Source organism: Corynebacterium urinipleomorphum (assembly GCF_900155535.1).
GTDB classification, from domain to species: domain Bacteria; phylum Actinomycetota; class Actinomycetes; order Mycobacteriales; family Mycobacteriaceae; genus Corynebacterium; species Corynebacterium urinipleomorphum.
The window spans coordinates 288,051-344,396 of record NZ_LT706963.1; the positions used below are offsets into that span (position 1 = coordinate 288,051).

At 64.3% G+C, this 56,346-nt stretch carries 57 protein-coding genes (2 of these 57 running past the window's edge); 40 read left to right on the top strand and 17 right to left on the bottom strand.

The genetic code is table 11. The features are described from left to right. The 6 genes from CZ338_RS04230 to CZ338_RS04255 form a co-directional block, all read left to right on the top strand. On the top strand, positions 1-353 hold the 3' portion of the coding sequence (locus tag CZ338_RS04230; protein WP_087117045.1) for a succinate dehydrogenase/fumarate reductase iron-sulfur subunit. The gene continues 397 nt to the left of window position 1, outside the view; 353 of the gene's 750 nt are visible here — the last part of the coding sequence; the start codon falls outside the window, past its left edge; the stop codon is at positions 351-353. Between the two features lie 158 nt (positions 354-511). Further along, the gene (locus tag CZ338_RS04235; protein ID WP_087117046.1) at positions 512-889 is read left to right on the top strand and encodes a hypothetical protein; all 378 of its coding nucleotides are present in this window, start codon (positions 512-514) and stop codon (positions 887-889) included. Positions 890-974: 85 nt separating this feature from the next. Further along, a complete protein-coding gene (locus CZ338_RS04240) occupies positions 975-2,300 on the top strand; it encodes a DUF445 domain-containing protein (RefSeq protein ID WP_087117047.1) in 1,326 nt (441 codons plus the stop codon). A 40-nt stretch (positions 2,301-2,340) separates the two neighbouring features. Then, a complete protein-coding gene (locus tag CZ338_RS04245; RefSeq protein WP_087117048.1) occupies positions 2,341-3,084 on the top strand; it encodes a CGLAU_01105 family protein in 744 nt (247 codons plus the stop codon). Between the two features lie 98 nt (positions 3,085-3,182). Continuing rightward, positions 3,183-3,446 carry a DUF2516 family protein gene (locus tag CZ338_RS04250; protein WP_235839461.1) on the top strand — a complete coding sequence of 88 codons (264 nt, stop codon included), beginning with the start codon at positions 3,183-3,185 and terminating at the stop codon, positions 3,444-3,446. 10 nt (positions 3,447-3,456) lie between these two features. Further along, a complete protein-coding gene (locus CZ338_RS04255) occupies positions 3,457-4,077 on the top strand; it encodes a hypothetical protein (protein ID WP_087117050.1) in 621 nt (206 codons plus the stop codon). Here the strand turns inward: CZ338_RS04255 and CZ338_RS04260 are convergent. From CZ338_RS04260 to CZ338_RS04270, 3 genes are all read right to left on the bottom strand, one after another. Continuing rightward, entirely contained in the window at positions 4,074-4,850 is a 777-nt protein-coding gene (locus CZ338_RS04260) for an LmeA family phospholipid-binding protein (protein ID WP_087117051.1), read from the bottom strand. The two genes, CZ338_RS04255 and CZ338_RS04260, sit on opposite strands and share 4 nt — an antisense overlap. A 66-nt stretch (positions 4,851-4,916) precedes the next feature. Further along, complete coding sequence (locus CZ338_RS04265) at positions 4,917-5,732, bottom strand: SAM-dependent methyltransferase (protein ID WP_087117052.1); 816 nt, start codon at positions 5,730-5,732, stop codon at positions 4,917-4,919. A gap of 18 nt (positions 5,733-5,750) precedes the next feature. Further along, positions 5,751-6,242 carry a DUF2505 domain-containing protein gene (locus CZ338_RS04270; RefSeq protein WP_087117053.1) on the bottom strand — a complete coding sequence of 164 codons (492 nt, stop codon included), beginning with the start codon at positions 6,240-6,242 and terminating at the stop codon, positions 5,751-5,753. Here CZ338_RS04270 and CZ338_RS04275 point away from each other — a divergent pair. After that, positions 6,231-7,334 (top strand): UDP-N-acetylmuramate dehydrogenase, encoded by a 1,104-nt coding sequence (locus tag CZ338_RS04275; protein WP_087117054.1) that lies wholly within the window; start codon positions 6,231-6,233, stop codon positions 7,332-7,334. The two genes, CZ338_RS04270 and CZ338_RS04275, sit on opposite strands and share 12 nt — an antisense overlap. A gap of 2 nt (positions 7,335-7,336) precedes the next feature. On the opposite strand, the gene CZ338_RS04280 is transcribed toward CZ338_RS04275, so the two are convergent. Further along, positions 7,337-9,223, bottom strand: coding sequence for a long-chain-fatty-acid--CoA ligase (locus tag CZ338_RS04280; protein WP_087117055.1), 1,887 nt, complete (start codon positions 9,221-9,223; stop codon positions 7,337-7,339). Between the two features lie 282 nt (positions 9,224-9,505). Between CZ338_RS04280 and CZ338_RS04285 the strand changes: the two genes are divergently transcribed. Continuing rightward, a complete protein-coding gene (locus CZ338_RS04285) occupies positions 9,506-10,648 on the top strand; it encodes a MinD/ParA family ATP-binding protein (protein ID WP_407919361.1) in 1,143 nt (380 codons plus the stop codon). Positions 10,649-10,709: 61 nt separating this feature from the next. Then, positions 10,710-11,981, top strand: a complete 1,272-nt coding sequence (mshA, locus tag CZ338_RS04290; protein WP_087117056.1) for a D-inositol-3-phosphate glycosyltransferase — start codon at positions 10,710-10,712, stop codon at positions 11,979-11,981. 24 nt (positions 11,982-12,005) lie between these two features. Here mshA and CZ338_RS04295 read toward each other — a convergent pair whose 3' ends face one another. Then, complete coding sequence (locus CZ338_RS04295) at positions 12,006-13,277, bottom strand: chymotrypsin family serine protease (RefSeq protein ID WP_143341252.1); 1,272 nt, start codon at positions 13,275-13,277, stop codon at positions 12,006-12,008. 129 nt (positions 13,278-13,406) lie between these two features. Between CZ338_RS04295 and CZ338_RS04300 the strand changes: the two genes are divergently transcribed. The 3 genes from CZ338_RS04300 to CZ338_RS04310 are packed head-to-tail and all read left to right on the top strand — an operon-like array spanning position 13,407 to position 16,158. Continuing rightward, on the top strand, positions 13,407-14,153 hold the full coding sequence (locus CZ338_RS04300) for a phosphoglyceromutase (RefSeq protein WP_087117289.1): 747 nt from the start codon (positions 13,407-13,409) through the stop codon (positions 14,151-14,153). Between the two features lie 8 nt (positions 14,154-14,161). Beyond that, positions 14,162-15,439 (top strand): sensor histidine kinase, encoded by a 1,278-nt coding sequence (locus CZ338_RS04305; RefSeq protein ID WP_087117058.1) that lies wholly within the window; start codon positions 14,162-14,164, stop codon positions 15,437-15,439. Positions 15,440-15,459: 20 nt separating this feature from the next. After that, positions 15,460-16,158, top strand: a complete 699-nt coding sequence (locus CZ338_RS04310) for a response regulator (RefSeq protein ID WP_087117059.1) — start codon at positions 15,460-15,462, stop codon at positions 16,156-16,158. Between the two features lie 16 nt (positions 16,159-16,174). Here the strand turns inward: CZ338_RS04310 and CZ338_RS04315 are convergent, their stop codons facing one another. Beyond that, positions 16,175-17,041 carry a hypothetical protein gene (locus tag CZ338_RS04315; RefSeq protein ID WP_087117060.1) on the bottom strand — a complete coding sequence of 289 codons (867 nt, stop codon included), beginning with the start codon at positions 17,039-17,041 and terminating at the stop codon, positions 16,175-16,177. A gap of 34 nt (positions 17,042-17,075) precedes the next feature. Between CZ338_RS04315 and CZ338_RS04320 the strand changes: the two genes are divergently transcribed. The 6 genes from CZ338_RS04320 to CZ338_RS04345 all read left to right on the top strand — a co-directional run bounded on the left by CZ338_RS04320 (position 17,076) and on the right by CZ338_RS04345 (position 22,439). Continuing rightward, positions 17,076-18,005 carry a Ppx/GppA phosphatase family protein gene (locus CZ338_RS04320; protein WP_087117061.1) on the top strand — a complete coding sequence of 310 codons (930 nt, stop codon included), beginning with the start codon at positions 17,076-17,078 and terminating at the stop codon, positions 18,003-18,005. A 12-nt stretch (positions 18,006-18,017) separates the two neighbouring features. Further along, complete coding sequence (locus CZ338_RS04325) at positions 18,018-19,109, top strand: hypothetical protein (protein WP_087117062.1); 1,092 nt, start codon at positions 18,018-18,020, stop codon at positions 19,107-19,109. A 51-nt stretch (positions 19,110-19,160) separates the two neighbouring features. Next, a complete protein-coding gene (gene proC, locus CZ338_RS04330) occupies positions 19,161-19,976 on the top strand; it encodes a pyrroline-5-carboxylate reductase (RefSeq protein WP_087117063.1) in 816 nt (271 codons plus the stop codon). Between the two features lie 233 nt (positions 19,977-20,209). Continuing rightward, positions 20,210-20,401: a helix-turn-helix domain-containing protein gene (locus CZ338_RS04335; protein WP_087117064.1), complete on the top strand. Its 192-nt coding sequence runs from the start codon at positions 20,210-20,212 to the stop codon at positions 20,399-20,401. Positions 20,402-20,786: 385 nt separating this feature from the next. After that, the gene (locus CZ338_RS04340) at positions 20,787-20,888 is read left to right on the top strand and encodes a 30S ribosomal protein bS22 (protein WP_003855542.1); all 102 of its coding nucleotides are present in this window, start codon (positions 20,787-20,789) and stop codon (positions 20,886-20,888) included. A gap of 291 nt (positions 20,889-21,179) precedes the next feature. Next, the gene (locus CZ338_RS04345) at positions 21,180-22,439 is read left to right on the top strand and encodes an NADH:flavin oxidoreductase (protein ID WP_235839436.1); all 1,260 of its coding nucleotides are present in this window, start codon (positions 21,180-21,182) and stop codon (positions 22,437-22,439) included. 5 nt (positions 22,440-22,444) lie between these two features. Here the strand turns inward: CZ338_RS04345 and CZ338_RS04350 are convergent, their stop codons facing one another. Next, positions 22,445-23,485 (bottom strand): HAD family hydrolase, encoded by a 1,041-nt coding sequence (locus tag CZ338_RS04350; RefSeq protein WP_087117066.1) that lies wholly within the window; start codon positions 23,483-23,485, stop codon positions 22,445-22,447. 109 nt (positions 23,486-23,594) lie between these two features. Here CZ338_RS04350 and CZ338_RS04355 point away from each other — a divergent pair, with 109 nt between their 5' ends. The 11 genes from CZ338_RS04355 to CZ338_RS04405 all read left to right on the top strand — a co-directional run bounded on the left by CZ338_RS04355 (position 23,595) and on the right by CZ338_RS04405 (position 36,706). Next, positions 23,595-23,843 carry a glutaredoxin family protein gene (locus CZ338_RS04355; protein ID WP_087117067.1) on the top strand — a complete coding sequence of 83 codons (249 nt, stop codon included), beginning with the start codon at positions 23,595-23,597 and terminating at the stop codon, positions 23,841-23,843. Positions 23,844-23,957: 114 nt separating this feature from the next. After that, complete coding sequence (locus CZ338_RS04360; protein WP_087117068.1) at positions 23,958-25,352, top strand: glutamyl-tRNA reductase; 1,395 nt, start codon at positions 23,958-23,960, stop codon at positions 25,350-25,352. Positions 25,353-25,396: 44 nt separating this feature from the next. Then, complete coding sequence (hemC, locus tag CZ338_RS04365; protein WP_087117290.1) at positions 25,397-26,281, top strand: hydroxymethylbilane synthase; 885 nt, start codon at positions 25,397-25,399, stop codon at positions 26,279-26,281. A 196-nt stretch (positions 26,282-26,477) separates the two neighbouring features. Further along, positions 26,478-28,193, top strand: a complete 1,716-nt coding sequence (locus CZ338_RS04370; protein ID WP_087117069.1) for a bifunctional uroporphyrinogen-III C-methyltransferase/uroporphyrinogen-III synthase — start codon at positions 26,478-26,480, stop codon at positions 28,191-28,193. Positions 28,194-28,313: 120 nt separating this feature from the next. Next, positions 28,314-29,378: a porphobilinogen synthase gene (hemB, locus tag CZ338_RS04375; protein ID WP_087117070.1), complete on the top strand. Its 1,065-nt coding sequence runs from the start codon at positions 28,314-28,316 to the stop codon at positions 29,376-29,378. Continuing rightward, positions 29,375-30,019 carry a hypothetical protein gene (locus tag CZ338_RS04380; protein ID WP_087117071.1) on the top strand — a complete coding sequence of 215 codons (645 nt, stop codon included), beginning with the start codon at positions 29,375-29,377 and terminating at the stop codon, positions 30,017-30,019. Before hemB ends, CZ338_RS04380 begins: the two co-directional genes overlap by 4 nt. Before the next feature lie 65 nt (positions 30,020-30,084). Next, a complete protein-coding gene (locus tag CZ338_RS04385) occupies positions 30,085-30,567 on the top strand; it encodes a hypothetical protein (protein ID WP_087117072.1) in 483 nt (160 codons plus the stop codon). 49 nt (positions 30,568-30,616) lie between these two features. Beyond that, a complete protein-coding gene (locus CZ338_RS04390; protein ID WP_235839438.1) occupies positions 30,617-33,391 on the top strand; it encodes a heavy metal translocating P-type ATPase in 2,775 nt (924 codons plus the stop codon). Positions 33,392-33,424: 33 nt separating this feature from the next. Further along, complete coding sequence (hemE, locus tag CZ338_RS04395) at positions 33,425-34,471, top strand: uroporphyrinogen decarboxylase (protein WP_087117073.1); 1,047 nt, start codon at positions 33,425-33,427, stop codon at positions 34,469-34,471. 22 nt (positions 34,472-34,493) lie between these two features. Then, the gene (locus CZ338_RS04400; RefSeq protein WP_087117074.1) at positions 34,494-35,927 is read left to right on the top strand and encodes a protoporphyrinogen oxidase; all 1,434 of its coding nucleotides are present in this window, start codon (positions 34,494-34,496) and stop codon (positions 35,925-35,927) included. Between the two features lie 35 nt (positions 35,928-35,962). After that, positions 35,963-36,706: a DedA family protein gene (locus CZ338_RS04405; RefSeq protein ID WP_087117075.1), complete on the top strand. Its 744-nt coding sequence runs from the start codon at positions 35,963-35,965 to the stop codon at positions 36,704-36,706. Here the strand turns inward: CZ338_RS04405 and CZ338_RS04410 are convergent. From CZ338_RS04410 to CZ338_RS04435, 6 genes are read right to left on the bottom strand one after another with little or no spacing between them, the layout of a single operon-like run. After that, complete coding sequence (locus CZ338_RS04410) at positions 36,703-37,509, bottom strand: trimeric intracellular cation channel family protein (RefSeq protein WP_087117076.1); 807 nt, start codon at positions 37,507-37,509, stop codon at positions 36,703-36,705. The two genes, CZ338_RS04405 and CZ338_RS04410, sit on opposite strands and share 4 nt — an antisense overlap. Before the next feature lie 45 nt (positions 37,510-37,554). Further along, positions 37,555-38,781 carry a galactokinase gene (galK, locus tag CZ338_RS04415; protein WP_087117077.1) on the bottom strand — a complete coding sequence of 409 codons (1,227 nt, stop codon included), beginning with the start codon at positions 38,779-38,781 and terminating at the stop codon, positions 37,555-37,557. Beyond that, complete coding sequence (galT, locus tag CZ338_RS04420; RefSeq protein WP_087117078.1) at positions 38,778-39,887, bottom strand: galactose-1-phosphate uridylyltransferase; 1,110 nt, start codon at positions 39,885-39,887, stop codon at positions 38,778-38,780. The genes galK and galT overlap by 4 nt, the downstream gene beginning before the upstream one ends. After that, entirely contained in the window at positions 39,888-40,199 is a 312-nt protein-coding gene (locus CZ338_RS04425) for a hypothetical protein (protein WP_235839439.1), read from the bottom strand. It lies immediately after the preceding gene. Between the two features lie 45 nt (positions 40,200-40,244). Next, positions 40,245-41,888, bottom strand: coding sequence for a sodium:solute symporter family protein (locus CZ338_RS04430; RefSeq protein ID WP_087117079.1), 1,644 nt, complete (start codon positions 41,886-41,888; stop codon positions 40,245-40,247). Positions 41,889-41,907: 19 nt separating this feature from the next. Next, positions 41,908-42,804: an aldose epimerase family protein gene (locus CZ338_RS04435; RefSeq protein ID WP_162287304.1), complete on the bottom strand. Its 897-nt coding sequence runs from the start codon at positions 42,802-42,804 to the stop codon at positions 41,908-41,910. A gap of 118 nt (positions 42,805-42,922) precedes the next feature. Between CZ338_RS04435 and hemL the strand changes: the two genes are divergently transcribed. The 7 genes from hemL (at position 42,923) to CZ338_RS04470 (ending at position 49,595) form a co-directional block, all read left to right on the top strand. Next, entirely contained in the window at positions 42,923-44,263 is a 1,341-nt protein-coding gene (hemL, locus tag CZ338_RS04440) for a glutamate-1-semialdehyde 2,1-aminomutase (protein ID WP_087117081.1), read from the top strand. A 39-nt stretch (positions 44,264-44,302) separates the two neighbouring features. After that, positions 44,303-44,905 carry a histidine phosphatase family protein gene (locus CZ338_RS04445; protein WP_087117082.1) on the top strand — a complete coding sequence of 201 codons (603 nt, stop codon included), beginning with the start codon at positions 44,303-44,305 and terminating at the stop codon, positions 44,903-44,905. A 9-nt stretch (positions 44,906-44,914) separates the two neighbouring features. After that, the gene (locus tag CZ338_RS04450) at positions 44,915-45,529 is read left to right on the top strand and encodes a TlpA disulfide reductase family protein (RefSeq protein WP_087117083.1); all 615 of its coding nucleotides are present in this window, start codon (positions 44,915-44,917) and stop codon (positions 45,527-45,529) included. Then, positions 45,530-46,318: a cytochrome c biogenesis CcdA family protein gene (locus tag CZ338_RS04455; RefSeq protein WP_087117084.1), complete on the top strand. Its 789-nt coding sequence runs from the start codon at positions 45,530-45,532 to the stop codon at positions 46,316-46,318. Between the two features lie 54 nt (positions 46,319-46,372). Next, entirely contained in the window at positions 46,373-48,088 is a 1,716-nt protein-coding gene (locus CZ338_RS04460; protein ID WP_204211844.1) for a cytochrome c biogenesis protein ResB, read from the top strand. A 121-nt stretch (positions 48,089-48,209) separates the two neighbouring features. Continuing rightward, positions 48,210-49,229: a c-type cytochrome biogenesis protein CcsB gene (ccsB, locus tag CZ338_RS04465; RefSeq protein ID WP_087117085.1), complete on the top strand. Its 1,020-nt coding sequence runs from the start codon at positions 48,210-48,212 to the stop codon at positions 49,227-49,229. Between the two features lie 99 nt (positions 49,230-49,328). Continuing rightward, a complete protein-coding gene (locus CZ338_RS04470; protein WP_087117086.1) occupies positions 49,329-49,595 on the top strand; it encodes a helix-turn-helix transcriptional regulator in 267 nt (88 codons plus the stop codon). A gap of 15 nt (positions 49,596-49,610) precedes the next feature. On the opposite strand, the gene CZ338_RS04475 is transcribed toward CZ338_RS04470, so the two are convergent. Beyond that, positions 49,611-49,919: a hypothetical protein gene (locus CZ338_RS04475; protein WP_087117087.1), complete on the bottom strand. Its 309-nt coding sequence runs from the start codon at positions 49,917-49,919 to the stop codon at positions 49,611-49,613. Between the two features lie 91 nt (positions 49,920-50,010). Between CZ338_RS04475 and CZ338_RS04480 the strand changes: the two genes are divergently transcribed. Next, positions 50,011-50,313, top strand: a complete 303-nt coding sequence (locus tag CZ338_RS04480; protein WP_087117088.1) for a DUF4229 domain-containing protein — start codon at positions 50,011-50,013, stop codon at positions 50,311-50,313. On the opposite strand, the gene CZ338_RS04485 is transcribed toward CZ338_RS04480, so the two are convergent. Together CZ338_RS04485 and CZ338_RS04490 are read right to left on the bottom strand one after the other, a co-directional pair. After that, on the bottom strand, positions 50,310-51,251 hold the full coding sequence (locus CZ338_RS04485; protein WP_087117089.1) for an AEC family transporter: 942 nt from the start codon (positions 51,249-51,251) through the stop codon (positions 50,310-50,312). The two genes, CZ338_RS04480 and CZ338_RS04485, sit on opposite strands and share 4 nt — an antisense overlap. 41 nt (positions 51,252-51,292) lie before the next feature. Continuing rightward, positions 51,293-52,366, bottom strand: a complete 1,074-nt coding sequence (locus tag CZ338_RS04490) for a 1,4-dihydroxy-2-naphthoate polyprenyltransferase (protein ID WP_087117090.1) — start codon at positions 52,364-52,366, stop codon at positions 51,293-51,295. Positions 52,367-52,424: 58 nt separating this feature from the next. On the opposite strand from CZ338_RS04490, the gene CZ338_RS04495 reads away from it, so the two are divergent. Then, positions 52,425-53,306, top strand: coding sequence for a glycosyltransferase (locus CZ338_RS04495; protein WP_087117091.1), 882 nt, complete (start codon positions 52,425-52,427; stop codon positions 53,304-53,306). Positions 53,307-53,473: 167 nt separating this feature from the next. Here CZ338_RS04495 and menE read toward each other — a convergent pair whose 3' ends face one another. Next, positions 53,474-54,619 carry an o-succinylbenzoate--CoA ligase gene (menE, locus tag CZ338_RS04500; RefSeq protein WP_087117092.1) on the bottom strand — a complete coding sequence of 382 codons (1,146 nt, stop codon included), beginning with the start codon at positions 54,617-54,619 and terminating at the stop codon, positions 53,474-53,476. A gap of 75 nt (positions 54,620-54,694) precedes the next feature. Between menE and CZ338_RS04505 the strand changes: the two genes are divergently transcribed. Continuing rightward, complete coding sequence (locus CZ338_RS04505; protein WP_235839463.1) at positions 54,695-55,843, top strand: sensor histidine kinase; 1,149 nt, start codon at positions 54,695-54,697, stop codon at positions 55,841-55,843. Between the two features lies 1 nt (position 55,844). After that, positions 55,845-56,346, top strand: the 5' portion of a protein-coding gene (locus CZ338_RS04510) for a response regulator transcription factor (protein WP_087117094.1). It continues 149 nt past the right edge of the window; the window shows 502 of its 651 coding nt (coding positions 1-502); the start codon lies at positions 55,845-55,847; its stop codon lies off the right edge, out of view.

The window sequence follows — 56,346 nt, forward strand, 5'->3', positions numbered from 1 at the left end:
AGGCGGGCACCGCTCCGGATGCCGACACCCTGCACGTCAACCACGAGACCGCCGAGAAGGCTCTGGACTTCGCTGCCTGCATCGGCTGCGGCGCCTGCGTCGCGGCGTGCCCGAACGGTGCCGCGCACCTGTTCACCGGTGCGAAGCTGAGCCACCTCAAGCTTTTGCCGCTGGGCAAGGAGGAGCGCGGCAAGCGCGCACGCCAGATGGTCGACGAGCTGGAGACCAACTTCGGCCACTGCACCCTCTACGGCGAGTGCGCGGATGTCTGCCCGGCGGGCATTCCGCTGGAGGCCGTCGGCGCGATCAACAAGGAGCGCGCACGCGCTGCCTTCCGCGGTAAGGACGACTAGGCACAGCCAAGCGCGCGCCACGGCGGGCCCGCCCCACAGCGGGTCCGCGGCGGTCGCCGCACAAGGTGGGCTAGCCGGGGTTGTGCCCGGCAAGACCTGCCTATAATGAGAGAAAACACTTCACGGGCACACCCGCACAAGGAAAGAGAGACAGTTCCATGAGTGGACATGCAGGACCCGCACCGGTTGCGGATATCTCGGTCGAGAGCTTCCCGGAGTACGGCGCGACCATCCAGGACGGCTACGTCGACGGCTACGACCCGGTGTCGTTGGCTGCCCCGCACTCCTCGCTGGTCAAGCACATCACCTGGGTCGGCATGGCGCTGATTCTCGCTTCCCTGGCGGGCTTTGGCACCCTCATCTACGGCGCAGCAACCACGATCTGGGGCCACGGCGCGAGTGAGGACATTTCCCAGACTGTCCTGATCGTGGGTGCGGTGCTCACCGCTGCGACGCTCATCGGCGGCTTCATCACCATCCGCGCCGGCCGCTCCGGCTACCGCCAGTACAGCAAGGCCACCGGCCGCCGTAACTAAGCTCCTCCTCTTAGGGGAGCCCGCAGAACCTCCTGCTTGCGCGCGCATGCGTGAGCGGGAGGTTCTTTTGCGCTTTAATCGTTGCATGGCTAAGCATGCGTTGGAGGAAGAGGAGCGCGAGGTGCAGATGAGTAATCGTCTCGCTGTTCCCGGTCCCTCGCCGGAGGTGGAGGCGGAGCGGCGGCGTTCGCTGCGGATTCACAAGACATGGGTGACGGGGCTACTCGTAGTAGCTGCGGTGGTCTACATCGCGTGTGAATGGTGGATCACACGCGGCTCGGCCCCGGGTTGGGTGCCGTACGTGCGCGCGGCGTCGGAAGCGGGCATGGTCGGCGGGCTGGCGGACTGGTTCGCGGTGACTGCCCTGTTCCGCTATCCGATGGGCATCCCGATTCCGCACACGGCGCTGGTGCCGAAGAAGAAGGACCAGATCGGTGGGGCGCTCAGCGAGTTCGTGGGGGAGAACTTCCTGAACGCGGAGCTGATCACGGAGAAAGTCACTGAGGCGAATCTCCCGGAACGCGCGGGAGCGTGGCTGTCGCAGCGGGAGAACGCGGAGAAGGTCTCGGAGCAGGTCGGCCGCTTCACGGGCAACGCCGTCGCGGCGGTCGACCCGAAGGATGCGGAGGCGCTGATCAACCACCAGGTACTCGACCGGCTTGCGGAGCCCGCGTGGGGGCCGCCTCTCGGCCGCATGCTCGACGGTCTCATCGCAGACGGCAAAGTGGAGCCGGTCGTCGAGGACATCATCGCGTGGGGGCGCGCGAAGGTGGGCACGATGGAGGAATCCGTGGTGACCATGATTGATGAGCGGATGCCTAGCTGGGCGCCGCGTTTCGCAAAAGAGCTGGTGGGGGAGCGCGTGTACCGAGAGCTCGAGGATTTCATGCGGGAGATCGACACGGACCCGAACCACGCCGCGCGCCAGGCGATCCGCCGCACTATCGGGCAATTCGCATCCGATCTGCAGTTCGACCCGGACATGATCACCCGCGTCGAGGAGCTCAAAGGGGACATCATGGGTTCCACGGCCGCGAAATCCGTTGCGGGAGAGCTGTGGGGCGCTGTTTCGCAGTCGCTTATCGACGCCTCCTTTGACCCCTCCTCCCCCCTCCGCCGCCGCGTGGCCGAACTGGCGCAGGAGTGGGGCGGCCGCATCGTTGAGGAGCCCGAGCTGCGTGCGTCCCTGGACCGGCGGATCGAAGGCACGGCTCGGTTCATCGCCGACAACTACGCTTCCGACATCACGGCCATCATCTCCGACACCATCGAGCGTTGGGACGGCCGCGAAGCAGCCGACAAGATCGAGCTCATGGTGGGCAAGGACTTGCAGTACATCCGCGTGAACGGAACGATTGTCGGTGCGCTGGCGGGCCTGGTTATTTACACTGTGACGCAGATACTGTTTTAGCTTCCTGTTCCCGTTAACCTGCGCCTTTAGAGGAGACCCCATGACCGACCGCACCGGCAACGCTTCCAAACCGAATTATTCCGCGAACAACAACGGTGAGGAGAGCATCCTCAACACGCTGAAGGGTGCTGGTGAGGCATCTTTGAACGCATGGTCCCGCTTGGGGGATCTGGCCGGCGAGTTCGGCCGCAACTTCCGCGCTGACCGCGATGCCGACATTTCCGGTGGTGCTCACGCCGCCCACACCGAGGACTTGACCGACGACCACGCTGGTTTCGGTGACCAGTTCAAGGCTGCGATCGCTAATGCCCGCCAGGCATACGAGGGCGCGGAGAATGACCGTGATTTCCGGGCGGCCACCGCCTCCCTGGCCGGCGACGCCGAGTCCATCTTCCGCGACTTCGCGGGCAGCGTCACCCGCGCCGCCGACACCGCCCGCGAGTCCGATGAAGCAGACAAGATGAAGTCCGCTTTCCGCGATGCCGCCGACGAGGTCCGCGAGTCCTTCAACGTCGCCGTGAACCAGATGCGAAACCGCGGCGGCGAAGCTGGCGCGGAAGACACCGCCAACAACACCGCCAGCGGCACCAGCTCTGCCGAGGACACCATCGCCGACATGCGCTCGCGTCTGGACGACATGATCAACCGCCTCGGCTCCGTCTTCTCCTCCGACGAGCCTGCACCCACGGACACTTCCGCTGGGCGTGGTACCGCCTCCGATATCATCGACGGCGAGGTGGTCGAGGACAACGGCCAGTCCAACCCCGACCCGAAGAATTCCTAGACCGCGATTCACACCTTGAAAGCAGGCCCGATTACCCGATGACGCTGACGCAGTTGCCCGAACTCTCCCTGCAGAACTGGATCGTGCTTGCCCCGACAATGCTCCGCGTGCTCCTGATGGCGGTCGTGGGTATCGCGGGAATCGTCGGCGCGGTCATGGCGGGGCTCACCCGCCCCGATGCTTTCGAAGCAGGGGATCGAATGCCCAAATGGGCGTGGGTGGGCATTCTCCTAGGCAGCGGCATCGCGTGCCTCAGCGGTTTCCCGTTCCTCGGGCTGATCGGATGCATCTTCGTCGGGCTCTACTTCTTCGACGTTCGCCCGCACCTGAACAACATCATCCGCGGCAACTACGGCTGGTAGTCGAGGAAGAGTGGACGAGAGAAGCGACCTTGCCTGGCTTGCCGGCCGGGTGGGCAGAGCCGACTACGTGCTGTCCGGCGGTACTCCCAGCGCCACCGACAGTGAGGTGGCGCAGCTCGTGAAGATCGCTGGCGCGGGAATTGTGTGCGAACCCACCCACGTCGCGCAGACTAAACGAGTGTCCGATAAGGCAGGGTCCGCTGCGCACGTCATTGCGCTGATCGGGTGGCCGACGGGCCGGCACCACAGCCTGATCAAAGCGGCGGAAGCACGCTTGGCTGTCGAGGACGGCGCCGACGAAGTGTGGATCGCGGTCGACGTAGACGATGCCTCCAACGATGTGAACGCGGTTCTCGCGGACGTCATCGCGGTAAGCCAGATCGTGGATGAACCGACACGATTCGGGGTGACCATCCCGTCATCCATCGGGAAGAAAGCACTTCAGGAGCTGGCAGACGCGGTGGGGAAAGTGGGGGTGGATGTGGTTGCGGTGGGCGTCGATAAGCCGGGCATTGCCGAGCTCCCCGCCGTGACGTGCGATCTGGCGGTGCACGGCGCTGTCGACTCTCTGGACGCGGCTGCGGACGCGCTGTTGGCGGGCGCGGGCCGGGTCTTTCCCGCGCGGGGCTAGACCGGCAGCTCGTTCAGGTGCACCTGCTCACCTGAAACTGTGATGCGGAACCCGTTGTCCACGACCTGGAACTCCTGAATCCGCAGCGGCCCCACAATGTCTTCGTTCAGGCCTTTTTGGAGAGCGTTACTTACGGCTTCCGAGAAGAAGTCGGGCAGGTTACGGCCCAGAATCTGGGTGGATTCGGCACTGAACGCCATCTGCCCGTCATCGACGTGCGGGCGCAACTCCACGCCGAACGCACCGTTGGAGAACGTCACATTGAACGTGCCGTCGGCCGGGTTCGTGCGTACATCGGAGACGGTGAGGATCTCGTCGTATTCGGCGAAGCGTCCGTCCTGGGACTCGTCGAGCGAGCGACGCAGCTCCTGCTGGAGCATGTCGCGCACCAGCGCCTGGGGTAGCTCGGTGTGGACGACGAGCGAGTCGGCGCTGGGATCGTTCTGGTCGAGAACGAAACCCGTCGCGTTGATGGTGGCAGGCGGGTTGCCCACGATCTCGTCGCTGTCTGGAACGAGGGTGGACGGGACATCGATATCGATGTGCTGCAGTTTCCCGCGCGCAAGTCCAAGCAAGACCGGAGAGGCTCCGAAGTGGACTGACGCGTCCTCACGCATGTCCGCGGTTTCGGGAGCGGAGTCGCGGATGCCGGACCGGATCTGCTGCGCGATGAAACCGCGGATGCCGATCTCCGCGAGGAACAGCAGAATGAGAAGTCCAGCAAGAATGCCCAGAGCGATTTTCCAGCCCCGGCCTGAAGAAGTGCGGGTCATAGATGCCTATTGTGCGTGACGTCACTGATGTTTGACAACCGCGTGATCTGCTCTGGGCGGGGTAAATCAGCTGGATGGGGCCACTGCGGACCAATCCACAGTCAATGTGTTGTCCCGTATGCGGCGGCGCACAGGTTCAAGCGGCCAGCCGGCGTCACGGAGGAGCTGGTGGGCCTGGCGCCAACGGACGCGCGGGCCATGGGGTGCCCAGCCGGCGGAGTGCTCCCACGCGGCATCGGCGGCGGTGAGGAGGTCGTGGATGGGCTCCCCGGGCACGTTGCGGTGGATGAGTGCTTTGGGCAGGCGTTCGGCCACGTCACTGGGGCGCTCCACGTCGTCGGGGGCCCAGGCGAGGGTGAGGGAGCGTGGGCGCGCGGTGGCGTCGATAAGCAGCCATGCGGCGCGGCGCCCTAATTCGTCGCAGGTGCCCTCGATAAAGAGCCCTCCGGGCGCGAGCCGCGAGGTGACTGTCTCCCACGCGGCGGGGACTTCATCCACGTCGTACTGGCGCAGGACATTGAATGCGCGCACGAGGTGGGGGTGGTGGCCGGCGAGCTCGAAGCCGCCGAGTTCGAACGTCACGCCGTCGCGGGGCGGCAGGACACGGTCGGGGTGGATCTCAAGGCCGACCACCCGGGTGGCAGGGTTGATCTGTCTCAACCAGCGGGCCCATTCAACGGTGGTGGTGTGGGACGCGCCGTAACCGAGGTCGATGGCCAGTGGTTCCGGGGTGCCTGAAAGTAGGGACTGCACGTCGGGGTTGTAGCGTGTCCAGCGGTCGGAGCGCCGCAGGCGGTTAAACCCGGTGGTGCCGCGGGTAATAACGCCGTAAGGCCGACCATTCCCGCCCTGCGAGCGCAGGTTGTGGGCATGATCGGCCATCGTGAGAACTGCCTGGGTTTACAGGTTTTCAGTGATCCACTTCTCGGTGAGCTCGCCTTCCTGATTGAACAGGTCCTCGAGCGCTTCAGCGACCTTCGGCTCGATGGCCGGACCCATGAACGGGATGTTCACCGAGGTCTCAGTCTCGTAGTTGAGCTTGGTGGTCTCGCCTTCGCCGGCGAGCTTGATGGAGCCGCCGAAGTCCACCGGGGTGCCCTTCACGTCTGCCGTGAACGAGATGTCCGCGTTCTCGCCCTCGAGTGCGCCGATGTTGATCACGCGCTTGACCTTCAGCGCCTGGGAGACCATGGCGCGCACAGCCTCAGGCAGGAGGGTCTGCGGGAGTACCTCGTAGAGGGTGACGGAGTTGTCGGTGAACTCGTTGACCTCGCCCGGCTCGGGGGAGAGGTGCTGGGCGATGTAATCCCAGTATTCGCGGGTGGAGTACGCCTTGTGCACCTTCTCAGCGGGCTGGTTGATGGTCACAGTGTTGTCGCTATGAGTAGCCATGCCACACAGACTACCTTTGTTGTCGTGGCTGAAACATCTGCGACTCATTTGGATTTGGAGCCTTTGGACGGCGTGCGTTTGAAGGATTTGACCACGTTGCGCGTGGGAGGGGCGCCGCGTGCCGCGTGGCGCGCGCGGACAGCGGAGGAACTCGCGCACGCAGTGTCGCTTCTCGACGCCGCAGGTGACCCCCTGCTCATCCTCGGCGGCGGATCGAACCTCGTGGTGGCCGACGGTGACTTGGACCTGACGGTCGTGGTGGCGGGCAACGACGACATCGAGGTGCGTGCCGACGGTCTGGTGCGTGCTGGTGCAGGCGCAGTGTGGGACGACGTGGTCGCGGCTGCTGTGGACGCGGGTCTATCAGGGATTGAGACCCTGTCAGGCATTCCGGGGTCGGCGGGTGCGACGCCGGTGCAGAATGTCGGTGCGTACGGTGCCGAAGTCGGCGACGTGCTCACACGGGTGCGCCTCTACAACCGCGAGACCGGTGTTGTCGAATGGGTTCCCGCCAATGACTTGGACCTGGCGTACCGCTACTCCAACCTGAAATTCACCGGCCGAGCAGCCGTGCTGGAAATCGAGCTGCAGCTGGAGCCGTCGGAGTTGTCGATCCCGCTGCGCCACCTGGGTGGTAAGCAACTGCCGCTGAAGGAGGCGCGCGAGGAAATCCTGCGCGTGCGCGCCGCCAAGGGCATGGTGCTGGACGCGGACGACCACGACACGTGGTCCGCAGGATCGTTCTTCACCAACCCAGTGGTGGGGCCGGAGCAAGCCGACGTCATTGCGCGTGCCGCGGAAGCTGAACGGCCCGGAGACGGTGATGCGATGCCCCGGTACCCGCAGCCGGACGGCCGAGTGAAACTGTCGGCGGCGTGGCTCATCGAACGCGCCGGGTTCCACCGCGGTTTCCCGGACGACAAAGCCCCCGCCCGGTTGTCCACCAAGCACACTCTGGCGCTGACGAACAGGGGAGGGGCGGGGGCAGGTGACGTCGTCAAGCTGGCGCGCACTGTGCGTGACGGTGTGCGCGAGCGCTTCGGCGTGGAGCTCGTGCCCGAACCTGTGTGGATCGGGCTCTCACTGGACTAGCTTTAGTTGTCTTCGTCGAGGCGGTGACGGCCGGCATCGTCGCCGCTCTCAGCTTCTGCTTCAGGCGCCGCACCTTCCGGAGCCTTCTTCAGGGACCAGCCGTTCTCCTGCTCGCCCTTTTGCACCTGCTCTTCAGACGGCTCCTCCGGGGTGCCCTCGGAGTTCTCACCGTCGGCAGCGGTGCCGGCGTTGAGGCGGTCGATGAGGGACTGCTGGACCTCGCGGCGGCGGATCTTGCCCGTCATGTCGCGGTTGAGCTCCTCGAAGTGGTAGAAGGTGCGCGGCACCTTGTACGGGGTGAGGCGCTCGCGGGCGTAATCCTGCAGGCCCTGCGGATCCAGCGCGGCACCTTCCTCGAGGGTGACACACGCAACGACATCCTCCGAGCCATCCTCGCGCGGGCGACCCACAACGGCGATGTCGGCGATGTCGCGGTGCGCGCGCATCACGTTCTCCACCTCATCCGGGTAGACGTTGAAGCCGCCGGTGATGATCATCTCCTTGATACGGGAGACCAAGCGGATCCAGCCGTCCTCTTCCATGACACCCATGTCGCCGGTGCGGAAGTAGCCGTCCACAAAGGCCTTCTCGTTGGCTTCGGGCTTGTTCAGGTAGCCCTTCATCACCTGCGGGCCCTTGACCAGGAGCTCGCCCGGCTCACCGTCGGGCATCAGCTCGGTCGGGTTGTCCGGGTCGACGATGCGCACCAGCGTGTTCGGGAACGGCACGCCCACGTACCCCGGACGGCGGGTACCGTTCATCGGGTTCGCGGTGACGATCGGAGCGGTTTCAGTGAGGCCGTAACCTTCGACGAGCTTGCCGCCGGTGACTTTTTCCCACGCCTCGACCGTGGACACCGGCAGAGTGGACGCACCAGAGAAGGAGTTGCGGATCGAGGTGAGCTTCTGCCCCTTCTCCTCGGCGGAGGCGGCGATGCGCTGGTACAGGGTGGGCACACCGGGAACGAATGTCGGCGGGTTGCGCTTCAGCGCGTCCTGGATCAAATCCGGCTCCGGAGCCGGCAGCAGGGTGATCTCTGCGCCGACCAACAGGCCCAGGCCCAGGTTGAGCGCAAGGCCGTAGACGTGGAACAGCGGCAGCACCGCCAGGACCTTCTCTTCCTCTTTGCCCAGGTCCTTCATCCAGGTCTTGCCGGCCTTCATCTGGTGGTTGAAGTTGCCGTGGGTGATCTGGGCACCCTTCGGCTCACCGGTGGTGCCGGAGGTGTAGAGGATGACGGCGGTGGTGTCCTGGTCGATGTCCGGGTTCTCCAGGTTGTGGCCTTCACCGCCGATTGCCGCGGAGAGGAGGGTTTCGAAGGGGATGGTGTCCGGAGCCGGGCCAGACAGCTTCTTGCGGGATTCGCGCAGCTTCTTCAACGGCACGTATTTCAGGGCCAGTTCCATGTACTTCGGCATGGCCTTGGTCATGTCCACTGAGACGATGGTCTCGAGCGGGGTGTCGTTGCGCAGCGACGCCAGGTTCTCGACGGACTTGTCCCACATGATTGCCACGCGGGCGCCGTGGTCATTGAACTGGCCGCGCAGTTCGTGTGCGGTGTACAGGGGGTTGTGCGCCACGACCGAAGCGCCGAGGCGCAGTACCGCCAGGAAGGAGATGACGAACTGGGGGCAGTTCGGCATGACCAGAGCGACGCGGTCGCCGGGGCGGACACCGAACGCCTTCAGGCCGGCGGCGCAGCTGCGGACCTGCTTGTCCAGTTCGGAGTAGGTGGTGGCGCGGCCGAAGAACCACATGGCGTTCTTGTAGGACCGCTTGGACAGGGTCTCTTCGTACAGGTCCAGAAGAGTGTCGTCGCCGAGATCGACCTCCGGCGGGGTCCACTCTGCGTAGCTCGACAGCCAGGCTTTTTCTTCGAATGCCGACATTGTTTCTGCCCTCCGTGTAGGTGTCTCGTCAATTGGTCGTTCGGCGCTTAGTAAATTCCCGATTGATTTACTCCGACAAAGTATATAAGTGATTTCAGTAGCTTGTCAGATAATTTATGATCTTGGTCACGAAAAGGGGGTGGGGTGGGCATTCGCTTCTCGGTGCCCCCGTTGCGCACTGAAGTAGACATTCCAACCCCCACACGCACGGCTCTGCGACGTAGTGTCGCGGACGAACGACACTCATCAGCGAGATGCTTCGGGGGAAAGCACGTGACTGACATGCGAACCGAAATGCAGTACCGCAGGTACGCGAACACCGGCTTGGGGGAGTGGGTTCCCGAAATGGGGGTGGGGCTCCACCGCACACCGGACGGGCCGTCGCCGGAGACAGAGCACGAGCCAATGCTCGCCGCGCCTGCGGAGCCGGACAACCCGGAGGGGCATGTGCAGGCCCCGTCCCGGATGCGGCACGATCCGCAGCCTGGGCAACCTCAACCGCAGGTGCTCGACCACGTGGATATAGCGAGGCCGGTGAAAGCACCGCCGCGGCAGGGGTGGCGCAAGCTCGTGCACGGAGCGACGGGAGGGAAAATCAACCCGGGACAGTCGCGCCGGGAGGAGCAGCGGGCGCGGGTGACTGACGCGATCCGCACACCACTGCGCGGGGACTACCGCATCGCGGTCATGTCGTTGAAAGGCGGTGTGGGAAAGACCACGACCACGGTGGGGCTGGGTTCGGTGCTGGCGCAAACACGCGGTGACCGGGTGATCGCCATCGACGCGAACCCGGACTTTGGCACCCTCGCCCAGCGAGTGGCGGAGCCGGGGCCGGCGACGATCCGGGACCTTCTCGCTGCTGATGACACGACCCGGTACGCGCAGATAAAGGCGTACACCACTCAGGGGGCGTCCCGGTTGGAGGTGATCGGCAGCGAGCGTGACCCGGCGGTCTCAGAAGCATTCAGCGAGGCGGATTACCGCCGCGCAGTAGATATCCTGCAGCACCACTACAACCTGATCTTGACAGATTGCGGCACCGGACTGATGCATTCGGCGATGGCGGGTGTGCTGGATCTGGCCAACACACTCGTCTTGGTCAGTTCGCCCGCATTGGACGGGGCGCAGTCAGCGTCGGCGACGCTGGATTGGTTGGAGCTGCACGGCTACGGGCGGCTGGCGTCGAACGCCGTGGTGGTGATCTCCGCTCCGCCGTCGCCGAAAGCGGCGGTGGACATGGATTCCCTGATTGCTCATTTCGCTGCCCGGACTCGCGCTGTCCACGTGGTGCCGTACGATCCGCACCTCGCCGAAGGGGCCGTAGTGGATTTGGATCGGATGCGGCCTAATACACTGCGCGCTTACCGGAATCTAGCGGCGACAATCGCCGTCGATTTCGGGGAATGGCACAGGCACGCACGGTAATCCCGCAGGTCCCGCTTGGTACATCATCGCGGTGGTTCACGGCACTTCTACACTTGATCGCATGCGCGTCGCGATGATCTCCATGCACACCTCTCCGCTCGAGCAGCCGGGTTCCGGTGATGCGGGCGGAATGAATGTCTATGTGCTGAACCTGGCCCGTGAGCTCGCTGCGGCGGGGGTGGAGGTGGACGTGTTCACGCGGGCGACTCGGCCGAGCCAAGGTGAAGTCGTCGAGGTTTGCGGCGGGTTGCGCGTGGTGAACATCGTGGCCGGGCCGTACGAAGGTCTGGCTAAGGAGGAGCTGCCGACGCAGCTGGCGGCGTTCGCCGGGGGCATTGTGCAGTTCACGCGGCAGGAAGGGCGCGATTACGACCTCATTCATTCCCACTACTGGCTTTCCGGCCAGGTCGGATGGCTTCTGCGCGATCTCGCTCGGGTCCCACTGATCCATACCGGCCACACGTGGGCGGCGGTGAAGAATGCAGCGCAGAAGCACGCGGGGGGCGATTCTCCGGAGACGGAGGCGCGGAGGATCTGCGAGCAGCAGCTGGTGGACAACGCAGATGTGCTGGTGGTCAACACGGAGGATGAAATTGACCAGTTGAGCCGGCACTACGATGTGGATCCCTCCCGCATCCGCGTGGTCACCCCGGGAGCGGATACGCGTTTGTTCACCCCGGGCACGAACCGGAATACCGAGCTTGCGCGGCGGCACCTGGGCATTCCGCTGGATAGTCAGGTCGTCGCGTTTGTTGGCCGGTTGCAGGAATTCAAGGGGCCGCAGGTGTTGCTTCGGGCGGTCGCAGAGATCGTGGAGAGGGATCCGGGGAGGAACTTGCGGGTGATTGTGTGCGGAGGGGCGTCGGGAAGCGATGCCTCGGTGGATTATTACCGCGCGCTCGCGCACAAGCTGGGGTTGAGCCGCACGGTGAGGTTCCTGGGCCCCCGCCCGCCGGAGGAGCTGGTGGCCATCTACCAGGCGGCGGATCTTGTCGCAGTGCCGAGCTACAACGAGTCTTTCGGCCTTGTCGCGGTGGAAGCGCAAGCCACGGGAACACCAGTGGTGGCAGCGCGCGTGGGCGGACTGCCGCTCGCGGTCGCGGACGGGGAGACAGGGGTGCTCGTCGACGGGCATGATGCGGGACCGTGGGCCGACGCGATCGCGAGCCTGCTTGACGACGATGCCCGGCGCCTCACCATGGCCGAAGCCGCCGTCGCCCGCGCCGCTCACTTCAGTTGGTCGGAATCGGCTTCGTGCTTGGCGCAGGTGTACGAACAGACTCGCTCAGCGTTTGAACCGGGGACGCAGCGCCGCCACGCGACCGGCAGCTAGCGGCGGCCCGGCACGGGGCTGAAGTTAGTTGTAGCCGAGCTCGTCGAGTGCCCAGTTCAGCCCTGCCCCAGCGATGTTCTCGGCGTGCGCCGACGCGTATGCTCCCACGGCGTTGTTGAAGCGGTGGGCCGAATCGCCGACCTCAGCCGGGCTGGCATCACCTGCGGCGAGGGCGACGGCGGCGGACACGGCGAATGTCTGGGTGTCACCGGCGATGGCGGCCGCGTCCTGCTGGGCGGCGTGGACGGCGGTGTCGAACTGCTGCTTCGGAGTGGGCGGCGTCAACTGCTCCTCAGTCAGCGTCGGGTTGTTCTCCCGCAGGTACTGTTCGATCTCAGTCTTTTCTTCCATTGCGGGCACGAAATCCGCACGTGCACCCGCTGCTGCTGCCGGCGTGAATTTCTCGTTGACGTGACCGTCGGGGATGTCGTAGCCCACCTCGAGCGCCCGGTCTGCGCGCTGAGCAGTGCCTAGTGGGCCGATGCCCATGGATGTCATGCCGACGATTTGGCCGTTTGACGGGTCGAAATTCACACCGCCGGAATCTCCCGGTGCGTAGTCGAGCCCCCAGCTCCACACGGTGTCGGCGTTGTACGCCAGCTGGACGCCGCACTTGCGCGCGCCGATCGCGCCATCCTTGCAGAGGGGCTGGCCGAAGTTGTCCAGACGGAACTCACCGGGAGCCAGAGTGGGGAAATCACGCACCCCGGTCAGGGGGATTGGGGAGCTCGGCTGCCCGCCGAAACGATCGCGGGAGGCCGCAGCACCGTCAACGGGGATTCCGGGATCCAGCACCACTATGCCCCAGTCGGTGGAGTTGCGGGCTTTGCGGGCAGCCGTCGATAAGCCGTCGTATCCGCTGGGAACGTTGACGGTGCGGACAATGCCGACGGAGCCCACGCGCTGGTAACCGCCGCGGATCGGCGCGTAGACATCCTGGCCCATGAGGATGCCTTGATCCGTCGTGCCGGCCAGGCAGTGACCCGCAGTGAGCATGACGCGCTGCGTTCCGCCATTTTCCAGCGCGACATCGCCGACCGGCCCCTGCGAGCACACCCGTGTGAATGCCTCCGGGTGCGTGTGCACGCCCGTCATCTCGTACGTGCCCGGCTGATCGGGCCCGAACGGCCGCTCCGGGTCGTACGGGCGGACACGCATCGGTGCCCCCGGGGCCGCGATAGCGTGCGAATTCGTCTTTGTACCGGGCAGCGGGCCCGGCGCCGCTTGGGAGGTTGGAATGGCGCTCAGTGCGAGGCCGAGAAGGACAGTTGAAGAGACAATTCGACGCGCAATCACACTAGCGAATGTAGAACACTTCGGGCCCTCCCGCGGCGGGCGGCACCTGTGAATCTTGTTGTTCCAGTTGAGCCCCTCAGCCATGGTGATTCGCGGCAGAACTCGAACGAAAATGGCATGCTGGGGACCATGAGCAACGGAAAGCTAATCCTTGTCCGTCACGGACAGAGCCAGTGGAACGAATCGAACCAATTCACCGGCTGGGTCGACGTCGACCTGACCGAAAAAGGCGAAGCCGAAGCTGTCAACGCAGGCAGACTGATGAAGGAGAAGGGCATCCTCCCCGACATCGTGTTCACCTCCCTGCTGCGCCGCGCAATCCGCACCGCGAACATCGCCCTCAATGAGGCGGACCGGCACTGGATCCCCGTTAAGCGCAATTGGCGCCTCAACGAGCGCCACTACGGCAAGCTGCAGGGTCTGAACAAGGCGGAGATCCGCGAGGAGTTCGGTGAAGAACAGTTCATGGAGTGGCGCCGTTCTTACGACACTCCGCCACCGGAGATTGACACGGATAACGAGTACGCGCAGACGGATGACCCGCGCTACCACTTCCTCCCCGAGGTGCCGCGCACCGAATGCCTGAAGGATGTCGTGGAACGCTTCACCCCGTACTACATCGACTCCATTCTGCCGGAGGTGCTCGCCGGCAAGAACGTGATGCTCGCAGCGCACGGCAACTCCCTGCGCGCATTGGTGAAATACCTGGACAACATCTCCGACGAGGACATCGCCGGGCTGAACATCCCGACGGGCATGCCGCTTGTCTACGAATTCGACGCCGACGGCAACGTGACCAACCCGGGCGGCACCTACCTCGACCCGGAGGCAGCCGCGGAAGGCGCCGCCGCAGTGGCAAACCAGGGGAATAAGTAGAACTTTCCGTGAACACCGCAATCGCCTTCCTTGCGGGGGTGCTGGCGGCCGCCCTCGTCGTGGCCGGAACCGTGTGGTTCCGCGAACGGCGGGGGCGAAACCGTGCGCAGACGAAAGTGGACGACACCAAGGTCCGCACTGTCAGCCAGATCCTGCACTTGGTCATCCAGGGGTCGCCGACGGGGATCACCGTTGTCGGCCGTAAGGGTGAAGTGATTCTGTCGAATTCGGCAGCGCACCACATGTCCATCGTGCACGACCGCACCTTGAACCCCGAGGTGTGGAGTGTGGGCAAGGAAGTCTTTGAAGATAAAGAAGACCGTGTTCTGGACATGAACCTCAAGCACCGTTCCACCGGTAGCCGTGTCAACAACGTCAGCGCGGTGGTGCAACCTCTGACCTTGTCGGAGACCGACTACATCATCGTGTACTCCACGGATGAATCCGAGAATGTCCGCATGGAATCCGCGCGGCGCGATTTTGTGGCCAATGTCTCCCACGAGCTGAAGACGCCCGTCGGAGGCATGTCTTTGCTGGCAGAAGCGTTGCTTGAGGACCCCGACGATCCGGAACTGGTTACCTATTTCGGCGAGAAGCTACTGGGCGAGGCACGTCGAATGGGCTCGATGATCGCCGATTTGATCAATCTGTCCAAGCTCCAGGGAGCCGAGGCCCTGCCGGAGATGGCGCCGGTGCGGGTGGATGACATTATCGACGAGGCGGTGGAGCGCAACCAGCTCTCGGCCGAAGGCCACGATATTGAACTGACGCGAGGCGAACGCTACGACACTTACGTCATGGGTGACAAGACCATGCTGGTCACCGCGCTGGCTAACTTGATCTCGAACGCGATCAACTACTCGCCGAAGGGCCAGCCCGTGAGTGTGACCCAGAAGGTCGTGCGGGATTCGGTGGTGCTGATCCGCGTGACCGACCGCGGTATCGGTATTGCTCCGGACGACCAGAAGCGCGTCTTTGAGCGCTTCTTCCGGGTGGATAAGGCTCGCTCGCGTCAGACAGGGGGCACAGGCTTGGGCTTGGCCATCGTTAAGCACGTGGTGGCAAATCATGGCGGTACTATCAAATTATGGTCGCGGCTCGGAACCGGGTCGACGTTCACGATCGAATTGCCGGTCTTCGCTCCGGAAAAGCTCGCATCTGCGGTTGTTCCCACGGAGATCGCTGATCTGGACACCCCCATGGACGGGGACGAATCCGAGACGCAGCCAGGGAAGGTACTGCCGGTGGTCCGTGCGGCGGCGCGCCGGAAGGACAGAGAAGGCTAGAGAAGGTTAAGGACACGTACATGACAACGACCATCCTGATCGTCGAAGATGAGGAATCGCTGGCAGATCCGCTCGCTTACCTCCTGGAGAAGGAGGGCTTTAAAGCTCTCGTCGCCGCTGACGGCCAAACCGCACTCACTGATTTTGCTGCGAACAATGTCGACCTTGTCCTGCTGGACCTCATGCTCCCCGGGATGTCGGGCACCGACGTGTGCAAGAAGCTCCGTGCCACATCCGATGTGCCGATCATCATGGTCACGGCCCGCGACTCCGAGATTGACAAGGTCGTGGGGTTGGAGCTCGGTGCAGACGATTATGTGACCAAGCCTTATTCCACCCGTGAGCTCATCGCGCGCATTCGTGCGGTGCTGCGCCGGCGCTCTGACGTGGTGGAGCCGGAAACCGAGGTCCCCTCGGACAATATTCTCGAGGGCGGCCGCGTCCGCCTCGACGTGGAGCGCCACACAGTGTTCGTGGACGACAACCCGGTGCCAATGCCCTTGAAGGAGTTCGACCTGCTCGAGTACCTGATGCGCAACTCTGGGCGGGTTCTCACTCGTGGCCAGCTCATTGACCGGATCTGGGGATCGGACTACGTGGGGGACACCAAGACCCTCGACGTGCACGTGAAGCGTTTGCGCACCAAGATTGAAAAGGAACCGTCCCGCCCGGAGCAGCTCATCACCGTCCGCGGGCTGGGTTACAAGTTCGAGGCGTGACGCTGCGCTAGCGGCGTCACGGATTCGCGGCGCGGGTTGCCGGATGGACGGATTTAGCGTCTGCCGGTAGGGCGGCACGTGCCGCGCAGTGCTTTGCGACGATCGCGTACGGCTTCTCACCGATCAACTGAGTCAACTCTTCCCGCATTGACTGCCACACCGGCGTTGCGTTGCCGGAATGGCACGTGGGGTCGTTGGTGCACCACCAGTCGAAGTCCTCTCCGCCGTCTCCCCACTGCCGACGGTCGTATTCGCCGATGGTGGTGCGCAGGATCTCTTGGCCGTCGCTACGCTCCTGCCATTCGTCTTCGCGCGAGAACGGCACCTGCCAGCACACCTCGGGCTTTGAGCCGATGATGTTGCGGCCCTCCGCCATCGCCCACTGATGCAACGCGCACCCGGGGCCGGTGGGATGTCCGTGGCGGTTGGCGAAGATGCATGCGCCATCCACCACCAGTGTTTTCAGCGACGGTTCTTCCTCGTCGTCGTCCCATTCGAGCCACGGTTCGAGCTCCACTGGGTCAGCGGCGGCGATGTAGCTGTCCGCGTCGTCGGGGCGTAGCTGCCAATATTTCGCCGGCATTTCCGCCACGGCGTTGTACAGGTCGTCGCGGTCGTGCTCGTCCGAAAGGTACGCGCCGTGAATGCAGCATCCGACCACCGGCAGGTCCTCGGAAATGCCGCGGCATTGAGGGGTGCCGAAGCGGCACGACCATGTGGACTCGAGCCACGTCAGGTCGATGCTGAAATAGTGGTGCGGATCATCGGGGTGGGTGAATTCGAACCATTCCCGGGGAAAATCCGGCGGTAATTCGTGTCCGGCGCGGATTGATTTTCCGGCGGGGGAGTTCTTTGGAAATCCCAGAAATACAGGTTGGTTCACACTGGACCACGGTAGACGGTCTAGTGTTGACTCTGTGCGACTAGGTGTATTGGACGTGGGCAGCAATACTGTCCACCTCGTGGCAGTAGATGCCCGTAGTGGTGGGCGTCCGACCCCCATGAGCGACTGGAAGCAACCGTTGCGGCTCGTGGAGATGCTGGACAAGAACGGCGCAATCGACGACAAAGGTGTCAAGAAGCTGACGGAGGCGGTGCAGGAGGCGGCTGACCTGGCCGACAACCTCAAGTGCGAGGAGTTCCTCGCCTTCGCTACTTCCGCCGTGCGCTCGGCCGCGAATTCGGACGACGTGCTCGACCATGTGGAGAAGAAGACGGGAGTTCGGCTCCGCGTGCTCTCCGGCAAGGATGAGGCCCGGCTGACTTTCTTGGCTGCGCGCCGTTGGTATGGGTGGTCCGCGGGCCGGATCACCAACCTGGACATCGGCGGCGGTTCTTTGGAGATGTCCACCGGCACCGATGAGGTCCCCGATGTGGCGGTTTCCCTGGACCTTGGCGCCGGTCGACTGACCCACGAGTGGTTTGACACGGACCCGCCGGAGAAGAAGATGGTCAACACCCTGCGCGATTACATCGACGCGGAACTTGCCACGGTCGCGGATGATTTCCTCGATCAGGGTGAGGCAGGTTTAGCTGTGGGCACCTCGAAGACGTTCCGCACGTTGGCGCGTTTGACCGGCTCCGCCCCATCCTCGGCAGGCCCGTACGTGAAGCGGACACTCACTGCTCCCGGTCTGCGGCAGCTGATCGCCTTCATCACTCGTATGACGGCGTCGGACCGTGCGGAACTCGAGGGTGTCAGCTCCGACCGCTCCCACCAGATTGTGGCGGGGGCCCTCGTTGCCGAAGCAACGATGCGCGCCCTTAATCTTGATAAGTTAGAAATCTGTCCGTGGGCGTTGCGCGAGGGCGTAATTCTCCGCCAGATCGATAAAGGTCAGAACTAAGGAGACGACGAGATGGCCGATAAGCAACTGACCGTTGCGGAATTGATGGCCCGGGCTCAGCAAGAAAACCCGGATGCCCAGCCACGGCGCCGTCGTCGCCGCAGCCTCGATGAAGGCGGTGTGTCCGTCGCCGAGCTAACTGGTTCCCTCAAGGCCGTCGACGCTCGTCCTGCCGAGGTCAAGCACTCCTCTGTTCCGATCGACGCCGAGCCTGCGAAGACCACAAAGACTGTGAAGCCTGCTGAGCCGTCGCAGCAGGAGAAAACCGAGAAGCAAGAGAAGCCGGAGCAGTCGGACAAGCCGAAACAGCAGGTGAAGCCGAAGACGGCTACGAACGGTACGGCCAAGGTGGAGTCGCCCGCCCCCGCTCAGACGGAAAAGACAGCGGCACCGGCTCAAAAGTCCACCAAGATCGAGCGGACGCCTCAGCCCGTAAAGCCCGCGCCGAAACCGGCCGCAGAGCCAACGCCTAAGCCGGCCACAACGTCGGTGCCGAAGCCGGAACCTGTGAAGGCGCAGTCGCAGCCGACCCCCGCGCGACCGGAACCCCGTCCCCAGGATGAAACGCTGACCCGCGGCAGCTTCAAAGCCGTTGCGCCGCAGCCGTCGAAGACAGAGCAGACTGGTCCGATTAGCCGCGTGGTCTCATTGGAAGACCGTCCCGCTACGGACTCAAAGGCTCCGGGCGGAAAGGGTGTCGGCGAGGGATCAGACGTCGATAAGCCTGCTTTGCGTGAGTCCGATGCTGATACCGCGACAACGCAGGAGAGCCCGGTTGTGCGTGACGAGCATCTTCCGGAGCAGCCCGTTTACCGCGCCGAGGATGCGGACCAAGTCGAGGTTGATAACAGTGTCAATCCGATCATGCTGGTGCTGCTCGTTTTCGCGGGCCTCGTCGTCGGTGTTCTGATGTTCCTCGGTTTCCAGTACCTGTGGGCATCGCTGAACCCGTTCCTCGCCGGTGTGCTGGCGCTCGCCGTGACAGGCGGTGTGGTGATGCTCGTGCGTGCGATGAAGACGGGGCGTGACGCGTTGACCATGACTCTCGCTGCTCTCGCCGGTGCCGCGATGACGTTCGGGCCGGCGCTCGTCACTACGGTCTAACCGCTGCGCTACGGTGGCCTGCTGCGGGGCTGCTGTGGCACTCTTAGGTGCATGAGCACCTCAATCGCAGTCATTGGAGCCGGAAATATCGGGGAAGCCCTGATTTCCGGCCTTGTTTCTTCCGGAGTGAACCCGGAAACCATCACGGCGACGAACCGCACGGAATCCCGCCGAGAGGAGCTCGCGCAACGTTACGGCGTGATCACCACGGACGACAATATCGAAGCGGTGACCGATGCAGAGGTCTGCTTTCTCTGTGTCAAGCCGTACGCCGTGGCAGACATGATCGAGGAATTGTCGGAGGCGATTGCGTCCAACGACACGTCGACGGTTCTCGTGTCCATGGCTGCGGGCGTGACACTCGACGCGATGTCGGACGCCGTCCACAGTGCGGGGACGCCGCTCGCGCGCGTCATGCCGAACACCCCGATGCAGGTGGGCAAGGGCGTGTGCGTGGTTTCCTTTGGCCGGTTTGTGGAGGAGGACCAGCAGGAGCTGGTCACGGATCTACTGGGAGCGACAGGCAAGGTCGTCGTCGTGCCAGAGTCGCTTATCGACGCCGCCTCTGCCATCTCCGGTTCCGGGCCCGCCTACTTCTTCCTCGTGGCGGAGGCGCTCGTCGATTCCGCTGTCAACCTCGGCTTGCCCCGCGACACCGCTACCGACTTGGCGTCTGCCACTGCAGAAGGCGCGGGTGCGATGCTCGCGCACTCGGGCAAGACACCGGTGGATCTGCGGGCGGGCGTGAGCTCCCCGGCGGGCACGACAGTGAAAGCGATCCGGGAGCTCGAGGAATCCGGCGTGCGCGGGGCGTTCTACCGTGCTACCGAGGCTGCCGCCGCCCGCGCAGCCGAAATGGGTAAATAAGCGGGAAGTCTGTGGATGCTGGTTGTTTCAGGTTTCCACTGCTCTGTTTGAGCTGGCAGTGGAATCAGCGACACCAGTGAGCCGAGAAAGAACTGTGAACAAAGTTAAAGTTTTCCGGCTTTTGAGTCGCATGTGACATCGGTTTCACGCTAGGCTGTTCAAGGCACGTGCGTGTACGTCCTGTGGGAGGGGAAGCCTACAGCGCGCCACAGTGCTGGAGGTTGATTTAACAGATGGCAAATGAAGATAAAGGCAAGTTCCTGACCGTCGCTGAAGTCGCGGAGATCATGCGTGTCTCCAAGATGACGGTCTACCGTCTCGTCCACTCCGGCGAACTGCCGGCAGTGCGCGTTGGACGTTCGTTCCGCGTGAATGAGACGGCTGTCAACGAGTACCTGGATTCCTCCGTTTACGACGTGGGATAATTCTGGGGCTACCCGCCGCCCGGCGACAGTTAGGCGGTATTGGGGTGGTCCGCGCCGACATCCTGAAGAAATCGACACGCCCCCGCGGCCTAGGTTTGTGAACCTGCAGGTCGCGGGCGCACTCGGGTTCGCTCCCGGGCACGTGCCGTTGATTTTCTCAAGGCATCTGGCGCGGGCCGCCTTTTTTCGTGTTTTCAGGCACTGCCCGCCGGGGCCGGTTTTTGGTTTCGCCCAGCCAGGCCGGTAGAATTTTCCGAGTATTCGTGCCGCGCACTGGGCTGCCCGCCCAGTCCTGTTCCGGGAGTGCACCCCGGACGCGCCGCCGGAAAGGCGGCGGATGCGGTAGGGAACTGTACGTACGACAGACGAAAAGTGAGGAAACCTGATGGGTTCTGTGATCAAGAAGCGCCGCAAGCGCATGTCCAAGAAGAAGCACCGCAAGATGCTGCGCCGCACCCGCGTTCAGCGCCGCAAGCTCGGTAAGTAGAGCGCCGAGAACTCGGTGCAGTCGCACACCAGCGGCTGTCTCATCCAGCACCCCTTCTGCTACCGGCCCGCTAAAGGGCCGCAGGTGTAGAAGGGGTGCTGTCGTTATTGGGGGCCGGTTTGGGGCAGCCTGCGTCATGTCGCATGGGGCAGTCACAGAGGTAGAATGGACCTATCAGCCACTGATAGTGAGCTGACACCTGATATTCGCACCCAGCCCCCGATCGCCGCTCATCGCGGTTGTTTCCTGCGCCTGCGGTCATGCGGGGGACAAGTAGAGAAGGGATTCTTCGTGTCCACTCCGAACGAATCGGCCAACGCCATCTTCGAACCTGCCACACTGGGCCCGGTCGAGCTCCGCAACCGCTTCATCAAGGCCGCGACCTCCGAGGGACGTTCCCCGAACGGCCGCGTCACTGACGAGCTCATTGCGTACCACGAGGGCTTCGCTCGAGGTGGTGTCGGTATGACCACTTTGGCGTACTGCGCCACCTCCCCGAAGGGCTTCTCCGCCCCGGGTCAGATCCTCATGGAGAAGGAGTCTTTGCCGGGCCTGAAGGACTTCACCGCCACGATGCACGAGCATGGCGCGAAGGCATCGGCGCAGCTGGGCCACGCTGGTCCGGTGGCTACCCGCCAGCAGATCGGTGAGACCCCGTGGGCACCCAGTAAGTTCATCAACCCCACCAGCTTCAACTACTGCCGCCGCATTTCCAAGGACGAGATCAAGACCGCGATCCGCGAATTCGCCGACGCGGCAGAGCTCGCCGCCGAGGCTGGCTTCGACGCTCTCGAGCTGCACTTTGGCCACCTGTACCTGCCGTCGTCGTTCCTTTCCAACTGGATCAACAAGCGCGACGACGAGTACGGCGGCAACATTGAGAACCGCTCCCGCTTCGTCCGTGAGATCTCCCAGGCTGTGAAGGAACGCGTTGGCGATGATGTTGCCATCATCGCCAAGATGTCCATGACCGACGGCATTCCGGGCTCGATCGTCCTGCCGGATTCGCTGCAGACGGCGCAGATGCTTGACGCCGACGGCAACGTCGACGCAATCCTGCTCACCCAGGGCTCCTCCGTGGTCCGCCAGATGTGGCTGTTCCGCGGTGAGCCGCCGTTGGCTGGTTTCGCCGAGCACATGCCGTTCCCGTTCAACGTGGGTGTGCGCATGTTCGGCAAGCCGATGCTGGGCGACTTCGAGTACCACGATATGTACATGTACGAAGATGCCCGCCAGTTCCTGGACAAGGTCAAGAACACCAAGCTGGTCCTCCTCGGCGGCCTGACCCAGCGCGAGCACTTTGAGAAGGGCTACAACGAGGGCTTCGAGTTCTTCGAGATCGGCCGTGCCTTGCTGCGTGAGCCCGACATGATCCAGAAGATTCAGGAGAAGCCGGGATACCGCACGCTGTGCGACCACAACAACTACTGCATGCCGTCCGTCTTTGGTAAGACGCACTGCATCTACTCCCCGGACTATGCAATGAAGGCCGAGGACCGCGAGATTCGCCCGGCGGAGACCGCCGGTGCGTCCGAGCGAATCGAGGGCTAGCCGGCTTAGCGCCGCTTGCGGCGCCGGCGGGCCACGAGCACGCCGGCAGCTCCGGCCGCCATCCCGGCCGGGAGCAGCCAGCTCAACAGCAAGCGGCGCACAGGGCGGTAATCGCGGATGAGCCAGCCGTGCTCTTCCGCATGCTTACGCAGCTTGCGGTCAGGGTTGATCGCCACCGGCGTACCCACCATGGACAGCATGGGAATGTCGTTCGCGGAATCTGAATATGCGGTGCACTGAGCGAGGTCCAAGCCCTGGATTGCCGCCAAAGCCGCGACAGCGTGAGCTTTGCCCGGCCCGTGCAGAATGTCGCCGACCAGGCGCCCGGTGAACTTTCCGTCGGCCTCCTCGGCGACAGTGCCCAGCGCGCCCGTGAATCCCATCCGAGTGGCCAGGAATTGGCCTACCTGCACCGGCGTGGCAGAGACCAACCAGACCTGTTCGCCGGCGGCGACGTGCATCGCGGCGAGCTCCCGGGTGCCGGCGTAGGTGCGGTCGATGAGACGGTCGTCGACAATATCGCTGCAGATCTCCTTGAGCGACTCGACTTCCTGCCCCTTGACAAAGTTCAGTGCCATCTCGCGCCCCGACCCGATCGCATCCGGCAGCTCGGAGCCGAACACCCGGTACTGGATCTGCGCCACGAAGTAGGGGAAAATCTCGCTGAGGCTCAAGAATTTGCGTCGGAACAGCTCAATACCGAGCAGGATGAGCGAGGACCCCTGAATCAGTGTGTTGTCCACATCGAAGAAGGCCGCGGCGCCCGGATGCTGGGGAATGTCCGGATCCGGCTGAGTCAGGCGCATTCCGCCGGCGGTGGCGGCGGCGCCGGACACAGAATCGACACCCGTGGTGAATTGCTCGATGCCAATGCCGAAGGTCTCCTCGATTGCGGCCTCGGCGGCGGCTTCACCGGCAGCGCGCTGATGGTCGTCGTCGATAGGCGGAAGTGCAGTCTCCTCAATGAAGCGGCGCAGGTTGCCCCGTGAAATCGACCACTGTGCGAGGTAATCGCGGCCGGGGAGGGAACCGTTGTCGGGGCTCACGGCGGGGTGGTCTCCTTCGATCGTGGGTGGGCGGGTTCAGTGGCGGGTAGCCTAAGTAAACATCGTAAGCCTTCGCGGGCGCGTATCGACGAGAAGGAGCCCTCTTTAGATGACCCACACTGTTCAGGTGATGGTTCGGCAAACGTGCGGATCGTGCGCGAGGGTGGTGGAGCAGATTACCCCCGTGGTGGCTGCTGCCGCTGCGGTGCTTGAAACCGTCGACGTGGATGAGAGCGATGAACTCGCGCTCGAGTACGGGGACCGGGTGCCTGTGATTGTCATTGACGGCGAGGAATTCGCCTGCTGGGAAGTGGATAATGATGAGCTAGCCGCGGAGCTGGGGATCAGCCGCGGGTGACCCTTCCCGGGCGGGTATTTTCGGCAACACTGAGACCCGGGGGTAGTCTTTGGGTTGACTTGTGGCGCTGCGACCGCGCCAGGAGCCGAGTGAGATGGTCTGGAGGAAGATTTCGTGAGCGTTCTTGTGGTGGGTATGTCCCACCGGTCGGCGCCTGTGGCGCTGCTGGAGCGGTTGAGCATGGACGAGGCTGTGCAGACCGAATCCGCTTCCGCGCTCATTGAGCAGCCCAGCCTGTCGGAGGCGATGATCATCTCCACATGCAACCGGCTTGAGGTATACGCCGTCACCAACGCCTTCCACACCGGCGTGAATGATGTTCTCCGGGTGCTCGAGCGGTTCTCCGGCGTCGATGTCGCCGAGCTGCGCGGGTACCTCTACGTTCGCTATGCCGATGCCGCCGCCGAGCATCTCATGCGTGTCGCATCCGGCCTGGATTCGATGGTGGTGGGGGAGCAACAAATCATCGGCCAGGTGCGCGCTGCGTACCAGGACGCTGCGGACCGCGGCACTGTCGGCCCGGCCCTTCACGCATTGGCTCAGTCGGCGCTGCATACAGGCAAGCGCATCCACTCGGAGACCGCCATTGATGACACTGGCGCGTCCATGGTCACTTTCGCCCTCGATGAAGCGATGAAAGAGATGGGCTTGGACCCGTCCGATTCCCTGGCTGGCCGCACAGCGCTGGTCCTCGGTGCCGGCGCAATGTCGTCGCTGGCGGCCACCAATTTGGGTAAACGCGGGGTGGACAAGCTGATCATCGCCAACCGCACCCGCTCACGCGCTGAGAGGCTTGCTGAGCACGCCCGCGAAGCGGGGGTCACCGCCGAGGTGGTGGACTTCTCGGCGCGTGCCGGAGCGTTGTCCCGGGTGGACATGGCCGTTTCCGCTACTGCTAGTGACGGCTTCACGTTGACTTCCGAGGATATTTCGGGCCCGGCGACGCTGGTGGACCTGTCCCTGCCCCGCGATATCGACGATGCCGTGGGGGAGCTCGAGGGAGTCTCCCTGATCAACATCGAGGCGCTGCACGCGAAGCTCGGCGACGAAGAAGTCAACCCCGGTTCCGCTGCGGAAGGCACCTTGGCACGACGCCGCGCTGAAGAGATCGTCGCGGAAGAAATTGCGGAATTCAGCAGTGAGCAGCGTGTGCGCGATGTCGCACCGATTGTCACCCAACTGCGACTCAACGCGGCAGAAACGGCGAAAACAGAGTTGGAGAAGCTGCGGTCGCGGCTGCCGGAATTGGACGAGGCTGCTTTCAACGAAGTGTCCAAGACTGTCAAGCGGGTGGTGGACAAACTCCTGCACCAGCCGACAGTGAAGATCAAGGAGCTGGCGGCCGCACCTGGCGAGGTCAGCTACGAGATCGCCATTGAGGAACTCTTCGGTCTGACCGGGGGCAAAGACACGACCACCGGGTTGGCTGGGGGAGGAACCGGCATCAAATCCGCCAGCGGGTACGAGAAGAACTCGCTCTCTGGCTTCTGTGAGAAAGGAAACGAGTAGTGACGAACGCGACCGCACCTGGCACCGAGGGGACAGAGACCACGATGCGTGCGCTGCGCGTGGCCACTCGTGGATCGAAACTCGCGCGCACTCAGGCGGGTCACATGCGTGACGCACTGATCAACGCCGGATACGCCTCGGAGCTCACCATCGTCACTACCGCGGGCGACCTAAGTCAAGCTCCCGTGGAGCGTATCGGCGTGGGCGTGTTCACCACTGCGATCCGTCAGGCAATTTTCGACGGAGAAGCAGATGTGGCAGTTCATTCCTTCAAGGACTTGCCCACAGCCGAAGAGCCGCGCACGCACCTGGTCATTCCAGTGCGGGAGGACCGCCGTGAAGCACTCATCGCCCGCGACGGCATGAGCCTTGCAGACCTGCCTGAAGGAGCGCGTGTGGGCACTTCCGCACCGCGGCGCATTTCCCAACTCAAGACCATGCGCCCTGACCTGGATATTCAGCCGCTGCGCGGGAACATCGATTCCCGCATGGGCAGGGTCACCAGCGGCGAACTAGACGCAGTCGTGCTCGCCTACGCGGGGCTGACTCGCGTGGGACTGGGAGACCAGGCCACGCAGGTCTTCGATCCCAACGAATTCATGCCGGCTCCCGCGCAGGGCGCCCTGGCAGTGGAATGCAGGGCGGATGATGAGTACGCGCGGGAAGCCGTCGATAAGCTGGTCAGCCCCGATGACACGTTGTGTGCGATGGCCGAACGTACGGTGCTCGCTGGACTGGAGGCCGGATGCACGGCGCCGGTCGCGTCGACCGCCACGATCGACGGGGAGGCCATCACTTTGCGCGGCGGCGTGTTCGCCCTCGACGGGTCCGCTCAGCTAGTGGAGGAAGCAACGGGTACGGATCCGGTGGAGCTCGGACGAGACATCGCGCGCAAGCTTTTCAACGGCGGCGCGGCCCGCTTCCTCTAAGACCCCGTTTCCAGCGGTAATTTCTGGAATTCGGCGCTCTAAATTAAGGTGTAGATACCATATGCCGTCGGCGCCGCTTCCCATCTGGTCCCCCTAGCGTGTTTTTGGGGCCGTCAGCAGGCGCGATGCGCACCTTTGTAAGTAATTTTTGTCGCGATCTGGCTAGAAAAGATTTGAGTCAATGACGAGTGCCGCCATGCCGCTGCCCGCGGATGAAAACGCGTCTTCCGCAACCCCCACCCCGAAGGGGCGGGTCGTTTTCGTCGGCGCGGGTCCGGGCAACCCGGATTTGCTCACCATCCGTGCCCGCGAAGTCCTCGAACGCAATTCGGTCGCTGTGGTCGATCCTGACGTTTCCGCCGGTGTGCGCGATGTTGTCGGCGCCGACTTGCCCGTGCCGGAAGAGAAACTGAAGGCCGCGGAAGAGGCGTACGAGGAGATGTGTGCCAAGGCCAAGGAGGCCGGTGCGCGCCGGAAGCCGCCGAAGCCTGCTGATCCTACTGCTGCGGAATTGTCTGAAGCAGCCCCGCAAGGCGAGAGCATTGTGGCGCCGCTTGAAACCGCTCTGGATAAAGCGGCAACAGCCATCGAGCGCGGAGACGCGGGCGACGGCGACGTGATCCGTCTCGTTGCGGGCAACCCGCTCACCCGCAATGCGATCATGGAGGAAATCTCTGCGGTGGCAGCCGCCGGGCTGGAATTTCAGGTGGTGCCGGGAATGTCGCTGCCGTCGACGGTTCCGTCCTTCGCCGGCATCGGTCTGGGCTCCACCTATACCGAGGCTGACTTGGGTAATGAGCCCGTTGACTGGGATGGGCTCGCTGCTGCGCCGCAGCCGCTGGTGCTGCAGGGTGAAGCACGCCACTTGCCGGTGATCGCCGAAGAGCTGACCGCCCGCGGGTACAGCGCTTCAACCCCGCTGACGGTCACGGTCAATGGCACGACACGGTTGCAGCGGACGTTCGACGCGACGCTGGGGACCGTCGGCAAGCTGGACGCTGATTTGGACGGCACCCTTATCGTCACAATCGGCACCGCCGTAGATGACCGTTCGAAGTACTCCTGGTGGGAGAACCGCCCCCTGTACGGGTGGCGCGTCCTCGTGCCGCGCGCGAAGGAGCAGGCTGGCCCGATGAACGCCCGCCTCACCTCCTACGGCGCGATCCCGCAGTCGGTGCCCACGATCTCTATGGAGGCACCGCGTAATCCCGCGCAAATGGACCGCGCGATCAAGGGCATCGTTGAAGGGCGTTATCAGTGGATCGTGTTCACCTCGGTCAATGGTGTCAACGCGGTGTGGGACAAGTTCGAGGAACTCGGGCTGGACGCGCGCTCGTTCGCCGGCGTGCACCTCGCTGCTGTGGGCACCAAGACCGCCGAAGCGATCCGCGCCCGCGGCATGTTCCCCGAGCTGCTGCCGCACCGCACCAAGCAGAACGCACAGGGGCTCGTCGATGTCTTCCCGGAATACGTCGAGGAGATCGATCCGGTGGGCCGCGTGCTTCTGCCGCGCGCTGACATCGGCACCGACGTGCTCGTTGACGGACTCGTTGAGCGCGGCTGGGAAGTAGACGATGTTGTGGCTTACCGCACCGTGCGTGCCGCTCCACCTGCTCCTGAGGTGCGCGACATGATCAAGACCGGCGGCTTCGACGCAGTCTGTTTCACGTCCGCCTCGACGGTGAAGAACCTTGTGGGCATTGCTGGCAAACCGCACTCCCGCACCATCATCGCGTGCATCGGCCCGATGGCTGCCGCCGAAGCGAAGGAGCAGGGCCTGCGCGTGGATGTCGTGCCAGAGGTCGCCGACGTTCCTTCCCTTGTCGACGCACTGGCGGACCATGTTGCGGGGTTGCGCGCCTCTGGTCAGCTGCCGCCGCCGCGCAAGAAGCGCCGCGCCCGCCGCTCCTAATCGGTTGACGGGGCGAGGGGGGATGGTCCCGGGGCAGATGCGGGACTGCCGTGCTCGGGCTTTCCCGTTCGGGGCTTTCGTGCCCGGCAGTATTTTCCACTGGACCACGAAGTTCCTATCATGGGGACCGTGTCTGAAACAGCTCTGAACCCTCTGAATTCTGGGCCGGTGCGCCGACCCCGCCGGCTGCGCCGCTCTCCCGTAATGCGGGCGATGGTCGCAGAGACCCGGCTGCACCCGACCGACTTCATCCTGCCGCTGTTCGTCGCCGACGATCTCGGCGAAAACGGTGAGAAGCGCGAAATCCCCTCGATGCCGGGTGTGTACCAGCACAGCATGGACTCCCTGGTAGAAATCTGCCGTGAGGCCGTTGAGCTCGGCGTGCCGTGTGTGGACCTCTTCGGCGTTCCGCGCGACGCGGACAAGGATGCCCAAGGGTCCCAGGCGTGGGCGGAGGACGGGATTCTCAACCGCGGCGTGGCCCGCTTGCGCGAGGAGTTCGGGGACAATCTGCTCATCATGGCGGACACCTGCCTCGACGAGTTCACCGATCACGGCCATTGCGGGGTGCTCACCACGGACGCCCACGGAAACGATGTGGTGGACAATGACGCGACGCTGCCCTTGTACGCGAAGATGGCGGTTTCCCAGGCGGAAGCTGGCGCGCACATTGTCAGCCCCTCGGGCATGATGGACGGTCAGATCGAGGTCATCCGCGCAGCTCTCGACGATGCCAGCTTCCAGGATGTGGCGATCATGGCTTATTCCGCCAAGTACGCCTCAGCGTTCTTTGGGCCGTTCCGTGACGCGGTGGGCTCCTCGCTCACCGGTGACCGTCGCACCTACCAGCAGGATCCGGCTAATGTTCGCGAATCCCTGCTCGAGGTCGAGCTGGATGTGGCGGAGGGCGCCGATTTCGTGATGGTCAAGCCTGCTATGCCGTATCTGGATGTGCTAGCCAAGATCGCGGAGACGTCCCCGGTTCCGGTGGCGGCCTACCAGGTGTCCGGCGAGTACGCGATGATTCAGGCTTCTGGCGCCAATGGCTGGACCGACCGCGACGCGACGATGATGGAATCCCTCATGTCCATCAAGCGCGCCGGTGCCGACCAGATCTTCACGTATTTCGCGCTCGACGCCGCCCGCATTCTGCGCGGGGAAAATGGGGGAGCGGAGAAGCGATGACCGTTCCAAATCCGTCGATGATGCCGGGGAATGCGGTGGAACAGGGGGACCAGGGGGCGTCGACAAGCGGAAAGCGCGGTGCCCAGGACCCGAATAAGCCGCCGGAGACCGTGCGCTACCTGCTCTTCGCATGGGCGGTCATGCTCGGCGGCGAGCTGGTGCACCAGCTGTTCAGCCTGTCCATGGCGTTTCTGAATCCGTCGGTGTTGACCGAATCCGCACGGGAGGCGAATAAGTCTGTCGGTGGTGAGGCCGTTCCGGACGATCAAATCAAGCTGATCGTCTACGCGGCCATCGCGTTGATGGGACTGTTCATGCTCGCGTTCGTTCTGCTGCTGGCCATTTCGCTGAACGCGATCGCGCGGCGCAAGAGCTGGTCGAATAATGCGGCGATGCTGTTGTCGGTGTTCTCCGCGTTCTTCATTCTGCGCATGATCACGGTTTTTCTCGTCGTCGGGGCGAACACCGAGGGCATTCCAACTGCGGTGGTGGCCCTTGACGGAGTCATCCAGATCATCGCGGGCGTGGCGGCGATCTGCGGGCTGATTTTTGCCTCCCAGGAGGAAGCGAAGATATGGACCGCCAAGCAGGATGCCAAAGGCGGGCCGGGCAACCATAATGATTCCAGTCCTGTTGCTTAGCAACGCAATATCTCGGGGCATGCCCGCAGGCGTGTCCCTGTCTTGATTGGGAGTCCCACAGCACCATGGCCGGAATGTTTCCCACGATGACCAGTCACCCGGACGACGCGAACCGCCGTTACTCCGGCACAGTCGGTGACGAGTGGCCGCGCAATTTGCAGGTCGCTTTCTACTTGATCTGCGCCGCGGCTGTGATCATGCTGCTCACGGCTATGCTCCTGCTCAGCCAGGGTGCCCCAGAGGGTGTGGATGAAGCAGTGCGCGGTTATTTCATGACCAATATGCGGGTGGCCGCTATCGGCAATATCGTTCTGGCGGTGCTGCTGGTGTCTGCAGCGGCATTTTTTCGGCAAGGCAGCAAGAAGGCCCGCCGGTGGGCGGCGGGGTTCACCGGTTTGGCGCTGTTCCTCAACCTGGCCGCCTTTTGGACGCATGTGATGACGGCGTGGTCCGCGATGGGCATCGTCATCCTGCTGGCGTTCGCCATGCTCTTCGCATTCCGCCAGGATTCAAATGCCTTCGTGGATAAGATGAGCCCGCGATTTTAATTTCAGTCGGGCAAACCAGAACGTACAGCGCCGGGAAGGGGTGAAAACAGTGGCACAGCGAGCGGACGACCAAGACGCGCGAGGTATTCAGGGGGATGCAGAAGGCTTCGACCGGGCCGAAACTCCAGATGACGTGGAGGAATCTGACCTCACGGACGGCGCGGTAACGCCCGCGGACCCGGAGGAAGCTGCAGGCACGGTCGAGGTGTCTGACGCGGCGGCGCCCGGAGACACGGCGGAAACAGGTGAACTCGGACGCTCCATCGAGGATGCGCACGAGGCAGCGCGCAAGGCGGGTTTCGGCATCGGTGGCGAGCCGGATGACACTGACCATTCTGGTTGGGCTGCTGTCGGAGACTTGGACCGCCCCCATGTGTCGTACTCGTTCCTGCTCGAGGATCTGCCCCCGGCGCCCGACGTGGATAAGGTCGAGGCTTCGGTGAAAGCGCGGACAGGTGTGCAGTGCCGCATTGTGTATCCCACAGCCACGGCGTGGGTGACGGCACCGGACGACATGAGCCCGGCAGTGATCGAGGAGGCGTTTGCCGAGCATGGCGTTACCGCCACAATGTCGGAGACGTCTTTGCTGCGCTACGCAGCGCGCAAACAGACGGCCGAGCACCACGCCCGTCGCAAGCCTGTCAAGGATATGCCCAGCCGCATGCGGCGCCGCCGCCGTCTGGCCGCACGCTCGTTGGATCAAAGACGGCGGGCGGGGTACGGGCAACCCCGTCAACAAGAGAAACACGACGATGTCCTGTACACCGCCCGCGATCTGGTCACTCCGGCCCGCATGTGGTTGGCGTTGGTGCTCACCATTCCCGTTCTTGTGCTCGCTTATTACGAGCCGGCGCAGTTCGACGGCTGGCAGTGGGTTTCCCTCGCCTTGGCCACACCGGTGGTCACGTGGTGCGCGTTCCCGTTCCACCGGGCGATGCTCGGTGGTGTGAGGCGCGGTATTGCGGCGCTTGATGGAGCCAGCTCGGTCGCGGTGGTCATCGCTTACGTCTGGTCGGCCGCGGTCATCGCGTTCGCGCCGACAGGGCACCGCGGCTGGCACTCGGGCTTCTCCTGGTTCGCCACAACACAGGGCACTGCGGACGGTCCGGAGCTCTTTCTCGATGTCGCGTGCGGCATCACGGCGCTCCTGCTGATCGGTAGACGGTACTCCATCCGCGCGCGCACTTTGCTTATCGACGAACTCTCAGACGCCACCCTCGACCCTGAAACCAAGTTCACCCGGATTAGCAAAAAGCGTGGCGGAGCCGACTGCGCCGAGGAAATGATTCCCGTCTCGGAGATCAACCGCGGCGACGACATCGTCGTGCGACAGGGCGAGGTCATTCCCGTGGACGGCAAGATCATGGGCGGGCGCGCGATGCTCCGTCCGGGGCTGATTGATGTCCACGAGCCGATGGATGTCAAGGTAGGTTCCGTCGTCTACGCCGGCACTGTCATCCGCGAAGGCGAGATCAAGGTTCGCGCTCAGCGCACCGGTCACGCCACCCGTTGGCACGCGGTGCGACACTGGTTGAGCGACGTGGAGCGCCGGCAGCGGCATGCCTCGGTGCAGTACGCCCGCGGGGCAGCACTGCTGCTTCCTGTGGCGATGACGGTGGCTTTCTTCAGCTTCATCTTGTGGGGTCTGATCGCCCGCGACTACAACGCGGCGTTGCGCACCGCTCTGGCTGTGCTGTCGGGTGTCGCTCCTCCTGCACTGGCGTTGTCGCCGGCACTGGCGCTGCGGCTCGGTGTGGAGTCCGCCGCGCGGCATGGCATGCTTCTCCGCGAAGGCGAGACACTGCGCCAACTGGATCAGGTGGACACGGTGGTGTTCAACCGTGTGGGCACACTTGCTGAACCGAAAATGTTCGTCGAATCTGTCACCGCCCTGAATGGCGAGAGCGAGGAAATGGTGCTCCGCATGGCGGGCGCACTGTCCATGGAGACGACGGACCCCGCTTCCCGAGCTCTCGTGCAGGGGGCGCGCGAAGCCCGATCGCAGTCGGACAACGACCCGGAGCTGCCGCTGCGCTACGAACTGGTGAGCATGGAAGAGGAGCCGAGCGGGGACGTGACGGGCCGTCTGGCGCTCACCTACGTCGACGATGACGGCCACGAATCAGTTACCCAGGTGGATGCCCGCTTGTGGCGCCCGGTGAACCTGTCCAACCTCCACGGTGCTCTGGCCGTTGCGGCTACGTCCGGCGGCACGCCTATTGTGGTGGCCTGGAAGGGCAAGGACCGGGGCGTGATCACCTTGTTCGACCCGTACAAGGACGACGCGGACCAGGCTGTCATGGCGTTGGAGTCCCGTGGGTTGGAAACGGTCATGCTCACCCGCGACACCTACCCGGTGGCCCGTCGTTTCGCGGACTACCTGGGGATCTCTACGGTGCTCGCCGGTATCACCAACGACCGTAAACCGGGGGCGATCCGCAATTTGCGCGCCGGAGGTGCCCAAGTCGCCCTCGTCGGCGACAACACTGTCACGAACGCTCTGCGGGCTGCGAATGTGAGCATCATGTACTCCACCGCCGACGATATCGAGACCGGGCAGCAGCGACGGCGCCGGCTTTCAGCCGTGCTGCTGCGCAGCGATGTCATGGCCGTCCCCCAGCTGATTGTCCATGCGCAACGCGTGAGTGCCCTAATCGACCGTAACCAGTTTTTGGCGTGGAGCTACAACATCGGGGTGCTCGTCGGCGCGGCAGCCGGTGCCATCCCGCCGATTGCTGCGACGGTGCTCATGCTGGGGGCCTCACTGCTGATTGAGGTTCTGTCGATGCGCGCCCGCCGCTTCCCGCGGATCAACCGGTTGTGACACTGTGTGCCCCCATGGGCCACAATGGACTGCATGACCAGACGTGAGCTGACCCAAGCCCCCATTGTGGAGGCCGCGTGCGGCCGCACGCCCTCGCGAACCCCTGTGTGGTTCATGCGTCAAGCTGGCCGGTCCCTGCCGGAGTACCGCGCGGCGCGCGAAGGCATTGCCATGCTTGACTCGTGCTTCATGCCGGAGCTTCTGGCGGAGATCACCTTGCAGCCGGTGCGCCGCCACGATGTGGATGCCGCGATCTTGTTCTCCGACATCGTCGTGCCGCTCAAGGCGGCGGGCGTGGACGTGGAGATCGTGCCGGGCCGCGGACCCGTCATGGCGCAGCCGGTGCGCACGAAGCAGGACGTGGCTGATTTGCCGGTTCTCGATCACGAGGTCGAAGAGGTGGCCCAGGGCATCGGCCACATTCTGGATGAGCTGAATGACACCCAGGCCCTCATCGGTTTCGTCGGGGCCCCGTTCACCCTGGCCAGCTACCTCGTCGAGGGCGGACCGAGCAAGAACCACGAGAAGACCAAGGCCATGATGCACGGTGACCCGGACACGTGGCACGAGCTCATGCGCCGCCTGGTGCCGACTATTACGGCGTTCCTGCGCACGCAGGTCACCGCCGGCATCGACGCGATGCAGCTCTTCGATTCCTGGGCCGGGTTCCTCACCGAAGCGGACTACCGCCGCCACGTGCTGCCGTATTCGACGGAGATCTTGGAGTCGGTCGCGGGAGAGATTCCCCGCATCCACTTCGGTGTGACCACGGGAGAGCTGCTCGGCGCCATGTCGGAGGCCGGTTCGGAGGTCATGGGTGTGGATTGGCGCGTGCCGCTGGATCGCGCCGCGGAGCGTTTCGCCTCCCCGCGAGTGCTGCAGGGCAACCTCGATCCGGCGATGCTCTTCGCCGACACCGACGTGGTCCGCGTCGAGGTGGCGCGCATCAAGGCCGAGGCCGCACGCGCTGTCGAGGTGGGCACGGCCACCGGCCACATTTTCAACCTCGGCCACGGTGTGCTGCCGGACACGGACCCCGATGCCATTACCGAAGCTGTCCGGATCATTCACGAGAAGTAGCCAGGCAGGAGACTTAAGACTAATGCCCCAGAAAATCGCCATCATCGGTGCGGGACTCGCAGGCTTGACCACCGCGTACGAGCTGAACAAGCTCAGTCCGAAAGGCGGAAAGCCGAAAATCGACGTGTACGAGGCCACCGACCGGATCGGCGGCAAGCTGCACACCGTCGCGTTCGAAGCGGGCCCGACAGACATGGGTGCTGAAGCGTTCATGGCGCGGCGCCGGGATGCAGTGGATTTCTTCACCGAGCTGGGCCTGAACGATTCGCTCGTCGAGCCGTCCGGGCTGCGTTCGCTGGTATGGGTCGACGGTGAAGCGCGCCAGCTGCCCAGCGGCGGCATCATGGGAATCCCCAGTTCATCGGAAGTCGTTGCTCACCTCGTTTCAGAGGAGACAGCGCAGCTTATCGACGGCGAATCGGCCCGCCCCGGCTTCACCTGGCCAGAGGACGGCGATTTGAATGTCGGCGCTCTCGTGAGGGAGCGCTACGGTGACGAGGTGGTGGACAATATCGTGTCCGCTCTCCTCGGCGGGGTGTACTCCTGCACGGCAGATGACCTCGGTGTGCGCGCGACCATTCCTCAGCTGGCTGCCGAATTCGACCGCCTTGCAGCACAGTCCCCGGACCGCACCGTCCACCTCTCCACGGCGGTGTGCAACCTAGAGGAGCAGCAGGCGGCGAAACGCAAGGAGCTGCCCACTGGCCACGGCGCCGTGTTCAACGCGTTCCGCGACGGGTACCAGGAGCTGTACGAGGAGCTCGCGGAGAAGTCCGGCGCAGACATCTACATCGACGCATTCATCTCCGGAATCGAGCGTGTCGAATCCCCGGACGCAGGCACAGGCTTCCGGCTCAAGGGCGGGGAGGACACCGTCTACGACCACGTCGTGCTGGCTGTGCCCGCGCCGACGGCAGCGCTGCTGCTCAAACAGGTTGCGCCGGAAGCGTCGCAGACTCTGTCCAACGTGAAGCTGGCCAATTCAGTCGTGGTGGGCATGCGTTTCGCCACCGACGAGGGATTGCCGGAGAACTCCGGCGTGCTCGTGGCCACGGGAGCAGAGGACGTCCGGGCGAAGGCGTTCACCCTTTCCTCCCGGAAGTGGCCGCACTTGGCGGAGCGCGGCGGGGCACTCGTCCGCGCCAGCTTCGGCCGGTACGGCGACGATATCGCGATCCGCGCCGACGAGGATGACCTCGTGGACTGGGCACTGGATGACCTTAAGACCATCACCGGTTTCGACGGCCGCGAGGCAGGCTTGGAGGAAATCTACGTTCAGCGCTGGTTCGGTGGTCTCCCGCGGTTCGATGAGAAGCATGTGGAAACGGTCGCGGACGTCGAAAAGCAAATTGCGCTAATCGACGGAATCTCCGTCACCGGTGCCTGGGTCGGCGGGGTCGGTGTGCCCGCCGTGATCGCGCATGCGCGTGAGGTGGCGCGCACCCTGGCCAGCTGACAATCTGCGCGGTCGAGGCGGTAGGGTAAGAAACCATGTCGCTAGAGCGCCAGGAAGCAGACCGGCCGGTGCCGGAGAATGAGCCGACCGCCCACGAAGCCGAGCGCGAATGGTGGGAAGAGCCCGGCATGCCGTGGAACTCCAAGCCCACTAAAGAGGACTACTGGTGTTTGGCGTGGTTCGGTTTCGTCGGGCTGTTCGGCATGGCCCTGATTCCGCTGCGCGCCTGGCTGCTGGGACTGGACCCGCCGGTCCTGTTGGCCTTGACGGGGTCCCGCATTGGTGCGGCCTCCACCGGTGCTCTCGCCGCAGTGGGGGAAGCCCCCGGCTGGATCTGGTACGTCCTCATCGGCTCAGTGGTGGCCATCAAATTCGACTGGGTCTACTGGTGGGCCGGCAAGCTCTGGGGCCGCGGAATGCTCGACGTGCAGGCGGAGACCTCGAAGCGGATGGCAAAGAACATCGACCGGGTCGAGGGCTGGTTCCACAGACTCGGATGGCTGGCTATTTTCTTCGCCTACTTGCCCATTCCGCTGCCGATCAAATTCGTGGTGCTGGTGCTCACCGGTGCCACCGGCATGTCGTGGCAGAAGATGCTCGCCCTGGACCTCGTGGCTAAGACCGCGTGGACGCTGCTGTATTTCTGGCTCGGCTGGGTGATCGGCGAGCCCGTCGTCTTCGTCCTCGAGCAGTACGCCAAGGTGGCTAACTGGATCGCCATCGGCCTGCTCGTGGTCGTCTTCGTCGGGGTGTTCAGGCGGCAGTCGAAGACCGCCTAGTCCGCGGCGGCGGGGGAGGATCCGGCGCGCTCGAGCACTTCATCGCGCAGGTAGAGGCGGACGAGGTCGAGCACATCGTCGTCGTCAGCATTGGAAATGGCGCGGGCGATGTCCACGACCGAGTCGTCGGGGGACATGTCCAGCTGCGCGGCAATGCGCCGGTCCAGGGAGCGCTCCGTGCGTTGAGGCTGCGGCGCGGTGCGCCACCTGCCCAGCCAGTAGACCGCCATGGACAACACCGACGCGGCGATGGAAGAAATGAGCATTCCCTTCCACGCGGCGATGTGGAAGTGCGAGAAGCCGAGCGTCATCGCCCCGGCCAGGAGCGACGGAAAGACAAGCATTTTCTGCGAGGTGAACAGTGCCGGGACTTTCCCCAGCACAACGTCGCGCACCAGCGAACCGCCGGTGGACGTGACCACCGCGAGTAGCAGGGCGGCGATCCACGGCAGATCGTTGACAATCGCATGGGTGGCACCCACCACCGACCACACACCGATGGTGACTACGTCGAGGTAGAAGCGCACCTGGTCCCACAACACGCCCTCAATGTCGATGAAGAAGGCGATCGCGGCACCCGTCACAGCGATGATGAGGTACCAGGGGGATTGCAGTGCCGCGGCGGGGCCGTTGCTGAGCAAGCAGTCGCGCAGTAAACCACCCGCGAGGGAAGAGATCAATGCGATGAAGCCGAAGCCGACCACATCGAAGTTCATGCGTTTCGCAACAGTCCCGCCAACCATCGCGGCCAGCAGGACACCGGTGTACTCAAGGATGTAATAAAAAGGGCCGAAGTCATTCACTTCGGCGATCCTAGTTATCCCCAGTGACCCTGGGGCAGTGCCCGGCTACACGCGCCGGGCACCGTCTTGAGCGCTTGTCGCATAGATCGTCGGCACAGGGAAGCCACCGGAACGTGTCGCTGATTCAATGGCGGCAGCCACCTCATCAACACGGTCGTCGGGGCACAGCGCGATAGTCGAACCGCCGAATCCACCGCCAGTGATGCGCGCGCCGACTGCACCGGCTTGCAACGCCGCTTGCACGGCAGCTTCCAACGCGTCCGGGACGATCTCGTAATCGTCCCGCAAAGAGGCGTGGCTGTCGTTCATGAGCCGGCCGAAGCGCTCTACATCGCCGGCTTTGAGTGCCTCCACAGCTTCGATGGTGCGGGCTGTCTCCGAGTGGACGTGGCGCACGCGGCGGCGCACCACTTCCGGTTCGTTGCCCAGCGCGTCCGCGGGGTTCTCCGCGGCCCACTCGACTGCCCGCTCCACGATGTCCTCCTCGCGGAAGGAGCAGGAAAGGGCGGCCGCGGCGGCGTCGATAAGCCCGCGCCTGGAGCTGTACTCGCCGGTGGCGTGAGAGTGCTCGACGTGGCTGTCGGCGATGAGAAGCTGGTAGCCCTCCATCGCGCACGGCACCTGCTCGTGGGTGTTCCCCAGGAAATCGAGGGCCAGCGCGTGGCCCGCGCGGCCGCGCACCACCGCATTCTGGTCCAGCCCGCCGGTGTTGGCGCCGACATAGAAATTCTCCGCGCGCATCGTCGCGGCGATGAGCTCCTCGTCGCTGGTGCCTAGCTCGTACAGGTCGCGGGCTGCGACGCCGACGGCGCACTCGAGTGCTGCCGAACTGGACAGCCCGGAGCCGAGTGGCACGTCGGAGACCACCGCGATGTCCATGCCGCCTGCACCCAGCGCGTGGACGGTGCCGGCGATGTACCCCCGCCAATCGGGCAAGATACCCGGCGTGGCATCCGGAGCGTTCACAGCCTCATCCAGCTCGGCGAGCGCGACGGATGCGTCGAGCAGCTCGCCGTTCGGTGCCTGGGAAAGCATCCGCAGCAGGCCATCAGAACGCTTCCGCGCAGCAACAGCCGTGGCCATCGTCGTGGCGTACGGCAGGCACACGCCGTAGGCGTAGTCCACATGGTCGCCGATGAGGTTCACGCGCCCCGGGGCGAGCCAGGTGCCTGTGGGCGCAGCGGGGTCGGTGTCGGGGCCGGCCTTTTCCGCCAAGAATGCGCGGGCCTCCGCTGCGAGCTCTTCCGGGGAGCGGGTGGAAGGGACGATCATGCGTAGTGCTCCTTAATAGTCGCGGCAATGGTCTCCGGGGTGGTGTCGTTGATCCACACCCCCATGCCGGATTCACTGCCGGCGAGGAATTTCATGCGGTTCGGCGACCGCATAAGCGAGAACAGCTGGAGGTGGAAGCGGCCGTCGGCGGGCGCATCCACAGGCGCCTGGTTCCACGCGGCGATGTACGGGGTGCGCTCCACTCCCTCGAAGAAGTGGTCCACGGCGGCGAAGAGCTTGTGGCAGATCCCCGCCAGATCGTCCCTCTCCTCATCGGAGAGGCCGGCGAAATCAGGCACGGCGCGCTTGGCCATGACCATGACTTCCAGCGGCCATTTCGCGGCGGCGGGAGTGAACACGAGGAAGTGCTCGGAGTCCTCGATGACGCGGCCGGCGGCGCGCTGCTCGGCGGCAATGATGTCGTCGAAAAGCTCGGTGCCGTGCTGCTCGCGGTGCTCCTGCGCGCTGCGGGAGATCGCCGCCGTGCGCGGGGGAACAAACGGGTAGGAGTAGATCTGCCCGTGGGGGTGGTGCAGGGTCACACCGATTTCTTCGCCCCGGTTCTCAAAGGGGAAGACAGCCTTCACCTCGTCGATAGCGGAGAGTTCGGCGGTGCGGTGAGCCCAGACGTCGATGAGCGCGCGTTTACGCTCGAGCGGAAGGTCCTTGAAAGAACCGTCCGCATCCGGCGTGAAGCAGACGACCTCGCAGCGGGCCAACGCCGGGGCGCGCTCGAAAATGTCCTCCCCGTCAACGCGAGGATCGTAATCCTCCGCGACCGACTGGTGCATGCTCAGCGACGGGAACCGGTTCTCAAACACCACCACCTGGTAATCCGCCTCGGGAATCTCGCTCGGCTTCTGGCCCGGACGCGTCGGCGCCAACGGGTCCTCGTTCGCCGGGGGAAGGAAGGTGCGGTTTTGCCGGTGGGCGGCGTAGATCGCCCACTCACCGGTCAACGGGTCGCGGCGCATCCACGACTCGGTCTCCACCGTGGGCAGGCCGCGCTCATCGGCGGCAGTGCGGTCGGGGGTGCCCGGCTCGTCGAAGTAGATGAGCTCGCGGCCGTCGGACAGGTTCGTGCGGGTGATCTTGAGGTTGGTCATTTACTCAGCGGCTTCCAGCGTCTCGGGGTTGAAGGCGATCGGGCGCAGCCGCGCCCACACGAAGAACAGCACAGCGGACACGGCCAGAGCGATACCCACCCACAGGTTATCCGCCGCATCCTTGGGTGCGCCGGTATCGGCGTTCACACCTGGATCCAGGGCGAAGGAGCAAATGATCAGAACCAGGCCGTAGAACCCCAGCAAAGCAGCGATGACGTTGCGGATGTCAAAGGCCGCGGTCGCCGTCTTGGGCTCGGGTTTCGGCTTCGGTGCGTTCGCGGAACCGCGTCCGCCGGAAATGGAAGTAGTCATGCGAATCAGATCCTTTTATCGAACGTGTCTGAAGTGACCTCAAGGTCACAGGAACACGAGGTTGAGGGCCACAACAAGAACACCGGCGATGATGCCCAACGGGATGGTGCGCTGGTACCAAGGCAGGGTCGCCTCAGCGGCGTCGACAAGCTGGTCCTTCGGGGTGACGCTGCGGACGAAGCCGACGAGCTCCTCGTCCGGTTTGGGGGTGGTGAACAGGGACACAATGACACTGACCAGGATGTCCACGACGAATGCGAGCGACGCGGCAACGAATGCGGTGCCTTGGCCCGGAAGTGTGACAACGGGGTTCTCGCCCAGGGACAGCGCCCAGAAGATGATCGCGGCGGCGGTGCCGGCCACCAGGCCGGACCAACCGGCGTGCGGGGTCATGCGCTTCCAGAACATACCGAGGATGAAGGTGGCAAACAGCGGGGCGTTGAAGAAGCCGAAGAGTGTTTGCAGGTAGTCCATGATGTTGCCGAAGTTCGCTGCGAGGAGAGCGGTGAACACGGCGATCACGGTCGCCCCCACAGTGGCCAGGCGGCCGACGCGCAGGTAGTAATCATCCTCCCGGTCCTTGACCACGTAGGTCTGCCACAGGTCGTAGCTGAAGACGGTGTTGAAGGAAGAGATATTCGCGGCCATACCGGCCATGAAGGCGGCGAGCAGACCCGCGATGCCGACGCCGAGGAGGCCGTTGGGCAGTAGGTCGCGCATGAGGTAGAGCACCGCGTCGTTCGGGTTCGCGGCACCTTCCATGATCGGTGTGACCAAGACGGAGGCGATCATGCCGGGGACGACAACGATGAACGGGATGAACATCTTCGGGAAGGCACCGATGATGGGCGTCTTGCGCGCGGATGCCAGCGAGTCCGACGCCATCGCGCGCTGCACTTCGACGAAGTTGGTTGTCCAGTAACCGAAGGACAGAACGAAGCCGAGGCCGAAGACGATACCCACGACCGACCAGACCGGGTTGTCGAAGCCGGACAGGCCCTGGCCGGGCCATGCGGAGAAGTGGCTCGGGTCGTTGATAGCAGTCTTCAAGCCCTCCCAGCCGCCGACATGGCGCAGACCGATGATGGTCAACGGCAGCAAGGCCGCGATGATGACGAAGAACTGCAGGACCTCGTTGTAGATCGCGGCGGACAGGCCGCCCAAAGTGATGTAGGCCAGTACGATGACAGCCGCGACCACGAGCGTGGCCCACAGCGGCCAGCCCAGCAGTGCTTCGACCACGGTGGCCAGAAGGAACAGGTTCACACCGGCGATGAGCAGCTGCGCAATCGCGAACGACAGGGCGTTGACCAGGTGTGCGGCGGGGCCGAATCGGCGGAGCATGAACTCTGGCACAGATCGGACTTTCGAGCCGTAGTAGAACGGCATCATCACAATGCCGAGGAAGATCATGGCGGGCACTGCGCCGATCCAGAAGTAGTGCATCGTCTGCACGCCGTATTCCACACCGTTGGCGGACATACCGATGATCTCCACCGCGCCTAGGTTGGCGGAAATGAAGGCCAAACCGGTGATCCAGGCGGGCAGGCCGCGACCGGAGAGGAAGAAGTCGATGGAGGAGGACACTCCTCGTTTCGCTGCCCAGCCAATGCCCAAGACAAAGGCGAAGAACACCGCGACGAGCAGATAGTCGACCCAGGAGGCGTCGAGCCGCAAGGCTGTATCCATGTTGAGGGGGACTCGCTTTCTAGCTTTCGTGTGTGATGGCCCGGACCGACCAGCCCACCGTGAGGCGGCCGCCGGGTTCGAGCACGGTCAGGTCCTCGCCGGTGGCGAGGGCGTTCGGGGGAGCGGTCATCGGTTCGACCGCCACATGCCGCTGCGGGGAGGTGAAGATCTGCGTCCACGGCATGTTCGCCGTGGCTTCGAGCTCCACTCCTGTGCCGGTGGCATCCACCAACCGCGCGATGCGGGGCTGGTCGGCGACGGGGTCATACCCGGCGTCGTCAAGCCACGTTCCGCCCATGCGGATGGGGCTGTCCGGCCAGGGCTCGCGCGCCCCGACCGGGATGTTGCGTTCGTCCAACGGCTGGCGCTGCGCGATGGTGTGGTGCAACGTGCACTCATCCAACGGTGCTCCTTGCGCATCCAGGTAGGTGTGCACGCCGAGTGCACACGGGGCCGGGCCATCGGAGAGATTCAACGCAGTCATGGATGCCTCAAGCCCGGAGTCGGTGAGCTGGTAGCGGACCGTGAGCTCGATCGACCACGGCCAACCGCGCTCAGGACCGAGGACTGTGCGTAACGTCACGTCGCTTCCAGCTTCCCCGGGGGTCTTTTCCGCGTGGAAATCGAAGATCCGCCGCGGCGTGAAACCATGCAGGGCGTGCCCCAGCTCCGGTTCGGTGACTGCGAGTTCATATCTCGTCCCGGAAAACGTGTACACCGCATCCGCAACGCGGTTCGGCCACGGTGCGAGCACGATATTGGTTGCCTGCGTCGGGTGCGTGCCCTGCGCAAAGCTGCGCAAGAGCGGTTTTCCGTCCACAGTGAGTTCGCGTATAGCAGCGCCCGACGCGGAGACGGCTGCGCGCACCGCGCCGCGTTCGAGCATTACTTCGGGGACCGCATGGTCGACATCCATGAGGGTAATTATCCGCCCGGATACCCCCGATCCAGAAATCATCGCACCACTAATGGGTGGGTTCCTACTCAATTCGGGGTACTTCAACCGTTCGGAGCTCTGACCTAGAATCGGGGCCATGACTTCTTCCGCTTCTGATGCACACACCGCCCCGACGTCGCAGAACACCGCCCGTTCCGCCGAGCTGTTCACGCGCGCGAAAACCGTCACGCCCGGCGGCGTGAACTCCCCGGTGCGCGGCTTCGGCTCGGTGGGAGGGCAAACGCGCTTCATCAAGGAGGCGCACGGCTCGACGCTTATCGACGTCGACGGGAACTCCTACGTCGACCTCGTCGGTTCCTGGGGCCCGATGATCCACGGCAACACCCACCCCCAGATCGTGGAGGCGGTGGAGAAAGCTCTGAAGGACGGCTTGTCTTTCGGCGCGCCGACCGAGGCTGAGGTCCGCTTGGCCGAACAGATCGTGGAGCGCACTAGCGTGGAGCAGGTCCGCATGGTCAACTCCGGCACCGAGGCGACCATGTCCGCGGTGCGCCTGGCCCGCGGCTTTACTGGCCGGCCGAAGATCCTCAAATTCGAGGGCTGCTACCACGGCCACGTGGACGCGCTGCTCGCGTCCGCCGGTTCGGGTGTGGCCACCTTCGCCCTGCCTGACACTCCGGGAGTGACCGGTGCGCAGGCCGGCGACACCATCGTCGTGCCGTACAACGATGTGGACGCGGTCCGCGAGGCCTTCGCGGCGCACCCAGGGGAGATCGCCGCAATCATCACCGAGGCCGCCGCCGGAAACATGGGCACCGTCGCGCCGGAGGGGGGTTTCAACCAGGCGCTCAAGGACATTGCCCACGCCGACGGCGCACTGCTGATCATCGACGAGGTGATGACGGGCTTCCGCACCTCCTACCGCGGCTGGTTCGGCGTTGACGGGGTAGCCGGCGACCTCACCACATTCGGCAAGGTCGTCTCCGGCGGTCTACCTGCGGCGGCATTCGGCGGCCGCAAGGAGATCATGGAGAAACTCGCGCCCACAGGCCCCGTGTACCAGGCCGGCACACTGTCGGGTAACCCGGTGGCGATGGCGGCCGGGGCTGCGTCGCTAAGCCTGGCCTCCGAGGAGATCTACCCGCAGCTGAACGCCAACGCGGACCGGCTGGCCGGGCTCATCCACGACGCGCTCGACCGCGCCGGGGTCGCCCACAACATCCAGCGCGCGGCGACGATGCTGTCCGTTCGATTCGCGGAAGGTCAGGGCCGCAACTTCGCCGAGATGAAGGCCGCCGACACCTTCCGGTACGCGCCGTTTTTCCACGCGCTTCTCGATGCCGGGGTGTACGCCGCCCCCAGCGCCTTCGAAACGTGGTTTGTGTCCACGGCTTTGACCGATGCAGACTTTGAGAAGATCGAACAGGCGCTGAAGCCCGCAGCAACCGCAGCGGCGGCGGCCACGCCGGACGCATAGGGCACCGGGGTAGGACGCATAAGCGGAGAGGAGCTCACTATGGCGAGGACCGTCGTGCACCTCGTGCGCCACGGGGAGGTATTCAACCCGGGCAAGATCCTGTACGGGAGGCTCCCGGATTTCCATTTGAGCTCCCGCGGGCGCTCCATGGCGGCGCGCACCGCCACCAGCTTCAAAGGGCGCGATGTCATCTACTTGGCGGCTTCACCGCTCGAGCGCGCCCAGGAAACCGCGGCCCCGATCTCCGAGGTCGTGGGCACGGGCATCCACACCGACCCGGATCTCATCGAGGCCGGCAACACATTTGAGGGCCTGCGCACCAAAGGTTTCCCGTCGCAGTTGATGAATCCGATCCGCTGGCGCCACATGACCAACCCCCTCCAGCCGAGCTGGGGCGAGCCGTACACGGAGATTCTGGAGCGCATGGAACGCGCTGTCGACGCCGCGCGTACTCACGCGGAGGGGCACGAGGCAGTATTGGTGTCCCACCAGCTGCCCATTGTGATGATCCAGCGCTCCGTAGCTGGCAAGCCGCTGGCCCACGTCTCCCGGCAGTGCGAGCTGGCCAGTGTCACCTCGCTGACATTCGACGGAGACACGTTGACCGGCTGGACCTACGATGAACCGGCCAAGGATATTTAAGGACATTCAATGCGCGCACGAACTCCCCGCACGATCAGGGCTCTCGCAACCGTTGTCGCGGGTGCTTTGTCCCTCTCGGCGCTGACGGCATGCGCCACCACGAATTCGGGCGAGACATTCTCTTTCCACTCGCCCGGCGGCCAGGTGGAGATCTTCTACGAAGAAGACGAGCGAGCTCCGCTGGAGGATTTCTCCGGCGAGTCCCTGATGGAACCGGGCACGCAGATCTCCCTTTCGGATTTTGACGGCCAGATTGTGGTGCTCAACGCCTGGGGTCAATGGTGCGCGCCGTGCCGCGCCGAGGTGGACGATCTGGAAGAAGTCCAGCAGCACCTTGCTCAGAAAGGGCAGGGCACCCAGCCCGCCGGCACGGTGCTGGGCATCAACGTCCGCGACCCGCAGCCGGAGATCGCCCGCGACTTCGTTCGGGACAACGGCGTGACCTACCCGTCGATCTACGATCCGCCGTTCCGCACTGCGGGTGCCTTGGGGGGCATCCCCACCTCGGTCATTCCCACGACGGTGATCCTGGACAAGCAGCACCGTCCTGCCGCGGTGTTCCTGCGGGAGGTCTCCGCTCAGGATGTCATCGAGGTCACCGACCGCTTGGCGGCTGAGGCGTAAATGGGGGAGACGTTCGCTGACCTCGCCGCCTCCGGCCCTCTGCTACTGGGAATTCTCGCCGCGGCGCTCGCCGGGCTGGTGTCCTTCGCGTCGCCGTGCGTGGTTCCGCTGGTGCCTGGGTACATGTCGTACCTGACCGGCATCGTCGGCGGGGAGATGACCACGGCGACAGCCGACGGGGAGCTCGCCGTCGGCCGCAAGCGCAAGTGGGCGGTGGTCGGCGCAGCCGGCCTGTTCATCCTCGGGTTCACCGTGGTGTTCCTGCTTGCCACCGTCACCGTCTTCGGAGCGATCAGCCTGATCAGGCTCAACGCGGATACCCTCATGCGCATCGGCGGTGTGGTGACCATTCTCATGGGCCTGGTGTTCATGGGCAGCGTGCCCATGCTGCAGCGCGATACTCGCATGCAGCCGAAGAGGTGGGCCACATGGCTGGGCGCGCCGCTGCTCGGCGGCGTGTTCGCGCTGGGCTGGACGCCGTGCCTGGGGCCCACACTCGGTGCGGTGGTCTCCGTGGCCGTGGGTACCGACGGGTTCACGGCGGTGCGCGGCATCGTCCTTGTCATCGCCTACTGCCTGGGCCTGGGCATTCCGTTCCTGCTCATGGCTCTCGGTTCCGCCCACGCGGTGGAGGCCATCGGTTTCCTGCGCAAGCACTCGCGTACCATCCAGATCATCGGCGGGGGGGCCATGATCGTGGTGGGCGTGCTGCTGCTCACCGGGGTGTGGAACACCTTCATCGGTTGGACCCGCCAATGGGTGGATGGTTACGGCACGACCTTGCTGTAGCGGCCCGCGACTCGGGCCGTGAAGGCTGTGAGAGAGACGATTCGGAAACAACACATGCTTACTACCGCGACGACCTGGGCGAAGAAGCTTTGGCACTGGCTGACCAGCATGCGCACAGCGCTGGTCTTGCTGTTCCTCCTCGCTCTCATCGCGGTTCCGGGCGCGCTTTTGCCGCAGCGGGAAATCAGCGAGAGCCAGGTCAACGAGTACCTGGACGCCAACCCGGTAATGGGCAAGATTTATGACAAGCTCTCGCTTTTCGATGTCTTCTCGTCCCCCGTCTTCGTCGCTCTTTTGACCCTGCTGATCATCTCCCTGATCGGCTGCATCATTCCGCGCTCCATCGACCATTACAAGGCGTACACCGCGAAGCCAACGCGCGCGCCGAAGTATCTGCACCGCATGCCGCACCACGCTGCCGGCGACGTGGACATGTCCGTCGAGGACGCAGCGGCGCATGCGGAGCGCACCCTGCGCAAGTGGCGCGTGGCGCGATACCAGCCGGAACAGGACCGTGCCGGGGAGCTCTCCCTGTCCGCCGAACGCGGTTACGCCCGCGAGCTGGCGAACCTGCTGTTCCACATCTCCATCGTCGCGCTCATTGCCATCTTCGCCTACGGCCGCATGGTCTTCTACGAAGGCCAGGTCATTGTGGTGACCAACTCCGAATCGGAGTACGCGGTGCCCGTGGAGCAGTCGCGCGAATTCTGCAACACGTCCCCCGCCAACTTTGACACCTTCCGCGCCGGCCCGCTTTTCGACGGCACCGGGCTCACCCCCTTCTGCCTCGTCTCCCACGACTTCACCGCCAACTACCTGCAGAACGGGCAGGCTGACTCCTTCGGCTCCCGCGTCTCGTACGCGGAGGGGGACGCAATGGCCACCGACCCGGACACGTGGGAGGAGTACACGCTGCGCGTGAACCACCCGCTGCGCATCGGCGGCGACCGCGTGTACCTGCAGGGCCACGGCTTCGCACCACAGATCACCGTGACGTGGCCGAACGGGGAGACCCGCACCCAGATGGTGCAGTACCGCCCGACTGACCTGACCTTCTTCCTGTCCAATGGCGTGATGCGTTTTGACCCGCCGGCGGGCATGTACCCGGATCTGGCGGAGCGCCGCCAGCACCAGCTGGCCATCGAGGGCGTTTTCGCGCCTACCGCCCAGTGGACCGGCCCGAACGGGGACATGCTGCAGTCCGCGTTCCCGTCCATGGATGACCCGGCGGTCTCCCTCGACGTCTACGCCGGCGATGCAGGCTTGGACACCGGACGCCCGCAAAACCTCTTCGCACTCGACCAGACGCTCATTGCCAACGGGCAGCTCGAGCGCGCCGACCGCGTGCAGCTCGCCGCCGGCGAAGAAGCGCAGATCCCCACCGGTAAGAAGACTCCGGACGGTGAGGACGAAGTGGTCACCGTGCGTTTCGACAGTGCCGCCGAGTACGCGAACTACCAGATCTCCCGCGACCCGACCCAGGGCTGGGCGCTGGCGGCCACCGTGATCATGCTCGGATCCCTCGTCGGCTCACTGCTGATCAAGCGCCGCCGCGTTTGGGTCCGCTTCCGCCCCGTGGAGGGCAGCACCGGCCGGGTCCATGTGGAAATCGCCGGTCTCGCACGCACCGACCGCGCCGGGTGGGGCAGTGAATTCGACGACGTGGTCGAAGAGATCCTGCGCGGCCGTGTGGGAAGCACCCAAGCTTCCGCTTTCGGTGACCCCGACACCGTGAATCTGGACGATGACGACGAGGAGGAGTGGCACTAGCCGCCGTGCAGCTGCGCGCTAACCGCGCCCCAACCGCATAAGCTGCGCGTTCACCCCCAATAGAGCTAGCTGGCCTGTGAAGTCCTTGGTCGTTTTGGTGACGTGGAGTAGCTTAAAGTCCATGCACGTCAACACCTCTCTGGCCCAAGTGTCGGACCTGTCTTTGCGGACCGCTTTCGCGGTCTACATCGTTTCCCTGGTTCTGGCCTGCATCCACTACATGCGGTCGCAGGCTGTCATCGACCTGCGCCGCGAGCAGAAGGCTGCGGACAACGCAGAGGCCAAGGACCGCGAGCTCGTCGCGGTGGGGCAGGGGGGATCGGAAGCGGTCGCCGTCGATAAGCCTGCGGGCAATTCCACTGAGCTCGATGCCGCGCGCGAACGTTCGCGGAAGATGGCGGGCATGGCGCAGGGCCTGATCTGGGTGGGCATCGCGTTCCACCTGGTGGCGATGGTCACGCGCGGCCTCGCGGTGAGCCGATTCCCGTTCGGCAACATGTACGAGTTCGTGCTCAGCTTCACCGCTGTGGCGATGGTCGTGGCGGCCGCGATCATCCAGCAGAAGCGCTGGCACACGATGTGGCCGTGGATTCTCGCGCCCGTGATCGTGCTGATCTTCCTGGATGCGACGGTGCTGTACGCGGAAGCCGCTCCGCTCGTGCCGGCGCTGCGCTCGTTCTGGTACCCCTTCCACGTGTCGACCGTGTCCATCGGTGCCTCGCTTGGCCTGATCTCCGGTGTCTTCTCCCTGCTGTACCTGCTGCGTATCTGGCAGCCGCGCGGTGAGGAGAAGGGGTTCTTCGGTGCGGTGGCCAAGCCGCTGCCGAGTGCCAAGAAACTGGACTCGTACGCGTACAAGACCGCGATCATCACCCTGCCCGTCTTCGGCATCGGCATCATGCTCGGCGCGATCTGGGGCGAGGTGGCCTGGGGCCGCTTCTGGGGTTGGGACCCGAAGGAGACCGTCGCTTTGATCACGTGGATCCTGTACGCCGCCTACCTGCACGCACGCGCGACAGCCGGCTGGAAGAATGCGAAGGCCGCCTGGATCAACGTTGCCGCGTTTATCACCAGCGTGTTCAACCTGTTCTTTATCAATCTGGTTGCGTCGGGCCTGCACTCGTACGCGGGACTGAACTAACTCCCAGACTTTCCCACGGTGCTTTCGGGGCACCGGCGTGCAAGATTGTGCTGTAGTAGCAGTATTATCCGTTCACGTCCAGTCAGAAGGAGTCCGCAGGTGCCTTCACCCCGTAAGAAGCTCGGCAAACCGGCAAGCGATATCCCCGTTTTGATCAAGCTTGGGGAGGCCTTGGCGCAACGACGCCGCGATGCCGGCCGCCTTCAGCAGGAAGTCGCATCTGCCGCTGGGGTATCACGGTCCACGCTGCACACGATCGAGCACGGTGGTGCCGGTGTGCGGTGGGAGAAAGTCGCCGCGGTTGCACAAGCACTCGGTTTGACTATCGAATGGGTGGAAGCCCCAGAAAAGGCTCCGCAAGGCTAGCTAGAGCTCAGGCCCTCAGGGGCGCGGGGCGTCATCGCCCGGCTCATCCGAGTGGTTTCCGCGCTCGCGCCGTAACCGGCGCTCCTCTTCCTCCCGCGCTTTGCGCTCGGCTTCTTCCTTGGCGCGGCGCTCTTTGAAGCGGTTTTTCTCGATGTTCCACAGAAATTCTTCATCGTCGTCCGGCCCCTTGATGGCCGGCGTTTGCTGCTGTTGCTGCCTATTCGGGCGGATCGCCCCGTAGCGCTCTGCGCTGCCCGGGCCGAATGCGCGCCACAGCAACCACGCTGCGAGGATGACCAGAAGAAGGAGAATGACGCGTCCCATGCCCTTAGGTTACTGGTTCGCTTCCATCCGCTCGGGGCGGGTACGCTCTAGAACCGTGACAGAGCCAGCAGCACCCCAGACCAGCGTTGATATGACCGCGCCTGCCATGGACGCATCCGCGCGCAAGCGCGCCAACCGCGCCGCACTCGTCTACGGCGGACTGCGCCTTGTGCTCTTCATCGTTCTCACGGTGGTCATTCAGGCGCTGGCCTTGCTTATCGACGCACCCATTCCCCTCGTCATGTCCGCCCTCCTCGCACTGATCGTGGCGTTCCCTCTGTCCATGCTGATCTTCTCCAAACAGCGCGTCGCAGCGACTGAAGCGATGGCGGCGTGGAACGAGCAGCGTCGCGCCCGCAAGCAGTGGGTGAGCGACGAATTGGCGGACCGCTAAATTCCTTTTCCGAAGAGCAGCGCGATCACGATCATCGCTGGCAGTGATGCGAACGTGGTGATGAAGACGGTGTCGCGCGCGACGGTCTCGCCCGCACGGTAATTAGCGGTGTAGTTGTACACGTTTTGCGCTGTCGGGAGTGCAGAAAGGATCACTGCGGCGTACAGGGCAGTCTCGTCCAGTCCTGCGAGCAGCCCCACTAGCCACGCCGCCGCCGGCATGAACGTCAGTTTCAGTGCAGAAGCCGTCAGGGTGGCAGGGCGGTCCGGCCCCTTCGCCAGCACGCTGCCGCCGCGCAGGCTGGCGCCGAAGCTCATGAGGATCATGGGAATGGATGCGCCGCCGAGAATCTCCAGCGGCTCCATCACCGGTGCTGGCACCGTCCACCCGGCTGCGGAGACCACCAAGCCCAGCAGCGGCGCGACCACCACGGGAGCGGTGAGGCCCGTTTTCACCGCGGTGATCACATTCCGTGCACGCGAATTCTGTGAATCCGGGTTGACGTCCAGCCCCGCGATGACGACGGGGGAGATGATGACCATCTGCATCAGCAGAACCGGCGCGACATAGGTCGCGTCGCCGATGACGTAAACGGCGATGGGCAGACCAATATTCACCGAATTGAAGTAGCTTGCGGACGCCGCGCCGGCCATGCGCGTGGGAATGTCCGCCTTAAAGAACAACGCGGAGACGACCCAGAACACCGCCATGGTCACCGCAGTGGCCAAGAAGACCACCAGAACGACAGGGGAGAGGAATGTGGAGGTGTCGGAGGTGGCCACGGTGGTGAACAGCAGCGATGGGGATGCCACCCAGTAGGCGACCCGGTTGAACATGAGGCGCTGCTCGCCGTCGCCGATCACGCCGCGGTGGGCCAAAATATAGCCCGCGCTGATCACGACGAAGATGATGGCAAAGCCGGTGATGACATCTAACACGAACGAATTACTCCCAGCGGGGGCTTACCCCGCAGCTCAAACTAGTACTCTGCGTCGTCGGGGATGTTCATGGTCCACCCGAAGTCGGTGTAGGGGACCGTTTGGCCGAGAGACATGAACGGGGAGCCGGCGATCAGGGCACCCGCCATGATCACCGCCCAGATCAGCATTGCCCGGCCGTTTGCGCCCAGCACCGGGATGAGGTCCTTGCCGGCCGCACCACGCTGAACTGTAATCACCGAGCCGATGGCCAACGGCAGTGCAGCGAGTGCCAGGAGCGTCGGGGTGTGGGCGGCGCCGATGAACACCGTGATCACGAACGGGGTCAGGGTGAGGACAGCGAAGAGGCGGCGGGCGCGGACATCGCCGAGCATCACCGCGAGCGTGCGTTTCCCGGCCTCGGTGTCGGTGGGGATGTCGCGGATGTTATTGGCCAAGTTGATTGCAGCAGAGATCGCGCCGACAGCGACGGCGCAGCCGATACCCACCCAGGAAATGGTGCCGGCCTGCGTGTACTGCGTTCCCAGCACGGCGACGAGTCCGAAGAAGACGAACACCGACACCTCACCGAAGCCGCGGTAACCATAGGGGTTCTTACCGCCGGTGTAGAACCACGCCGCGAGGATGCAGGCGGCACCGACGAGGATCAGCCACGGCGCACTCACCGCGGCGAGGATCAATCCGGCGAGCGCCGCCACACCGAAGGAGATGAACGCCGCCAGCTTCACCTGTTCCGGCCGCGCCAAACCGGACGCGGTCAGGCGGGTGGGGCCGGTGCGGTCGTCGTCCGTGCCGCGGATGCCGTCGGAATAGTCGTTGGCGTAATTGACGCCGATGATCATGCCCATGGCCACGATCAAGGCGAGGAGAGCCAGCGGAAGGCTGAGCCAGAACTCGAATGCGGCGGCACCTGTGCCCACGATCACCGGTGCGACGGCGTTGAACCACGTGTGGGGGCGGGCGGCTTCCCACCAATCCCGGGCGGTTGCACGGTCTGACTGCGTGTCCGTCTGATCACCGTCGTTGCCAGCGTCCGTAGATTCGGCAGCGTCGGTGGTGCCGTCAGTGCCGTTCGAATCGTCGGGGATTGGGGTGGTGTCGTCGCTCGCGTTCATGCTCACCATCATGCACTCAAAACTTCCCCCAAGCGAAGCTGGACTAAAGTATCGCTTCATGTGGATCGACTATGCCGTCCGCCAAGTACTGCACACCGCCGGAACGCTTGCCCGCCAGCCGGGCCTGCTCTTGGCTACCCGTGCACCGCGGCTGTCGTTCCCCCAACTCGGTGAGCTCGGCGATGAAAATGACACAGTCATTTCTCTGACCACCCACGGCAAACGCCTGTCCACATCTGTGTACTGCATTGCCTCCCTGCTCGTGGGCACCCGCAAGCTCCCGGTCATCCTGTGGCTGGATGAGGAGGATTACAAGGGCCCGTGGCCGAAAGGCCTGCACCGGCTGCAGGAACGCGGCCTGATCATCCGCCGTTCCGACGGGAAATACGGCCCGCACACGAAGTATTACGGCACGTTCAAAGACTTCGCCGGCACGAGCACCCGAGTGATCACCGTCGACGACGACATGATGTACCCGCGCTGGTTCGCCGAGAAACTGGTCAACGCAGCCGATGCCGATCCGGACTGCATTGTCGCGTACCGCGCCCACACCATCACGCTCGACGAGAACGGCATGCGCCCCTACAAGGATTGGCGGGCCACCCGGTCAACTGAGCCCTCGCCCCTCCACTTCGCCACCGGCGTATCCGGTGTGGCGTATCCGGCCTCCATGGTGGATTATGTCGCGGGGCTGGACACCAGCTTCGAGGACAAGGCCCCGCGTGCCGACGACGTCTGGCTCAACCACTGCGCCCTCCGCTCCGGCCACCTGGTCCGCCAGGTGTACCCGCACCCGCGGGAATTCTCTGTCATCCCGGCGAGCCAGCGCGAAGCACTCGTTCACCACAACCGCTGGCGCGGCGGCAACGACGCGCAGATCGCGGCGACCTACACCGACGAGGACGTCGAGAAGCTGCAAGCTGCTCTGCCCGTGGATTGACCAGCGTGGAACTGGCCCCGGGAAATTAGTGGGCCGGGACCAAGCGGTGAACGATTCGGCTATCCGGCTGGCGGTCGCGAGGGGATAAAACTCAATTAGCTGGGCTTACGCATTTTCGCGCATGCCGGGGTGAGCGAATCGTTCACCCGTTGGGTAGCTCCAACGATTCAGGGCGTATGAAACAGCTCGCGCACCGCAATGCGGTCGACCTTCCCCGGGCCGATAAGCGGCAACGAGTCAAGGCGGCGCAGATCCTTCGGCACTTGCCAGCGGGGAAGGTCGTCGAAAGCCTCCATCAGGTCGCTGACCGCGGCGGTGCCGGTGTAGACCGCGCAGATCCGGTTGCCGAAGCGGGGGTCGGGGACACCAACGACGCATGAGCCGTCGACGCCGTCGATGCCCAGCATGAAGGATTCGAGGACCTCCGGCTGGAGCTTCAACCCGCCGGTCTCGATGATGTTGTCGAGGCGACCCGTGACGCGCAGGGTCCCGTCAGTGAGTTCGCCCGCGTCGGAGGTGGCGTACCAGCCGGGTTCCGCGAATGCGGGGTGGTCGGGGATGTTGCGGTACCCGCGGGCGATCATCGGGCCGCCGAGGTGGATCCGCCCGTCGGTAACGCGGACTTTGGCTCCGGCGAGGGGCGTGCCGTTATAGACACAGCCGCCAGCGGTCTCGGAGGAGCCGTACGTGGTCACCACGTTGATGCGCAGCTTCGCAGCGGAGGTGAGCACACTTGGGTCGATCATGCCTCCGCCGACGAGAACGGCGCTGAATAGGCGGAGCGCTTCGATACCGGCGAGCGTGCTCATAGCCTTATCCAGCTGCATCGGGGTGAGAGCGGTGTACATCCGGTCCCCCGTGGCGGCGAGGTCCTCGGCGCGGGCGGCGAACTCGCTGACGTGGAACCCGCTGGTGAGGTCCACAAAGGCGGGCTCGACCCCGGCGACCATGCTGCGCACGAGCACCTGCAAGCCCGCAATGTGGTGGGCCGGCATGGCCAGCAACCACTGCCCTGGCCCGCCAAGGAACTGGTGGGTGGCATCGGCGCTGGCGACGAGGTTCAACGGGGTGAGTTCCGCGCCTTTTGGTGTGCCCGTCGAGCCTGAAGTGGCCACGACGGCAGCGACGGAATCGTCGATCGACTGGCCCGCCCGCATCGTGGTGCGCAGCGTCTCCGCCCGGTGCTTATCGGCCTTCGGCACCGGCAGAACCGCGCACTGCCCGGCAATCGCGGCCTCCAAATCCGGCATGATCGCCAGCGGGTCGGCGAGGTCGACGGGGAGCAGCTCAAGCATGTTCGGCACGCGCGTCATCCTAGCGTTGTTGAATCTCCTCCCGTGGGAGGAGGAACCGCACGCAGTTCGCCGGATAGGCTCGAGCGGGTGCGGATGAAAACCGGTGAGCTCGTGGTGACCCTGTTGGGGGCTGTGCTGGCACTGATGTACACAGGGCTGCTGTTCACCGGCCATACAGACGCAGCCGACTGGTTACAGGCTCTGCTCTCCTGGGGGTTTGTGGCCGCGCTCGCCCAGTGGCAGAGCAGACCTATGCTCGCGTCGGCTCTCATGGTCGGACTGAATGTGCTCTGGTCGATGGTGTGGCTGGCCGCTCCCACGAATATCGGTTACACGCTCTGGACGGTTCTGGTTCCGCTGGCGGTGTACACCGCGCGCCGCCGTGCAGGTGCCACATCCGGGGGAGCGCACTCCTCCCGGCCGGCCGCAGCCATCGCACTTGTGGCTGCGGCATGGTGTGTCGTGTCCCCGTTCATGTGGACGTGGGATGACCGTCTGATCCTGTTCTACCGCGAGCCGTTTGATGCGGCGCTCATGCTCGGCCTGCATTGGGCGGTCATTGCTGTCGCGTACCTTCTGGCGGCAAACGGCGCTGCGGAGGAAGAGGCGAAGGACAAGGATGCCCGCATGCGGGAAGAGCGCCTCGCCGCCGCGCGGGAAGAGGAGCGGCTGAATACTGCCCGCGACATCCACGATGTGCTGGGGCACTCACTGACGTTGATCACGGTGCAGGCCAACGCCGGGTTAGCTGCCGGTACAGAACGCGAGTCGCTGGAGCTGATTCGTGACACGGCTGCAGATGCATTGGCGGACATCCGGATACTGGTCAAAGGTTTGCGCGACGCCGGGCCGGGGCTCGAGCCCGCTGGCGGAGTGGAGGAAATCCCACGCATCATCGACCGGTTCCGTTCGGCAGGAATGAATGTCGCGCTCGCTGCACCGGCCGACCTAGATATTCCTGCGGTCACTGCGCAAGCGGCGAACCGGATCATCACCGAGGCGCTCACCAACGCGGTCAAGCACCAGCATGAGCCAGTTGCCCGTGTCACGGTCGCGCGAAACGCCGCAAGCGTCGTCGTGACCGTCACTTCGACCGGGCACGCGGAACCGCATCCGGGCGCAGGAACAGGAATCGTCGGAATGCGGGAGCGCGCCCGCGCGACGGGCGGCACACTCGATATCACGCACACCGAAGACCACGATGAAACGACGGTCACCGTCACCGCAACGCTTGGAGTATGACATGCGCATTCTGCTTGCCGACGATCAACCAATGCTCCTTTCCGCCCTCACCACGATCCTGAACACGCAGCCGGACATCCAGGTGGTGGCCACAGCCGCGAATGGTGAAGAAGCAGTGGAGCAGGTGAAGAACCACCACATCGACGTGGCTGTTTTGGACATCCGCATGCCTGTGCTCGACGGAATCTCGGCGTCACGCAGGATCATGCCGGCGGGGCCGAAAGTGATCATGTTGACCACATTCGACGACGATGCTCTCGTGCAGGAAGCGATCGAGGCAGGTGTTCACGGATTCCTCCTCAAAGACGCAGACCCGGACGTGCTCGCGAACGCAGTACGCACCGTCGCCCGCGGCGAATCCGTTCTTGCCAGCGGCGTGACGGGGAAGGTGCTGGAGTGGGTGAGAGGAGGCGTCGATAAGCGCAATGCTCTCAGTGATTTCGAGCGGCAGGCGCTGTCCCTACTCACGCGGCGGGAAGTGGAGGTGCTCGCGGAAATCGGTT

Coding starts and splice junctions, on each gene's coding strand:
- CZ338_RS04285 (WP_407919361.1), top strand. CDS start 9,506: ATGCGAACCGAAATGCAGTACCGCAGGTACGCGAACACCGGCTTGGGG.
- mshA (WP_087117056.1), top strand. CDS start 10,710: ATGCGCGTCGCGATGATCTCCATGCACACCTCTCCGCTCGAGCAGCCG.
- CZ338_RS04355 (WP_087117067.1), top strand. CDS start 23,595: ATGACCCACACTGTTCAGGTGATGGTTCGGCAAACGTGCGGATCGTGC.
- CZ338_RS04270 (WP_087117053.1), bottom strand. CDS start 6,242: ATGGCTACTCATAGCGACAACACTGTGACCATCAACCAGCCCGCTGAG.
- hemE (WP_087117073.1), top strand. CDS start 33,425: ATGACCAGACGTGAGCTGACCCAAGCCCCCATTGTGGAGGCCGCGTGC.
- CZ338_RS04380 (WP_087117071.1), top strand. CDS start 29,375: ATGACCGTTCCAAATCCGTCGATGATGCCGGGGAATGCGGTGGAACAG.
- CZ338_RS04245 (WP_087117048.1), top strand. CDS start 2,341: ATGACCGACCGCACCGGCAACGCTTCCAAACCGAATTATTCCGCGAAC.
- CZ338_RS04505 (WP_235839463.1), top strand. CDS start 54,695: ATGAAAACCGGTGAGCTCGTGGTGACCCTGTTGGGGGCTGTGCTGGCA.
- CZ338_RS04490 (WP_087117090.1), bottom strand. CDS start 52,366: ATGAACGCGAGCGACGACACCACCCCAATCCCCGACGATTCGAACGGC.
- CZ338_RS04275 (WP_087117054.1), top strand. CDS start 6,231: ATGAGTAGCCATGCCACACAGACTACCTTTGTTGTCGTGGCTGAAACA.
- CZ338_RS04460 (WP_204211844.1), top strand. CDS start 46,373: ATGCTTACTACCGCGACGACCTGGGCGAAGAAGCTTTGGCACTGGCTG.
- hemL (WP_087117081.1), top strand. CDS start 42,923: ATGACTTCTTCCGCTTCTGATGCACACACCGCCCCGACGTCGCAGAAC.
- galT (WP_087117078.1), bottom strand. CDS start 39,887: ATGACCAACCTCAAGATCACCCGCACGAACCTGTCCGACGGCCGCGAG.
- CZ338_RS04340 (WP_003855542.1), top strand. CDS start 20,787: ATGGGTTCTGTGATCAAGAAGCGCCGCAAGCGCATGTCCAAGAAGAAG.
- CZ338_RS04250 (WP_235839461.1), top strand. CDS start 3,183: ATGCTCCGCGTGCTCCTGATGGCGGTCGTGGGTATCGCGGGAATCGTC.
- CZ338_RS04425 (WP_235839439.1), bottom strand. CDS start 40,199: ATGACTACTTCCATTTCCGGCGGACGCGGTTCCGCGAACGCACCGAAG.
- CZ338_RS04325 (WP_087117062.1), top strand. CDS start 18,018: ATGGCCGATAAGCAACTGACCGTTGCGGAATTGATGGCCCGGGCTCAG.
- CZ338_RS04430 (WP_087117079.1), bottom strand. CDS start 41,888: ATGGATACAGCCTTGCGGCTCGACGCCTCCTGGGTCGACTATCTGCTC.
- hemB (WP_087117070.1), top strand. CDS start 28,314: ATGGGGACCGTGTCTGAAACAGCTCTGAACCCTCTGAATTCTGGGCCG.
- CZ338_RS04450 (WP_087117083.1), top strand. CDS start 44,915: ATGCGCGCACGAACTCCCCGCACGATCAGGGCTCTCGCAACCGTTGTC.
- CZ338_RS04300 (WP_087117289.1), top strand. CDS start 13,407: ATGAGCAACGGAAAGCTAATCCTTGTCCGTCACGGACAGAGCCAGTGG.
- menE (WP_087117092.1), bottom strand. CDS start 54,619: ATGACGCGCGTGCCGAACATGCTTGAGCTGCTCCCCGTCGACCTCGCC.
- CZ338_RS04385 (WP_087117072.1), top strand. CDS start 30,085: ATGGCCGGAATGTTTCCCACGATGACCAGTCACCCGGACGACGCGAAC.
- CZ338_RS04495 (WP_087117091.1), top strand. CDS start 52,425: ATGTGGATCGACTATGCCGTCCGCCAAGTACTGCACACCGCCGGAACG.
- CZ338_RS04435 (WP_162287304.1), bottom strand. CDS start 42,804: ATGGATGTCGACCATGCGGTCCCCGAAGTAATGCTCGAACGCGGCGCG.
- CZ338_RS04240 (WP_087117047.1), top strand. CDS start 975: ATGGCTAAGCATGCGTTGGAGGAAGAGGAGCGCGAGGTGCAGATGAGT.
- CZ338_RS04475 (WP_087117087.1), bottom strand. CDS start 49,919: ATGGGACGCGTCATTCTCCTTCTTCTGGTCATCCTCGCAGCGTGGTTG.
- CZ338_RS04335 (WP_087117064.1), top strand. CDS start 20,210: ATGGCAAATGAAGATAAAGGCAAGTTCCTGACCGTCGCTGAAGTCGCG.
- CZ338_RS04310 (WP_087117059.1), top strand. CDS start 15,460: ATGACAACGACCATCCTGATCGTCGAAGATGAGGAATCGCTGGCAGAT.
- CZ338_RS04455 (WP_087117084.1), top strand. CDS start 45,530: ATGGGGGAGACGTTCGCTGACCTCGCCGCCTCCGGCCCTCTGCTACTG.
- CZ338_RS04445 (WP_087117082.1), top strand. CDS start 44,303: ATGGCGAGGACCGTCGTGCACCTCGTGCGCCACGGGGAGGTATTCAAC.
- hemC (WP_087117290.1), top strand. CDS start 25,397: ATGCGTGCGCTGCGCGTGGCCACTCGTGGATCGAAACTCGCGCGCACT.
- CZ338_RS04370 (WP_087117069.1), top strand. CDS start 26,478: ATGCCGCTGCCCGCGGATGAAAACGCGTCTTCCGCAACCCCCACCCCG.
- CZ338_RS04265 (WP_087117052.1), bottom strand. CDS start 5,732: ATGGCCGATCATGCCCACAACCTGCGCTCGCAGGGCGGGAATGGTCGG.
- CZ338_RS04280 (WP_087117055.1), bottom strand. CDS start 9,223: ATGTCGGCATTCGAAGAAAAAGCCTGGCTGTCGAGCTACGCAGAGTGG.
- galK (WP_087117077.1), bottom strand. CDS start 38,781: ATGATCGTCCCTTCCACCCGCTCCCCGGAAGAGCTCGCAGCGGAGGCC.
- CZ338_RS04480 (WP_087117088.1), top strand. CDS start 50,011: ATGACCGCGCCTGCCATGGACGCATCCGCGCGCAAGCGCGCCAACCGC.
- CZ338_RS04400 (WP_087117074.1), top strand. CDS start 34,494: ATGCCCCAGAAAATCGCCATCATCGGTGCGGGACTCGCAGGCTTGACC.
- ccsB (WP_087117085.1), top strand. CDS start 48,210: ATGCACGTCAACACCTCTCTGGCCCAAGTGTCGGACCTGTCTTTGCGG.
- CZ338_RS04235 (WP_087117046.1), top strand. CDS start 512: ATGAGTGGACATGCAGGACCCGCACCGGTTGCGGATATCTCGGTCGAG.
- proC (WP_087117063.1), top strand. CDS start 19,161: ATGAGCACCTCAATCGCAGTCATTGGAGCCGGAAATATCGGGGAAGCC.
- CZ338_RS04405 (WP_087117075.1), top strand. CDS start 35,963: ATGTCGCTAGAGCGCCAGGAAGCAGACCGGCCGGTGCCGGAGAATGAG.
- CZ338_RS04260 (WP_087117051.1), bottom strand. CDS start 4,850: ATGACCCGCACTTCTTCAGGCCGGGGCTGGAAAATCGCTCTGGGCATT.